Source organism: Streptomyces sp. NPDC001194, assembly GCF_042896985.1.
Lineage (GTDB): Bacteria > Actinomycetota > Actinomycetes > Streptomycetales > Streptomycetaceae > Streptomyces.
The window spans coordinates 55,865-113,535 of the sequence record NZ_JBIAXU010000020.1; the positions used below are offsets into that span (position 1 = coordinate 55,865).

At 72.8% G+C, this 57,671-nt stretch carries 48 protein-coding genes (2 of these 48 running past the window's edge); 25 read left to right on the forward strand and 23 right to left on the reverse strand.

Translation table 11 applies throughout. From position 1 onward, the window contains the following. Together ACFY1T_RS29860 and ACFY1T_RS29865 are read right to left on the reverse strand one after the other, a co-directional pair. Positions 1-175: the beginning of a roadblock/LC7 domain-containing protein gene (locus ACFY1T_RS29860; protein ID WP_390790980.1), read on the reverse strand. It extends 215 nt beyond the left edge of the window; 175 of the gene's 390 nt are visible here — the first part of the coding sequence; it begins with the start codon at positions 173-175; the stop codon falls past the left edge of the window. 20 nt (positions 176-195) lie between these two features. Then, complete coding sequence (locus tag ACFY1T_RS29865) at positions 196-1,446, reverse strand: ATP-binding protein (RefSeq protein WP_390790908.1); 1,251 nt, start codon at positions 1,444-1,446, stop codon at positions 196-198. Positions 1,447-2,547: 1,101 nt separating this feature from the next. On the opposite strand from ACFY1T_RS29865, the gene ACFY1T_RS29870 reads away from it, so the two are divergent. Beyond that, positions 2,548-3,279: a DUF1775 domain-containing protein gene (locus ACFY1T_RS29870; protein ID WP_390790909.1), complete on the forward strand. Its 732-nt coding sequence runs from the start codon at positions 2,548-2,550 to the stop codon at positions 3,277-3,279. 62 nt (positions 3,280-3,341) lie between these two features. Here the strand turns inward: ACFY1T_RS29870 and ACFY1T_RS29875 are convergent, their stop codons facing one another. The 4 genes from ACFY1T_RS29875 to ACFY1T_RS29890 all read right to left on the reverse strand — a co-directional run bounded on the left by ACFY1T_RS29875 (position 3,342) and on the right by ACFY1T_RS29890 (position 8,430). After that, entirely contained in the window at positions 3,342-4,619 is a 1,278-nt protein-coding gene (locus ACFY1T_RS29875) for an MFS transporter (RefSeq protein ID WP_390790910.1), read from the reverse strand. Then, the gene (locus ACFY1T_RS29880; protein ID WP_390790911.1) at positions 4,616-5,710 is read right to left on the reverse strand and encodes a PLP-dependent cysteine synthase family protein; all 1,095 of its coding nucleotides are present in this window, start codon (positions 5,708-5,710) and stop codon (positions 4,616-4,618) included. Before ACFY1T_RS29880 ends, ACFY1T_RS29875 begins: the two co-directional genes overlap by 4 nt. Before the next feature lie 152 nt (positions 5,711-5,862). Next, positions 5,863-6,273 (reverse strand): hypothetical protein, encoded by a 411-nt coding sequence (locus ACFY1T_RS29885; protein ID WP_390790912.1) that lies wholly within the window; start codon positions 6,271-6,273, stop codon positions 5,863-5,865. Between the two features lie 297 nt (positions 6,274-6,570). Next, positions 6,571-8,430, reverse strand: a complete 1,860-nt coding sequence (locus ACFY1T_RS29890; RefSeq protein ID WP_390790913.1) for a copper resistance protein CopC — start codon at positions 8,428-8,430, stop codon at positions 6,571-6,573. 291 nt (positions 8,431-8,721) lie between these two features. On the opposite strand from ACFY1T_RS29890, the gene ACFY1T_RS29895 reads away from it, so the two are divergent. Continuing rightward, on the forward strand, positions 8,722-9,261 hold the full coding sequence (locus tag ACFY1T_RS29895; RefSeq protein ID WP_051805376.1) for an EF-hand domain-containing protein: 540 nt from the start codon (positions 8,722-8,724) through the stop codon (positions 9,259-9,261). A gap of 193 nt (positions 9,262-9,454) precedes the next feature. Beyond that, positions 9,455-11,071 (forward strand): NAD(P)/FAD-dependent oxidoreductase, encoded by a 1,617-nt coding sequence (locus ACFY1T_RS29900; protein ID WP_390790914.1) that lies wholly within the window; start codon positions 9,455-9,457, stop codon positions 11,069-11,071. Between the two features lie 167 nt (positions 11,072-11,238). Here the strand turns inward: ACFY1T_RS29900 and ACFY1T_RS29905 are convergent, their stop codons facing one another. Beyond that, positions 11,239-12,435, reverse strand: a complete 1,197-nt coding sequence (locus ACFY1T_RS29905) for a nitrate/nitrite transporter (protein WP_390790915.1) — start codon at positions 12,433-12,435, stop codon at positions 11,239-11,241. A gap of 93 nt (positions 12,436-12,528) precedes the next feature. Between ACFY1T_RS29905 and ACFY1T_RS29910 the strand changes: the two genes are divergently transcribed. Then, positions 12,529-13,188, forward strand: a complete 660-nt coding sequence (locus ACFY1T_RS29910; RefSeq protein WP_390790916.1) for an MSMEG_1061 family FMN-dependent PPOX-type flavoprotein — start codon at positions 12,529-12,531, stop codon at positions 13,186-13,188. Positions 13,189-13,239: 51 nt separating this feature from the next. Here the strand turns inward: ACFY1T_RS29910 and ACFY1T_RS29915 are convergent, their stop codons facing one another. Continuing rightward, positions 13,240-13,533, reverse strand: coding sequence for a hypothetical protein (locus tag ACFY1T_RS29915; RefSeq protein ID WP_390790917.1), 294 nt, complete (start codon positions 13,531-13,533; stop codon positions 13,240-13,242). 48 nt (positions 13,534-13,581) lie between these two features. Next, complete coding sequence (locus ACFY1T_RS29920) at positions 13,582-13,959, reverse strand: hypothetical protein (RefSeq protein WP_390790918.1); 378 nt, start codon at positions 13,957-13,959, stop codon at positions 13,582-13,584. 203 nt (positions 13,960-14,162) lie between these two features. Here ACFY1T_RS29920 and ACFY1T_RS29925 point away from each other — a divergent pair, with 203 nt between their 5' ends. Beyond that, complete coding sequence (locus ACFY1T_RS29925) at positions 14,163-14,477, forward strand: hypothetical protein (RefSeq protein ID WP_390790919.1); 315 nt, start codon at positions 14,163-14,165, stop codon at positions 14,475-14,477. 187 nt (positions 14,478-14,664) lie between these two features. After that, entirely contained in the window at positions 14,665-16,353 is a 1,689-nt protein-coding gene (locus tag ACFY1T_RS29930; RefSeq protein WP_390790920.1) for a GAF domain-containing protein, read from the forward strand. A gap of 21 nt (positions 16,354-16,374) precedes the next feature. Here ACFY1T_RS29930 and ACFY1T_RS29935 read toward each other — a convergent pair whose 3' ends face one another. Together ACFY1T_RS29935 and ACFY1T_RS29940 are read right to left on the reverse strand one after the other, a co-directional pair. Continuing rightward, positions 16,375-16,809: a pyridoxamine 5'-phosphate oxidase family protein gene (locus tag ACFY1T_RS29935; protein WP_390790981.1), complete on the reverse strand. Its 435-nt coding sequence runs from the start codon at positions 16,807-16,809 to the stop codon at positions 16,375-16,377. Positions 16,810-16,900: 91 nt separating this feature from the next. Beyond that, a complete protein-coding gene (locus tag ACFY1T_RS29940) occupies positions 16,901-17,227 on the reverse strand; it encodes an STAS domain-containing protein (RefSeq protein WP_051805382.1) in 327 nt (108 codons plus the stop codon). A 270-nt stretch (positions 17,228-17,497) separates the two neighbouring features. Between ACFY1T_RS29940 and ACFY1T_RS29945 the strand changes: the two genes are divergently transcribed. After that, a complete protein-coding gene (locus ACFY1T_RS29945) occupies positions 17,498-18,232 on the forward strand; it encodes a response regulator (protein WP_390790921.1) in 735 nt (244 codons plus the stop codon). A 60-nt stretch (positions 18,233-18,292) separates the two neighbouring features. Here the strand turns inward: ACFY1T_RS29945 and ACFY1T_RS29950 are convergent, their stop codons facing one another. The 5 genes from ACFY1T_RS29950 to rhaI form a co-directional block, all read right to left on the reverse strand. Next, positions 18,293-18,619: an L-rhamnose mutarotase gene (locus tag ACFY1T_RS29950; protein WP_390790922.1), complete on the reverse strand. Its 327-nt coding sequence runs from the start codon at positions 18,617-18,619 to the stop codon at positions 18,293-18,295. Then, positions 18,616-21,780, reverse strand: coding sequence for a discoidin domain-containing protein (locus ACFY1T_RS29955; protein ID WP_390790923.1), 3,165 nt, complete (start codon positions 21,778-21,780; stop codon positions 18,616-18,618). The genes ACFY1T_RS29950 and ACFY1T_RS29955 overlap by 4 nt, the downstream gene beginning before the upstream one ends. Positions 21,781-22,226: 446 nt before the next feature. Continuing rightward, on the reverse strand, positions 22,227-23,699 hold the full coding sequence (locus tag ACFY1T_RS29960; RefSeq protein ID WP_390790924.1) for a rhamnulokinase family protein: 1,473 nt from the start codon (positions 23,697-23,699) through the stop codon (positions 22,227-22,229). Between the two features lie 7 nt (positions 23,700-23,706). Then, on the reverse strand, positions 23,707-25,746 hold the full coding sequence (locus tag ACFY1T_RS29965; protein ID WP_390790925.1) for a bifunctional aldolase/short-chain dehydrogenase: 2,040 nt from the start codon (positions 25,744-25,746) through the stop codon (positions 23,707-23,709). A 117-nt stretch (positions 25,747-25,863) separates the two neighbouring features. After that, positions 25,864-27,030, reverse strand: coding sequence for an L-rhamnose isomerase (gene rhaI / locus ACFY1T_RS29970; RefSeq protein ID WP_390790926.1), 1,167 nt, complete (start codon positions 27,028-27,030; stop codon positions 25,864-25,866). Positions 27,031-27,182: 152 nt separating this feature from the next. Here rhaI and ACFY1T_RS29975 point away from each other — a divergent pair, with 152 nt between their 5' ends. The 3 genes from ACFY1T_RS29975 (at position 27,183) to ACFY1T_RS29985 (ending at position 31,827) form a co-directional block, all read left to right on the forward strand. Further along, on the forward strand, positions 27,183-28,202 hold the full coding sequence (locus ACFY1T_RS29975; RefSeq protein ID WP_390790927.1) for a LacI family DNA-binding transcriptional regulator: 1,020 nt from the start codon (positions 27,183-27,185) through the stop codon (positions 28,200-28,202). Positions 28,203-28,441: 239 nt separating this feature from the next. Further along, positions 28,442-29,830 carry an MFS transporter gene (locus ACFY1T_RS29980; protein WP_390790928.1) on the forward strand — a complete coding sequence of 463 codons (1,389 nt, stop codon included), beginning with the start codon at positions 28,442-28,444 and terminating at the stop codon, positions 29,828-29,830. A gap of 32 nt (positions 29,831-29,862) precedes the next feature. Continuing rightward, positions 29,863-31,827, forward strand: coding sequence for a helix-turn-helix domain-containing protein (locus ACFY1T_RS29985; protein ID WP_390790929.1), 1,965 nt, complete (start codon positions 29,863-29,865; stop codon positions 31,825-31,827). On the opposite strand, the gene ACFY1T_RS29990 is transcribed toward ACFY1T_RS29985, so the two are convergent. Further along, positions 31,809-32,765 (reverse strand): MBL fold metallo-hydrolase, encoded by a 957-nt coding sequence (locus tag ACFY1T_RS29990; protein ID WP_390790930.1) that lies wholly within the window; start codon positions 32,763-32,765, stop codon positions 31,809-31,811. The two genes, ACFY1T_RS29985 and ACFY1T_RS29990, sit on opposite strands and share 19 nt — an antisense overlap. A 103-nt stretch (positions 32,766-32,868) precedes the next feature. Between ACFY1T_RS29990 and ACFY1T_RS29995 the strand changes: the two genes are divergently transcribed. After that, positions 32,869-33,795, forward strand: a complete 927-nt coding sequence (locus tag ACFY1T_RS29995; RefSeq protein ID WP_390790931.1) for an AraC family transcriptional regulator — start codon at positions 32,869-32,871, stop codon at positions 33,793-33,795. A 76-nt stretch (positions 33,796-33,871) separates the two neighbouring features. Here the strand turns inward: ACFY1T_RS29995 and ACFY1T_RS30000 are convergent, their stop codons facing one another. Continuing rightward, on the reverse strand, positions 33,872-34,552 hold the full coding sequence (locus tag ACFY1T_RS30000; protein ID WP_390790932.1) for a DUF4360 domain-containing protein: 681 nt from the start codon (positions 34,550-34,552) through the stop codon (positions 33,872-33,874). Between the two features lie 292 nt (positions 34,553-34,844). Here ACFY1T_RS30000 and ACFY1T_RS30005 point away from each other — a divergent pair, with 292 nt between their 5' ends. Continuing rightward, complete coding sequence (locus ACFY1T_RS30005; protein WP_390790933.1) at positions 34,845-36,701, forward strand: galactose oxidase-like domain-containing protein; 1,857 nt, start codon at positions 34,845-34,847, stop codon at positions 36,699-36,701. Positions 36,702-36,791: 90 nt separating this feature from the next. Here the strand turns inward: ACFY1T_RS30005 and ACFY1T_RS30010 are convergent, their stop codons facing one another. Beyond that, a complete protein-coding gene (locus ACFY1T_RS30010; protein WP_390790982.1) occupies positions 36,792-37,295 on the reverse strand; it encodes a MarR family winged helix-turn-helix transcriptional regulator in 504 nt (167 codons plus the stop codon). A gap of 78 nt (positions 37,296-37,373) precedes the next feature. Here ACFY1T_RS30010 and ACFY1T_RS30015 point away from each other — a divergent pair, with 78 nt between their 5' ends. The 4 genes from ACFY1T_RS30015 to ACFY1T_RS30030 all read left to right on the forward strand — a co-directional run bounded on the left by ACFY1T_RS30015 (position 37,374) and on the right by ACFY1T_RS30030 (position 42,405). Next, entirely contained in the window at positions 37,374-38,291 is a 918-nt protein-coding gene (locus tag ACFY1T_RS30015; RefSeq protein ID WP_390790934.1) for an EamA family transporter, read from the forward strand. A 233-nt stretch (positions 38,292-38,524) separates the two neighbouring features. Continuing rightward, complete coding sequence (locus tag ACFY1T_RS30020; protein WP_390790935.1) at positions 38,525-40,606, forward strand: RICIN domain-containing protein; 2,082 nt, start codon at positions 38,525-38,527, stop codon at positions 40,604-40,606. A gap of 137 nt (positions 40,607-40,743) precedes the next feature. After that, a complete protein-coding gene (locus ACFY1T_RS30025) occupies positions 40,744-41,391 on the forward strand; it encodes a hypothetical protein (RefSeq protein ID WP_390790936.1) in 648 nt (215 codons plus the stop codon). 132 nt (positions 41,392-41,523) lie between these two features. Next, positions 41,524-42,405 (forward strand): pirin family protein, encoded by an 882-nt coding sequence (locus ACFY1T_RS30030; protein WP_390790937.1) that lies wholly within the window; start codon positions 41,524-41,526, stop codon positions 42,403-42,405. 49 nt (positions 42,406-42,454) lie between these two features. Here ACFY1T_RS30030 and ACFY1T_RS30035 read toward each other — a convergent pair whose 3' ends face one another. Then, positions 42,455-42,745 (reverse strand): hypothetical protein, encoded by a 291-nt coding sequence (locus ACFY1T_RS30035; protein WP_390790938.1) that lies wholly within the window; start codon positions 42,743-42,745, stop codon positions 42,455-42,457. A 136-nt stretch (positions 42,746-42,881) separates the two neighbouring features. Beyond that, positions 42,882-44,390: an MFS transporter gene (locus ACFY1T_RS30040; RefSeq protein ID WP_390790939.1), complete on the reverse strand. Its 1,509-nt coding sequence runs from the start codon at positions 44,388-44,390 to the stop codon at positions 42,882-42,884. Between the two features lie 136 nt (positions 44,391-44,526). Here ACFY1T_RS30040 and ACFY1T_RS30045 point away from each other — a divergent pair, with 136 nt between their 5' ends. Next, entirely contained in the window at positions 44,527-44,967 is a 441-nt protein-coding gene (locus tag ACFY1T_RS30045; RefSeq protein WP_030864004.1) for a MarR family winged helix-turn-helix transcriptional regulator, read from the forward strand. A 27-nt stretch (positions 44,968-44,994) separates the two neighbouring features. On the opposite strand, the gene galT is transcribed toward ACFY1T_RS30045, so the two are convergent. Both galT and ACFY1T_RS30055 read right to left on the reverse strand, forming a co-directional pair. Next, on the reverse strand, positions 44,995-46,119 hold the full coding sequence (gene galT, locus ACFY1T_RS30050) for a galactose-1-phosphate uridylyltransferase (protein ID WP_390790983.1): 1,125 nt from the start codon (positions 46,117-46,119) through the stop codon (positions 44,995-44,997). Continuing rightward, entirely contained in the window at positions 46,116-46,949 is an 834-nt protein-coding gene (locus tag ACFY1T_RS30055; RefSeq protein WP_390790940.1) for a DeoR/GlpR family DNA-binding transcription regulator, read from the reverse strand. Before ACFY1T_RS30055 ends, galT begins: the two co-directional genes overlap by 4 nt. A gap of 495 nt (positions 46,950-47,444) precedes the next feature. Between ACFY1T_RS30055 and ACFY1T_RS30060 the strand changes: the two genes are divergently transcribed. The 8 genes from ACFY1T_RS30060 to ACFY1T_RS30095 all read left to right on the forward strand — a co-directional run. Continuing rightward, positions 47,445-48,971, forward strand: coding sequence for an NPCBM/NEW2 domain-containing protein (locus ACFY1T_RS30060; protein ID WP_390790984.1), 1,527 nt, complete (start codon positions 47,445-47,447; stop codon positions 48,969-48,971). A 110-nt stretch (positions 48,972-49,081) separates the two neighbouring features. Then, positions 49,082-50,131, forward strand: coding sequence for a substrate-binding domain-containing protein (locus tag ACFY1T_RS30065; protein ID WP_390790941.1), 1,050 nt, complete (start codon positions 49,082-49,084; stop codon positions 50,129-50,131). After that, a complete protein-coding gene (locus ACFY1T_RS30070) occupies positions 50,131-51,768 on the forward strand; it encodes a sugar ABC transporter ATP-binding protein (protein ID WP_390790942.1) in 1,638 nt (545 codons plus the stop codon). Before ACFY1T_RS30065 ends, ACFY1T_RS30070 begins: the two co-directional genes overlap by 1 nt. Beyond that, a complete protein-coding gene (locus ACFY1T_RS30075) occupies positions 51,765-52,853 on the forward strand; it encodes an ABC transporter permease (RefSeq protein WP_390790943.1) in 1,089 nt (362 codons plus the stop codon). The genes ACFY1T_RS30070 and ACFY1T_RS30075 overlap by 4 nt, the downstream gene beginning before the upstream one ends. A gap of 201 nt (positions 52,854-53,054) precedes the next feature. Beyond that, positions 53,055-54,488: a glycoside hydrolase family 16 protein gene (locus ACFY1T_RS30080; RefSeq protein ID WP_390790944.1), complete on the forward strand. Its 1,434-nt coding sequence runs from the start codon at positions 53,055-53,057 to the stop codon at positions 54,486-54,488. A 28-nt stretch (positions 54,489-54,516) separates the two neighbouring features. Further along, positions 54,517-55,731, forward strand: coding sequence for a glycoside hydrolase family 64 protein (locus tag ACFY1T_RS30085; protein ID WP_390790945.1), 1,215 nt, complete (start codon positions 54,517-54,519; stop codon positions 55,729-55,731). A gap of 115 nt (positions 55,732-55,846) precedes the next feature. Then, entirely contained in the window at positions 55,847-56,890 is a 1,044-nt protein-coding gene (locus tag ACFY1T_RS30090; RefSeq protein WP_390790985.1) for a LacI family DNA-binding transcriptional regulator, read from the forward strand. A gap of 219 nt (positions 56,891-57,109) precedes the next feature. Continuing rightward, positions 57,110-57,671, forward strand: the 5' end (the start) of a protein-coding gene (locus ACFY1T_RS30095) for an ABC transporter substrate-binding protein (RefSeq protein ID WP_390790946.1). The gene runs 743 nt beyond the window's last position; only the first 562 of its 1,305 coding nucleotides appear in the window; it begins with the start codon at positions 57,110-57,112; its stop codon lies beyond the right edge, outside the window.

Below are 57,671 nucleotides of genomic sequence, written 5' to 3' on the forward strand. Positions count from 1 at the left end.
ACTTCTGCGCGATGGCCTTCGCCAGGCTCTGCATCCCCGAGCAGGCGGCGGCGATCGCGTCGGCGGTGTCGGTCTCCGTGTTCGCTTGACCGATGCACAGACCGTCCGACGAGAGGGCGACCACGTGTCGCACGTAAGGGACGCTGGAGGCGAGCTCCTTGAGCATCCAGTCCATGTTGGGCAGTGGCGTCACGGTTACTCATCCTCATCTGATGGCTCGGGATGGACGGAAGGGCCGGTACCCGATCTCTTGTCGCCGTTGAACGCCTCCCACATCAGGCCCGGCTGCCGGGGTGCGCCGGCCGTTCCCGGGGAGAGCGTCGGGGCGACGGGCGGGTGGGGGGCCGTGCGGACGACCGGCGTCGGGACGGGCGACTCCCGCCGGCGCTGCGGCAGGCCGTTCGCGGTCTGCACGGCCTCGACCGATTCGCGCGCCACCGCCGGGCTCGGCCCGACCGGAGCGACCGTACGCTTCGCCGCGAACGGCTGGACCTTCCTCGGCTGTTGCTCGACGGTGGTGATCAGGCGCCTCGGGACGAGCACCACGGCCCGTACGCCTCCGTAGGCGGAGGGGCGCAGATCGACCTCGAGGCCGTTCTCGCGGGCCAGCCTGCTGACGACGGGCAGACCGAGCTGCGTGGCCTCGCCCAGGTCGGCCAGCTCCAGGCTGGAGCCCCCCTGGGCCATCACGCGGTCGATGCGCAGGCGGACCTCTTCGGTGAGCCCGACCCCGCGGTCCTCGATCTCGATGGCGATGCCGGACGGCACCTCGCTCGCGCTCACCTCGACCGGGGTGTGCGGCGGCGAGAAGGTCGTGGCGTTGTCGAGCAGTTCGGCGAGCAGGTGGATCAGGGGCTCGGCTCCCGGGCCGATGACGGCGACCTCCGTCACCGACTGCAGCTTGACGCGGGGGTAGTCCACGATGCGTGACATGGCGCCCCGTAGGACGTCATAGAGCGGGATCGCCTTCGACCACTGGCGTCCGGGCCGGGCGTCTCCCAGGACCGCGACGCTGGCCGCGAGGCGACCGATCAGGGCGTTGCGGTGGTCGATGGCCTGCAGGCCGTGGGAGACGACGAGGTCCGTACCGTGCAGGATCTGCATGTCGTGGAGGTCCTTGGCGAGCTGGTGCACGATCGCCTGGACCCGGCGCGCGATCGCCACCAGGGCCCGCTGGGAGGAGTCCCGTGTCTGCTCCTCGGCCTCCACCGCTTCCAGGAGCGTCCGCAGGGCGGCCCGGAGGGCTTCGGCGAACTCGCTGTCGAGGTGTTCCCCGAACCTGACCGCCTGGAGGATCTCCGAGGCGGGGTCACCCTTCTGCATCCGTGCGACGGCCGCGGGGAGCAGCTCTTCGGCGAGCCATACCGTGGTGGCCCGCTGGTCGGCCAGACGCCCGAACAGTGCCGCTTCGCGCTGCGCGTAGTACTGCTGCACGTCTGCGGTCACCCGCGCGTGCCGGGTCCGCTCCGCCGCCCGCGAGCGGCGCGCCGTCTCGGCCGTGGTGATGGCCGTCAGGACGACCGCGACGAGACCGCACCAGGCAACCGGCGTATGTATCTGCGCGGGAACGAAGATCAGCGCTATGCCGCAGGCCCCGGCCAGAAGGCCGGGAGGGATGAGCCATGCCGGAGCCGTTGCGCGTGGCAGGCCTCCGGGGGTTGAGCCGGTACGAACCATCGGGGGGTCCCTAAACAGTCTGGAATGAGTGGACTGGGGGTGGTGCGGTACGGATGCGGGAGCGGTCCGGCCGCCGCCCGGCCGAGCGCGGGTGAGGGCACGGGTGCCCCCGACGGGTCGGTTCGAGATCGCATCGGTGGTCACGCCTCCTTGCGGCCAGGCCTCCGTCCGCGCGCGACACGGCATTCGGTCACTCACTGTGAGTGCAGCGCAACACGCAGGGGAGAATAGTCAGTTCGGGTACACCATGTGACCTTGCTGGAGCGGGAACCTCCGCGTTGACCGACCTGGGTCCGCAATTGATCGATCCCTGTCATGACGCGCACCGCGGGCGCATGGAATCGACCGCATCTGGCGGCCTGGCGGCCCCGGCTCCCCGCCCCGAGGTCCGCCGCCTCCTTCCGCGGGGTGTCCGCTCCCGGATCCGCCCTGCCGGACCCGGTCCGGACATGTGCTCTCGTCATCGGCCCGATCGCGAGGCACCGCGGGCGCCGGCCCCACGCCGCGGCGCTCTTCGCGAGACCGGGGGAAGCCGTGCGGCGACGGTCAACAACCGGCCTCCACGGCTCCCCCGTTCAAGCGACGACCTCGAACCACCGTTGACGTCCGTCCCGGTATGCGGGGCGGCACGGCGGGAAGCGCCCCCGGAAACTGCTCCGCAATTGACAGTCGGGGCTGTCGGTGACCGGTTGCGGCGGATGATGTGCCCGACATGGCCGAAGCCCCCGCACGGACACGTCCGCGATGCTCTGTCACACGGTGGTGCGCCGGGGGCCTCCCGGCGGCCGTGCGGGAGGCGTTCCCCTGATCCTGACGGGCTCCACGGCTGCGGGCCGAGGCCCGTCCCGCACGACGAGAGGGTTCTCCATCATGAACAGATCACGCACGCGCGTGGCGCTCCGCCGGCTGGGCATCGCGGCCGTCGGCGCCGTGGCGGTCGTGGGTGTGGCTGCCGGCCCGGCCGCCGCACACGCCGAAGTCACGGCCTCGGACCCGCGTGCGCTCGCCGAGAACGTGACGCTGTCGTTCACCTCCGAGGCGGAGTCGGAGACCGCCGGCATCGCGGAGTTGCGGGTGGTACTGCCGAAGGGCATCGCTCCGGACGCCTTGACCCTGAAGGACGCTCCGAAGGAGTGGAAGTTCACGGCCACGGCGGACGGGTACACGATCGGCGGCCCGGCCCTGCCCACCGGCACGGACGCCGAGTACAGCGTCACCGTGCGCCAACTGCCCGACGAGAAGTCCCTGGCCTTCAAGACCCTGGAGACCTACGGCGACGGAAAGGTCTCCCGCTGGATCGAAGTGCCCACCGCCGGGGAGAAGGTCGACAACCCCGCCCCCCTGCTCGAGCTGAAGGCCGCGGCCCCGGGAGCCAAACCGATCGCCCCCGGCCCGTCCCCGACGCCGAGCGCCGCCGTCCCCTCCCCCCGGCCCTCGACCGCGTCCCCCTCGGCGCCCGCCGCGTCCGCGGGCGCGCGGGCGGCGGGCGATGAGGAGGCGGGCGGCGGCACGGGCGCCGTCCTCGGCGCCGTCGCGGCCGTACTCCTGCTCGCCGCCGCCGGCGCCCTCCGGTGGCTGCGCCGGGGTCGCGGCCGGGCCTGACCAAGCGGGCCCGGCTGACGCACGCCGGGGCGGGTGCCTGCCGGTACCCGCCCCGGCGTGCGTCAGACCCGGGCCGGTACGGGCTCGGGTGCGGTCAGTCGTCCCGTACGGCCCAGCGCGGCGAGTGCCGCGGCGCAGCCGGCGCCGACCGTGGCGAGGATCAGCCAGGGCAGGGCGGGGAAGCCGGCGTTGCGGGCGGTGTCGAGGAGGGCGCCGGTGGCGAGGTTCCCGAGGGTGATGCCGACCCCGCAGACGGTGTTGTAGAGGCCGTAGTGGGTGGCCACCCAACGTCCTCCGGCGAGGGAGACGATGGTGTCCATCTCGAACGGCACGAGCACGGCGGTCGCCAGGGCGAGGAGGCCCGCGCAGAGCAGGAGCGGAGCGACCGCGAGGGCCGCGGACCAGCCGCCCTCCCCCCGCGCGGACCCTGCGGTCAGGAGGGGCGGGAGGAAGGCGGCTCCCATGAGGGCCGTGCCGGTGGTCAGACAGCGTGCCGGTGTCCGGGTGCGTGTGCACCAGTCGGTGATGCGGAGCTGGCCGACGAGGGCGACGAGTCCGGATACGACGAACAGCGCGCTGGTGGCCGCGGTGGCGAGGGAGCCGTCGCCGGTGACGCGTCGGGTCTCCAGCGGCAGGGCCAGGTACACCTGGAAGGACAGGACGTAGGAGCCGGTCATGGCGAGGGAGAAGAGCCAGAAGGGCTTGTTGCGGAGTACGGATCCGGCCTGTTCGCGCAGGGCGGGCCGGTCCTCGCGGGGTGTCGCCGCGCTCTCCGGGAGCCGGCGCAGTTGCAGCAGGGTGAGACCCGCGAAGAGGGCCGAGGCGACCGCGCAGGTGGTGGGGAAGGAGACCGAGGTCAGGGCCAGACCGACGAGGGGGCCGAGCAGGATTCCGGCCTGGTAGAAGACGTTGAAGAGGGCGAAGGCGTCGACCCGGCGCTCCTGCCCGGCCCGGGCGGCCAGCAGGGCCCGTACCGCGGGGTTGAACAGGGCTCCCGCCAGGCCCGTGGCCGCGGATGCGGCGATCAGGGCGGGGAGCGATTCGGCGAAGGCCAGGGCGGCGAAGCCGACCGTGCGCAGGGTGCAGCCGGCGACGATGAGGGGTTTGTGGCCGAGGCGGTCGGCCAGCATGCCGCCGATGAGGAACATGCCCTGCTGGGAGAGGTTGCGTACGCCCAGGACGAGGCCGACGGCCCAGGTGGCGAGTGCGAGGCTGCCGGAGAGGTGGGCGGCCAGGTAGGGCATGAGCATGTAGAAGCCGAGGTTGATGGTGAGCTGGTTGACCAGCAGCAGCCGCACCGTGGCGTCGAAGGAGCGGTACTGGCTCCAGGTGCGCTTCACCGGGCGGCTCCCGCACCCGGGATGCCGGCGGCCGGCACGGGGTCGGTGACGTCGGTGCACCGCGTCCAGCGGGTCACCTCGCGGTCGAAGGGGGAGGCGACCACGTCGGGTTCGGCGGGCGCAGTGGTGCCGAGGAGCCGGTTGGCCCGGCAGTAGTCGTCGTTGAAGACGGTGTCGAAGTAGCGGTGCGGTCCGTCGGGGAAGACGGCGGCGATGCGCGTGCCCACGGGGCGGGTACGGGCGATCCAGCCGGCGACGAGGGCCACCGCCCCCACGCTCCAGCCCCCGGTGGCGAACTGGCGCTCCGCCAGGCGGCGCGCGGACCAGACCGCTTCCGCGGGAGCCACCCAGTGGACTTCGGCGAAGGCGCCGTAGTCGACGTTGCGCGGGTGGATCGAGGAGCCGAGGCCGCGCATCAGCCGAGGGCGGGCGGGCTGGCCGAAAATCGTGGACCCGATGGTGTCGACGCCGACGAGCCGCAGGCCGGGGGTGCGCTCGCGCAGTCCCCGGGCGATGCCCGCGGAGTGTCCGCCGGTGCCGACCGCGCACACGAGGACGTCGATGTCCCCGAGCTGGTCGCCGAGTTCGGCGGCGAGGGGGCGGTAGGCGGCGGCGTTGTCGGGGTTGTGGTACTGGTCGGGGCACCATGAGCCGGGGTGGCGGTCGAGGAGTTCCGCGACCTTCCGCCGGCGGGCCTCCTGCCAGCCGCCTTCGGGATGCGGCCGGTCGACGAAGTGGAGTTCCGCGCCGTGGGCGGCGAGCATCCGCTCCATGATCGGTTCCATGCCGGGGTCGGTGACGAGGTGGACCGGGTGTCCGTGGAGGACTCCGGCGAGGGCGAGGCCCAGGCCCAGCGTTCCGGAGGTGGATTCGATGACGGGGGCGCCGGGAAGGAGGTCGCCGCGTTCGCGGGCCCGGTCGACCATGTAGAGGGCGGCGCGGTCCTTGATGCCGCCGGGGTTGAAGCCTTCGAGCTTGGCCCAGAAGCCGCGCGGGGCGGTGGCGAAGGGTTCGTCGATGAACAGCACGGGGGTGTTGCCGACCGCCTTGAGCACGGTGTGCGGGGAGGCGGACAGGGGCGGTTCGGTCATGGTGCGGGTGTCCTTCGTACGGCACGGCACACCGGCGCTGCCGCCCGCGGGCGGCACGGGACGGCGTCGGGCCGTGCTGGAGTGGGAGTGGGCGCGCCGGCCTCCCGGACCGCGGCGGCGTGCGGCCGCGCGGGCGGGGAGGCCGGGGCCGGTCACGTCCGGGTGACGCACACCTTGCGGAGCAGGGCACGGCCCGAGTCGGCCGCGGGTGGGGCGGCCGTTGCGTACGCGGCCGCGGTGCCGGCAGCGGCCGCGGGCCGGACCACCGGTGCGCCGGCGTCGTCTTCGGCCGGGGCGCCGGGGGCGCGGAGTTCCGGGACCGGCGCGGTGACGTGCTCGTCGTGGGCGTGGGCGCACGGCAGGTCCCGATCGGGACGGCCGCTCGCCGTGAGGGCGCTCGCCGTGAGGGCGCTCGCGGTCGTCACCCGGTCGGGAAGGGCCACGCGGTGGTGCCCGCCGCTGTCGCACACGCCGAGCAGCAGCGCGACCAGGGCCGTCGCCACCAGGGCGACCGCCCAGCCGCCGCCGCGGCGGGGGTCACGGGACCACGGGAGATTCCACACAGTGACGCCGACGCTACCTTGCGTACCCACCCGGTGCGTGCCGGCAGGGTCCGTGGGAGGGCGGCGCTCCGGCCACACGGGGCCCGGCGGAGGCGGGGCGGGCGCCGGGGGGCGGCGCCCTGTGGCAGGCAGGTGCCGTCATCGGCATACGGACGGATCGCCGGAAGGGGTGAATCTCGCCCCGGCGCCGCCGTTCGGCGCGCCGCAACCCGGCGGAAGGAGCGGGGGTGTCCGGCCCGGGCTCCCCGGCGCGGGCGCAAGCCGGAGTCCTCCCCGGCCGGTCCGGGCAGTGGCCCGCTACCTCGGCACGGGCGCGACGCGGACCGTGTCGCGCACGGTGACCTGGTCGATGTCGGTGGTGCGCACCGTGATGTTCAGGGTCCACACGCCCGGCATGGGGAGCCGCAGGTCGTAGGCGGCCCAGTACCCCTTCTGGTCCTTGAGCTTGGCGTCGAGCGGGCCGATGCCGAGCTCGTCCTGGGTGAGCGTGAGGCGGAGCTCCGGGACGGCCGCGAGGCCGCCGTCGGAGGTGTAGACGACGGCTTCGACCGTGTTCTCTCCGACGCGTCCCGGCGCCAGCGTGATCTGCACCGTGCCCTGGTGGTTGGCCGTGCCCATGTCGAAGGGGACCGTGAGCACCTGCACCCGCGGTTCCTCCGCGGAGGCCGCCGCGGCCCTCTCGCCGGCGGCGCGGCTGGGCTGGGTGCCGGTGAGCACGGTGGTGATCACCAGGATCAGGACACCGAGCGCGGCTTCGACGCTCACCATGCGCCGCAGGCCGCGCCGGTACGCGGCGGCGTCGAAGGGGGGCGGCCCGGCCTCGCCGCCCGGCCCGCCCCCGGCGGGTGCGTCGGGCGCGGCGTCGAGGTCCGCTCCCGCCGCGGAAGTGGGCGCGCCGACCGCCTGGGCGACCCGCACCCGCTCGCGGGCGGGCGCCGACGGCAGAGCCGCGGCCGGCGGGGCCCCCTGGACGAGGCGGGCGGTCCAGCGGCGGGAGAAGGAGGCCGCCCACAGCACCAGGACGACGGCGGCGACCTTCACGACGAGGGTCTTGCCGTACGACGTGGTGGACAGCGCCTCCCAGGAGCCGACTTGCCGCCAGGACTGGTACACCCCGGTGCCCACGAGAACCGCGACGGCGCCGAAGGCCAGCGTCGAGAAGCGGCCGATCGCGGCCGCCGGGATCTCCCGGCCGTCGGGGCCCCGGCGCCGGAGGAGGAGCAGCAGGGTGACCAGGCCGCCCAGCCAGACCCCCATGGCCAGCAGGTGCAGAGCGGCGGCGGGCATGGCCAGCGCCACCTGGATGCCGGCGGAGGCATGTTCCGCGGCGGCCCACGTGACCGTCAGGGCCACGGCGAGCAGCGCGCCGGCCAGACGGCCGCGGACCCCGATGACGGCGGCGTCCGGCCGCCGGGCCCACCGCCCGAGCAACACCGCGGCGACCGCCAGGAGGACCAGCCGCGCGATCAGCGCGGCGCCCGGCCGGCCGCCGACGGTCCGGCCCAGCCGGGCCAGGTCGAAGGCCGAACCGACCCCGCCGGCCGTCTCGTACGGGCCGCGCAGCAGCAGCATGGCCGCCGTGGACGCCGCCAGCGCGACCCATCCCACCACCAGGAGCCTGCGCACCGGCCGGAGGGCTCCCGCTGCGGGCCAGCACAGGAGGACGAACGCGGCGGCTCCGACGAGGAGGGCCAGACCGCTGTAGGCGACATGGCGGAAGACGCCGTACAGGCGGCCGACCGCCGTGTCGTCCGGCGATCCGGCCGCCACCACGGCGGCGGTCTCGGACGGCGCGCCGATGGAGAAGACGAACGCGCCGGAGATCGGGTGGCCGTCCGCGGAGACGACCCGCCAGGCCACCGTGTAGGTGCCCTCGGGCAGCTTGCCGGACAGCTCCACCCGTGCGGTGTCGTCCTTGCCGTCCACGTGCTGCGCGGGACGCGGGTTCACGCGCTCGTTCCGCGGCGACAGGACCCGCAGCGAGTCGTCGGAGAAGCCGACCGACTCGGTGAAGGTGAGCGTGACGTACCGCGGCTCCGTCTTCAGGACGGCGCCGTCCGCGGGATCGGAGCCGCTCAGCCCGGCATGCGCGAAGGCCGGTCCCGCCGCACCGAGGAGCAGGGCGAACAGGAAGGCGACCAGCGCCAGGACGGTCAACGGCCTCCTCGCGGGAGGCGATCCACTGGGCATGAAGGCACGGTCTCCGAAGCGGCTCGTACTGGTGGAGAAGTCCGGACGTTAGTGCGGCCGGGCAGGGCGGCGGGCTGTTTGAGCAACTTCGGCTAAAGACCGCGCAGAAGGCTCGACCCGGGCCGTTTTCCCTGTATGGCCCACGGGACGACGACCACGGGGACCGCCGGCGGAATGCACCGAGGTCACGGCATGTGGTTTCCTGGACCCCGTCTCGCACCGTGACGAGACGACCACGTAACGTAAGGGGATGGTGTCGTGAGCGTTCTGGACATCAAGCTGGAGCGGGCGTTCGACGTCTTCGACTCGGACCGCGACGGGCGGCTCGTGAAGTCGGACGTCATCGGCCTCTCGGACAAGCTCGCCGAGTCACTCGGCTACGCCCCGGACGCAGTGGACGGGCTCCGGAACTCGCTGGCCGACCTGTGGGACACCGTCTTCCACAAGATGGACAAGAACGACGACGGAGCCGTCGACCGGCAGGAGTTCCGGGCGGCGTTCCGGGCGCGGATCGTCACGGACCAGAACCGGATCTGGGAACGGATCAGGAACATGAGCAACGCCTGGACCGAGCTGGGCGACCGCGACGGCGACGGCATGCTGAGCCGCGAGGAGTACACCGACCTGCTGCACGGCATGTTCCGCCTGCCCCGGGAGACCTTCGAAGAGGCGTTCAACCAGCTCGACATCGACGGTGACGGGCAGTTGAGCCGCGACGAGATCAGCTCCGCGATGAAGGAGTACTACACGAGCGAGAACCACGCGGCGCGCGGCAACCAGTTCTTCGGCCGCCTCTGAGCAGCTGGGCACGGGGGGCCTCGCGACCCACCGCGCCCCCGTGCCCCACCCGCAGTATCGCCGCACGAACCGGACCGCACCGCACCGCACCGCACCGGACCGGACCGGACCGACCGAACCGATGCGCCTCGCGCCCCCGCTCGCCGAGCGCGGGCGGGGGCCGATCCCCCGAAACCCGCCTGGAGGACCCCTGATGGCCAATGCCGCACTGCCCGTGATCGTTCTCTCCGACCCCGATCCGCTCCGCCGGCACGAGACGGCCGAGCTGGTGCAGAGCTGGTACCGGCACTCGTTCCGGGTGCTGCAGGTCGCGGGGCCGGCGGAAGTGGTCCGGGCGCTGACGGCGCTGGCCGACCGGAAGGTGCGGGTCGCGGCCGTCCTCACGGACGAGGTGCCCGACTCCCGCGCCGCCCATCCCGGCGTGCGCTGGCTGCCGTTGACCGGCCACACCGGCGCCGTGCCCGGTGCCCGCACCGGGACGGACGCGGGCGGCGGGGCGGCCCGGGCCGAGGAGAGCCCGGCCGAGCACCTCCGGGGCGCGCTCGACGACTCCCTGTGCACGTGGAGCGCCGACTGCCAGGGGGACCTGCCCACCGCCGAGGTGCGCGGCAGCCGCTTCTCACCCGCGGCGTACGCGGTGCGCGACTTCCTCGGCCGCAGCGGCGTGCTCTTCCGGTGGCTGCCCGAAGAGGACCCGCGGGAGGCCCCGGTGACCGTCCGGCTGGGCGACGGCACCGAGATGGTGGACCCTCCGATCAGCGCGCTGGCGGAGCGGCTCGGCCTCATCCGGCCGGCCGGGCAGGACCACTACGACGTCGCGGTGATCGGCGGTGGTCCCGGCGGCCTGTCCGCGGCGGTGTACGCGGCCGCCGAGGGCATGAGCGTGGTGGTGATCGAGGACGACGCGCCCGGCGGGCAGGCGGGAACGACCTCCCGGATCGAGAACTACCTCGGTTTCCCCGTCGGGCTCACGGGCGGCGACCTGGCCCAGCGCGCCTTGCAGCAGGCGCAGCGGGCCCGCGTCGAGTGGCAGCCCACCCGGGTGGCCGCCCGGGTGACCCCGACCGGTGCGGGCGGGCACACCGTCGATTTCGTCAAGGCCGGCACCGAGGAGTCGGCCTCGGTGACCGCGGCCGCGGTGGTGGTCGCCACGGGCGTGGACTGGAACCGCCTGACGGCCCCGGGCGTCGACCGCCTCCTCAACTCCGGCGTGTACTACGGGTCGTGCCTGTCCGACGCCCCGTCGACCGCCGGGGAGGACGTGTACATGGTGGGCGCGGGCAACTCCGCCGGCCAGGCCGCCCTCTACTTCGCGCGCTACGCCCGCTCCGTCACCCTGCTGGTGCGCGGCACCGACCTCGGCGCGTCCATGTCGAACTACCTGGTGCAGCGGATCGAGCGGACCCCGGGCCTCCGGGTCCTGCTGGGCACCGAAGTGGCCGAGTGCCTCGGCGCGTCGACGCTCACCGGACTCAGGCTGAGGGACCGCCGGGGGAAGGAGAGCACCGTCACCGCGCACTGCCTGTACGTCCTGATCGGCGGCCGCCCGTCGACCCGGTGGCTCGGCGACACGCTGGAGCTCGACGAGCGCGGGTACGTCCTGACCGGCGGCGGTGGAGCCGCCCCGGACGCGCTGCCGATGGAGACCAGCCTGCCCGGGGTGTTCGCCGTGGGCGACGTACGCTCCGGTTCCGTCAAGCGGGTCGGCGCCGCGGTGGGCGAAGGCGCGGCGGTGGCCCAGTCGCTGGTCGAGTACCGGCGCCGGCACCCGGAGCGCTTCCAGGACGCAAGGGTGTCCTGCGGCTTCTGACCGAATCGCGACCGCCCGCCGCCGCCACCGCGCGGGCGGTGGGCGGCAACGACGCCCCGAGCACCGGTTGCGCCTTCGCCGCAACGCTCGACATGGACGAAGACGGAACGGGTCCCGGACAAGGCCGCCCGTGCCCGGGACGCACCCGCCGGCCGGCTCTTCCCGCGTCAGCGGCGAGGGCCGGCCGGCTCCAGGTTCCGCATGCGCCCGTAGGCGTACACGCAGCCCGCGAGGGCCAGGTCGGACAGGAGCATGAAGCCGATGGAGTACGAGCCCTTCGCGCTGTAGACGGCTCCCATCAGCAGCGGGGGGACGAAACCCCCGAGGCCGCCCACGGCGCCGACGATGCCGGTGACGCTGCCGACCCGGTCCTGCGGCGTCACCTGCGAGACGAGGGCGAAGACGCTGCCGCCGGCCGCCCCGAGGCCGGCCGCCATGAGGAGCAGGGCGAGCGTGCCCAGGGGGTACAGCGGCGGGTCGAAGGCCTGGACCACCGCGAAGAGCGCGACGACGGCCAGTGCCCCGGCGGTGACGACGGCCGGGTGGATCCGGTCCGACAACCGGCCCCCGACCGGCCGGAAGACGACGGTGACCAGGGCGAAGCCGGCCGCTTTGGCGCCCGCTTCGGTGGGCGACAGCTCGTACCAGGTCTTGAGGTAGGTCGGGAGGTAGACGCCGAACGCGACGACCCCGCCGAATCCGATCGCGTAGAGGGCGGACAGCTCCCAGGTGACCCGCAGTCTGCCCGCGCGGGCCAGCCGGGCGGAGAGCGGGGCGGTGGGGACGGGCCGGTCGGGTCGCTCGGTGATGAGGAAGGCCGCGGCGACGGCGAACACGGCCAGCGCGATCGCGACGACGAGGAACGGCAGGTTCTCGCCGTGCTCGGCGATGCGGGGAGTGAAGTAGCCGGAGAGGGCGACGCCTCCCGTGCCCATGCCGAACACGCCGAGGGCGAAGCCCCGCCGGTGGGGTGGGAACCAGGAGTTCACGAGGGGCACGCCGATCGCGAACGTGGTCCCGCCCAGGCCGAGGAGGAACCCGGCCAGCAGGACCCCGGCGTAACTGTCGCGGGTGGGGATGAGGAGCAGCACCGGGACGATCGTGAGCGCCGTGACCAGCGGGAAGACGATACGGGCGCCATAGCGGTCGGTCAGCGCGCCGGCCGGGATGCGGCCGAGCGACCCGACCAGGACCGGGACGGCGACCAGCACCGACTGCTGGAGGTCGCTGAGGCCGAGGCGGGCCTTGTAGTCGGCCGCGAGCGGGGCGATGAGGTCCCACGCCCAGAAGCTGAGGGCGAAGCCGACCGTGGCAACGGCGAGGTTCCGGTACGCCCCGGCGGGAGGTTTCGCTTCCGTCTGCATCCCGCCAGTCAAAGCGAATCGCCCGGCCCGTCGCCCGGACTGGGCCATCGGTGGGCGAGGTCGATCGCAGACCGGCTCGCTAAGGTCGCAGGCATGACGACACCTCTTGCCGGCAGTGCCTTCGACTCGCTCCGCCTCGACGCCGTTCCCGACCAGGAGGCGCTGCGCCGGGCGTACGCGCTCCCCGGCGACGCGGCCGTGCGCAAGCAGATGAGCGAGCTCACCGAACAGACCCGGCGGTTGATCGGCTGCTCTTCACTGGTCCTGGTCGCCAGCGCGGACGCCGAGGGCAACTGCGACGTCTCGCCGCGAGGCGGACCCGCCGGATTCGTCGCCGTCCTGGACTCACGCACCGTGGCCATACCGGACGCGACCGGCAACAAGCGGCTGGACACCCTGCGGAACGTCGTCGCCACCGGACGGGCCGGGCTGCTGTTCGTCATCCCGGGCCGGACCACCACCCTGCGGGTGAACGGCCGCGCCGTCGTCTCCACCCGCCCGGAGCTGCTGTCGCAGCTGACCGCCGTCGGCAAGCCGCCGGCCAGTGCGCTGGTGCTGGGGATCGAGGAGGTCTACCCGCACTGCCCCAAGTCGCTGCTGCGCAGCGCCGCCTGGAAGCCGGAGCAGTGGCTGCCGGCGGACGCCCAGCCGACCTCGGCCGAGGTGACGCTGGCCCAGCTGCGGATGCCGGAGCTGACGATCGCCGACATCGAGCGGGCGGAGGCGGACTCGCTGAAGTACCGGTACGAGTGACGGGCCGATCCGCTCCGCAGCGGGCTCGCCGCGCGGCGGTGAGGTAGACGCTCAAGGCCGCGGCCAGGTCGGTCCTCCAGGCGTTGAGGCGGGTGGCACCGCGCGCGTTGATCTCGCAGTGGTGCGTGGATCCGTCGTGACCGCGCGGGCCGCGGCGACCTCGGAGCGGAAACGCTCAGGGAAGACCGGATCGGCGGCGAGTTCGGCTCTGGCGACCTTCAGGGCCACCGCGCGGCCGCCCCGCGACCGGGCCAGGTACACCACGCCCATGCCGCCTTCACCGAGCTTGCGCTCGCTGGCGTACGAGCCGATGCGGCCCGCGTGCCCTTCGTAACCGGCGCTCAACCGCTCTCCCCGAAGGCGTTCGACCCGTCGATCCCGCAGCGGACTCCCTCATCGACGCGGCGGACTCGTCCGGCGGGTACGGCGGGCTTGGCGGGCGGCTGCCAGGTCGAGCACATCGCCGGCGGGGACGTCCCGGTCGAGGGCGGCGGCGAGCACGCCGGCGAGCTCCCGGGTGTGGTGGGCGAAGGTGCCGGCGGCGTGCCGGGCGGCCTCGGCGGGGCAGTGGCGGCGGATGGGCCGGCGGGTTCGGGGGGCGCCGGGGAGCTGCTCGGCGTCGAGCTCGTCGGCGAGGTGGCGCAGCACGCCGGCGGCGGTGGCGCGCGGGAGGTTGGAGCGGACGTCGGCGGGGCCCCGGTTCGGAAGGGCGACGATGAGGCGGTGCGTGTCGAGGGACACGAGGGTGACGACGTCGGGGGTGCGGGTCACGGGGCGGGGCTCCTGTCGGGGTCGAGGCGCTGCGCACGCGCGCGGCGGCGGCACCCACACAACGCAACTCTCAGTTGCAATACGCTGGAGACTGGCACACGGTCGCCCGCCAACGCAACTCAGAGTTGCAAGACGGCGCGACCGCCGCCCCCGCCGTAGCGTGGTAGCAGCAAAGGACACTCCGCGGTGAGGGGCGATGCGCCATGACGTGGGCTTCGTGGACAACGACAGGAGTCTTCGCCGGACGGGGCGGGGTGCTCACCGAAGAGGCCGGGGTCCTCAGCGGGGACCTGACCGTGCACACCACCTGGTCGGGCCGGGAGGCCCAGGTGGCAGTGCAGTACAGCGGCGGCTCGGACTGGTTCACCGTCACCGGCAGCCCGGTGCACTGCGCGTCCGAGGAGGACAGCCGCCTCCTGCACCAGGTGATGGTCGACGCGGTGCGCACGGGCGCCGCCGCCACCGTTCCCCACGACATCCCCACGGGCACCGGGCGGAGCGGACCGGAGCCGGCGTAGCACCGCGCTCGCCCCGCACCCCGGGCAATCGACCGCCGGCCCCCTTGGAAGCCGGCGGGACCCGGCGACGGGTACGGGCGATGGGGCTCCGGGGGGCGGTCGCTCTCGATAGGCTGAGACCGGACCGGGTGGTGGGGACAGTAGGGAGCTGGTGGGCGTGGCGGATCCGTTGCCTCAGGTACCGCGGATGCAACTGGACGAGCTGCTCGAGGAGCTTCAGGCCCGCATCAATGCCGTACGCGGAACCCGGGACCGGGTGCACAGCCTGCTGGAGGCGGTCGTCTCCGTCGGCCGGGAACTGGACCTGTCCCAGGTCCTGCGACGGATCGTGGAGGCCGGCGCCCTGCTCGTCGAGGCCGACTACGGCGCACTGGGCGTGATCGGACCCGACGGCCGGACGCTCTCGCAGTTCCTCACCGTGGGACTCACCGAAGGGCAGATCGCCCGGATCGGGGCGCTCCCCGCCGGCCACGGCCTGCTGGGCGAGGTCATCCGCCATCCCGAACCGCTGCGCCTGACGGAACTCAGCGCGCACACCGCGTCGTACGGCTTCCCGGCCGATCATCCGCCGATGCGCACGTTCCTCGGCGTCCCGATCCGGGTCCGCGACGAGGTGTTCGGCAACCTGTACCTGACCGACAAGCGCGACGGCCAGGACTTCGACACCGAGGACGAGGCGGTCATCTCCACCCTCTCCGTCGCCGCCGGGGTGGCCATCGACAACGCGCGCCTGTACGAGGGTTCCCAGCGGCAGCAGCGCTGGCTGCGGGCGAACGCCGAGATCACCAACAGCCTGCTGTCCGGGAGCCCCCGCCCCGCCGCGCTGGAGCTCATCGCACGCCGTGCGCGGGAGATCACGGGCGCCGAGCTCGCCGACATCTCGATGCCGCTCGACGGCACGGACGACCTGGCCGTGGAGCTATCGGTCGGGCCCGGCAGCGAGCTGCGGCGCGGCCTGGTGGTACCCGTCGAGGGCAGCCTCTCCGGAGCCGCGTACGAGGCCGGCAGACCGGTCACCACCGCCGGCCTCGCCACCGACGACCTGTACGGCGGCGGCGCGCAGCAGCTGACGGCGCTCGGACCGGCGGTGGCCGTCCCGTTGGGAACGGCCGCCGGGGACGGGCGGGGTGTCCTGCTGCTCGCCCGGGCGGTGGCCGAGCCGGTCTTCACCGACGGCGAGCTGGAACCCCTGCTGGCCTTCGCCCGCCAGGCCGCGCTGGCGCTGGAGCTCGCCGAGCGGCGGCGCGACGCCGAGCAGATAGCGCTGCTGGAGGAACGCGACCGCATCGCCCGTGACCTGCACGACCTCGCCATCCAGCGGCTCTTCGCCACCGGCATGACCCTGCAGAACGCGGCCCGGCTGGTGGAGCACGAAGGCGCCGCCGAGCGGGTGGGGCGGGCCGTCGACGACCTGGACGAGACCATCAAGATCATCCGATCGACGATCTTCGGGCTCCGCGCCAAGGACCGCGAGGCGGGGCCCGGTCTGCGGGCACGTGCCGCCCGGGCGGTCGGAGAGGCGGGGTCGGCGCTCGGGCACCCGCCCCGCCTCAGCATGGAGGGGCTGCTGGACACCGACGTGTCCACGCAGGTCGCCGACCATGCCATGGCCGTGCTGACCGAGCTGCTGAGCAATGCCGCCCGCCACGCGCACGCCACCCGGGTGGGGGTGTCGCTCAAGGCCACCCACGACGAAATCGTCCTGACGGTGACCGACAACGGCAGGGGCGTGCCTGCCCAGGGCCGCCGCAGCGGCCTGCGCAACCTCGACGAGCGCGCCCGGGGCCTGGGCGGCACGTTCTCCGTCGGAAGCCCGTCCGAGGGCGGAAGCGTACTGGTCTGGCGGGCTCCGCTCACCGGCGCAGCCGGCACGTGACCGGCCGGGAGCCGCACACGGTCACGGACCCGGTCGGGAGCCGCACACGGTCACGGGTTTGGCCGGGTCCGCCTCCAGGCGGAACCCCGTGACCAGGTCCGGTGTGATGCGCAGCGCGCGCACCATGGTCTGCGCCACCCAGGGGCGCAGCCGCGAGGCGTAGCCCTCGGGGTCCTGCACCGGGGTGGCATAGCCGGTCACCACGACGCTCCAGCCGAGGTGCGTCTCGGCATCGATGGCATCGGCTTCGTAGGCGACCACGACCCCCGAGGTGTCGGACGGCGCGAGCAGGGAGGCGAGGGCCCCGCCGTCCTCGACGCGTACGACGATGCTCTCGCCCTCCACGAGGTGGTTCACGGGGCGCACTGCGGGCAGCGCGTGCCGGGTGAAGACGATGCGGCCCAGCGACACCGCCCCCAGCAACCGGAACGCCTCGTCGCGGTCCAGCGGCCGCATCCGCCGGGGTGACGGCTCCCGCTCCCCGTACGCCGTCTCGCTCTTCACGGTCCGCACCTCCTTCGCTTCCGGCATCCGCGTCGCGCGGGAGTCACCTCCCCGACGGCAGGAGCACCCGGTCGGCGCCGAGGACCCGCATCGGCTCGGCCACCAGGCGCGGAACCCCGGCGAGCGTGAGCCGGGTACCGCAGGCGGCGCACCACTGGTGCGTGCGCAGGAGCAGGTCGATGCCGGAGCTGTCACAGAAGGTGAGGCCGGACAGGTCCAGCGTGAACTCGCGGCCCGACGAGCGCGCGAACTGCATCAGTCTCGGTCCGATCTGCTTGCTCGTGTGGAAATCGAGTTCACCGCCGAGGGACGCCGTCACTTCGGAACCCTCTCCTACCGCGCACGTCAGTGCGATCAGCTGCGTGGCCATGGCCCACCCTCACGTTCCTTGCGGCTTCCTGGGTCCAGCCGCGCCGTTCCCCGTGCTCCTCACAGCTCAGCGGACCGGACCGGACCTTCGTAAGGACCGGTCGGTCCCTGTCGAGGGCCGAAGGTCCCTCTCCGCGCCCGCCCGTACGGGGCCCCGAGGAGCCCATCCGCGACAAGGGCCCATCGGCCCTGTCCGAACGGCCCTTGCGAACGGGAGGATTGAGTCAGTCGCACGCCCGCGGAGGGCGGGCGCCCCCGAAGGAGTTGCGTCATGACCGAGAGCGGCCCGTCTCCCGCGAAGTCGCCCGCGCCGATCGGCGTGTTCCTCCTGGACGACCACGAGGTGGTCCGGCGCGGCGTCCACGACCTGCTGGACGCCGAGCCCGATCTGACCGTGATCGGCGAAGCGGGTACGGCGGAACAAGCCCTGGTCCGCATCCCGGCGTTGCGACCGCAGGTGGCGGTCCTGGACGTGCGACTGCCGGACGGTGACGGGGTGAGCGTGTGCCGCGAACTGCGGTCCCGGATGCCGGAACTCGCCTGTCTGATGCTCACCTCCTTCGACGACGAGGAAGCGCTCCTGGACGCGGTGATGGCCGGCGCGTCGGGATACGTCCTCAAGCAGATCACCGGGACCGACCTCGTCTCCGCCGTGCGCACCGTCGCCTCGGGCCAGTCCATGCTCGACCCCGGCGCCACCACCCGTCTGATGGCCCGGATCAGGGGCGACGTCCCGAAGGAGGAACAGCCTCCCGGACTGCCCGGGTTGACCGAACGGGAGCGCGAGATCCTCATCCTCGTGAGCGACGGCCTCACCAACCGGGAGATCGGCGAACGGCTCTTCCTCGCGGAGAAGACCATCAAGAACATCGTCTCGCGGCTCTTCACCAAGCTCGGTGTCGAACGGCGCGTGCAGGCGGCGGTCATCGCCAGCCACACCTTGATCCCTCCGAGCCAACGGCCCACGCCGGCACCGGAGTCGACCGAGGGCACCGCTTCGCGATGACCGTCCGCGAACGTACGACGGCGGGCCGGACAAAGGGCCACATCCCCTCTCTCGGGACGGTCAGTCCAGGTGGAACACCTCCGTCAGCGGTGCCATCGCCCGGTCGGCCGGCGTGCCGTCCAGGTGCTGGAAGTAGCGGGACATCTCGGCCTGCCAGCGGGCGTTGACCCCGGTGGCGGACATCGCCTCGCGGGCGCGATCGAAGTCCTCGGTCTCCAGGTAGCCGACGAGCAGGCCGTCCGGGCGCAGGAACAGGGAGTAGTTGGTCCAGCCGGCGGCCCGGAGGGCGTCGAGCATCTCCGGCCACACCCGGGCGTGGCGCTCGCGGTACTCGTCGGCGAGTTCGGCCTTCACCTGGAGCAGGAAGCAGATCCGGTGCTTCGTCATGAGACACCGATCCCCGCCAACTGCATGTAGTACACGCCGAACTGGTCGGCGGTGAGCGTGGTGCCGGTGACCTTCACGTACCGGGCGGTGGTGGCGGCGAAGGCGAAGGGAAGGCCGCCGGCTCCGGGGCGCGGGTACGAGCTCCTCGACACCACGGTGGTCCAGTTCGTGCCGTCGGTCGAGAGCTGGACGGTGAAGGCGGACGGGAAGCCGCGCCCGGTGTTCGGGATGTCGTCGCGGGGGTACAACGTGACCTGGCTGATCCTCGACGGGCCGCCGAGGTCCACCCGCGCCCACTGCGTGGTGTTCGGGGAGCCGGCCCCTGCGCTGCTCCAGCCCGAGGAGTTCCACAGGTCGGTGTGATGGGTCCCGTTGGTGAGGTTGGCGGTCAGCCAGCCCTCCTTGGGGTACTCGACCGAGCTGGAAGCGGTCGCCGTGCGGCCCGGTGCCAGATCTCCGCCGACGGCCTCGACCTCCGCGAACTGCATGCGGAAGGCTCCGAACTGATCTGTGCCCAGGTTGGTCCCCGTCACCTTCACGTAGCGCGCGTTGACCGTCTCGAACGGGAAGGTCTGCGCCGTGGCACCGGGCCTCGCGTACCCGGTCCGGCTGCTGACCGTGGTCCAGTTCGTGCCGTCGGTGGAGGTCTGGATGGTGAAGTCGACCGGGAAGCCCTGACCGGCGTTGGCCCCGTCGCTGCGGGGGTGGAGGTCCACCCGGCTCACCGGCCGGGCCGAGCCCAGGTCCAGCCGCACCCACTCGGTGTGGTTGGCGCCGGTACTGCCGGAACTGCTCCACCCCGCGGCGTTCGGCGCCGACGGCCGCTGCCCGTCGACCGCCGAGCGGATGCCCCAGCCGTCGGCCTCGTACGAGCTGGAGGCGGTGACGGCGGCGCTCTCGGCCGGGGCGAGAGAGGTGGGCATGATCCGGGCGTTCCAGAAGTTCGCGCTGGCGCCGCCGGTGACCAGACCCACGTCGCCTGCGATGAACGCCGCGTCGGTGACGGTCAGCACCGGCGCCTGCCCGGTCCCGGAGTACACCTTCAGGGCGTTCCCGCGCGCCACCACGCGCAGTCGGGTGCGCTGCCCCGGCACGTAGCCGGGCACGGACGCCGAGCCGATCCCCGCGCCGCTGCGGTAGACGAACACCTGGCCGTTGTCCCGCTGGGCGATCAGGTAGCCGGAGTCCAGGTCCGTACCGTTGGCCGAACGCACCATCAGACCTGCCCAGTTGGTGTTTCCGCCGGACGAGCTCACCCCGGTGATCTGCAGGTCCACACCGACCGAGACGTCGGTGTAGCCCCGCCCCCGCAGGTAGGAGACGTCCCCCCAGTACGCCGACGCGTCGGACTGCGTGTACCGGGCGCCGCCGGTCGACCAGGTCCCCCGGGTGTGGGTCCAGAAGTGGTCGCCGCCGCTGAAGTCGTCCGTGAACGGCAGCGCCAGGTCACCGGATGCCTCGGCCAGTTCGTCGAGGAGCTGCTTGTGCCGGCCCTCGACGTTCCACCCGGAGAGGTCGTACGCCGTCGGGTTGGTGATCACCGTCTCTGCCAGGGTGCGTGCCGCCTGCGGCTCGACCGCGGCCAGCTGCTGCAGCAGCTCGAAGTCCTGCAGGCCCGCGGTCTGAGCCTCGCTGCGGAGGCTGTCGTATATGCCGTAGGCGGCCTTGTTCGGATAGACCAGCCAGTGGTCGCCGGTCTGCGAGGTGTTGAAGGTGTCGGCGGCCGGGTACGGCTCGCTGAAGCCGTCGTGCCAGTAGTTCCAGCCCCAGTGCAGGTACCCGTCGCCGCCGATCTTCCAGGTCAGCCAGGGCAGGAGCCTGGTCCCGCTGAGGTGGTTGCTGGTGAAGCGGTTCATGTACGAGCCCTGCGGGAGGATGCAGCTGTACAGCCACAGGTCCTTCCCGCTGATCCGGTAGCTCTGGTAGAGCGCGACGTTCGCGTCGTAGTTCGACGAGAGCGGGGTCTGCGTCGACAGGTGGGCCGCGTCCCCGGTGAAGGTGGTCAGCTGCGCCTCGTTGGTACGCGGGTTCGGGAAGTACTGCTCGTAGAGGGTGTAGAGCCAGTTGGCAGCCGTGGCCTGTTGGGTGGTGGTGGGCTCGTCCAGGGCGCTCATGTAGAAGTTGTCCGTCCAGCCCCTGGCATCCAGGTGCGCCTTCAGCGCCGGGAAGAACTGCTTCAACCAGTTGTTCGTGTCCGGGCAGCCGTTGGCCGCGGCGGAGTCGGGTCGGCAGAGCGCGTGTTTGACCGCTCCGCTGACGCCGTTGGCCGGCACCAGGGTGTCGAGGTACGGACCGGAGGCGGGCGGCTCGAGCAGGGTCGGGGTGTAGAGGTACTGCATGGCCCCGGCGCTGACGAAGAGGTTGACGAACCGGTCGAAGGTGGACCAGCCGAAGGTGAAGCGGCCGGCGGCGTCGACGGTGGTGTCCGGGATCAGCAGGGCCACCGCGTCGGCGTAGATCACGTTGTTCCGGTGCCGCGCCATGTTCGCCGCGATGTTGGCCTCGACGGTCCACCAGTCGGCGTCGTACATCCGCACGCCGTACTCGTTCGGGATCGACGCCTCGGTGCCCTCGTAGTCCCAGCCCGCCGAGGAGAACCAGTTGTTCATCTTGAACGTGGACTGCGAGGTCGGCGGGATCGTGGCGCTGTACACGGTCACCGACACCGGAACGGTGACGGCGCCCAGGCTGCTGTTCACCGTGGCGCTGCCGATGTAGGCGCCCGGCACCTGACCGGCCGGCACGTGGACCTGGTAGTAGGCGGCGTACGTGGTGTTCGCCGGCACCGACTGCGGAGTGTTGTCCATCAGCGCGTCGTAGTAGGCGGTCCCGCCGTCGGGCGGGTTCTGGACGTTGCCGACCTTCTGGATGTTCGGGTGGTTGTACTCGTAGCGCGTGGTGATGTTCGCGGCGGGAATGACCGCGCCGCCGGGGCCGGTCAGTGCCCCGGGGGTGACGGACACCCCGGTCTGCGCCGAACCGGACCGCACCAGGATCTGCGCCCCCTCGTAGGCGTTGCGGGCCGCGTACAGCTCGATCCCGGTCGGCGCCCAGCCCGGCGGGGTGGTGGAGGTGAAGGGCCGGTCGGTGGCGTCCAGGATCCACACGGTCGGGCCGCCGGCCGCGCCGGCCTCAGGCGCGGCGAGGACGGACAGCGGCACTGCACACAGTGACAGTGCCAGACACACCAGGAGACGCAGGGATCTGCGGCGACGCGTGCGCATGGAAACCCTCCGAACTCTGAGAAATGGCTTCGAAAGCCGAACGGGCCTTTCTTGGACCTGTTCGGGCCGCTCACAATTGTTTTGCGGCGCGACTTTCGGTCGGCGCGGGGCCTCGCTGTTCGGAGTCCTGATGACGGCGCGCGGGCAGCTCACGGCAATGACAGCGAGATCGGGGATGACACGAAGGGCGGCCGCTGGTCGCGCGATCGCATCGGGGATATGCGCACCCGGCCACCTGACGGCCAGCACGTTGCCCTTCGGTAAATGGAGTATTTCCAGAATTGCGATCCACAACCATGCACGCCTGAGCAAAATTTGACTGAGCGTCACAGTCGGGTCGGGTCAGTGGCGGGTGACACCGCGTCCGTGCCGTGCGGCTCAGGTCAGGCGAGCCCCACACGGGCGGCGGCGGCGTCCCACGCACGGATGTCTCCCGCGGGCTCGTAACGACGCAGTCGCTGGGTGCGGGCGACCAGGCGACGCATGGCGCCGCGGTCCTCGACCAGACCGTGGGTGCGGGCCTGGACGAGGATGTTGCCGATGGCGGTGGCCTCGGCGGGGCCGGCGATGACGGGCAGGCCGGTGGCGTCGGCGGTGAGCCGGCACAGCAGGGCGTTGCGGCTGCCGCCGCCGACGAGGTGCACGCAGCGGATCGAGCGGCCGGTCAAATGGACTGCCTGGGAAAGGGTGTGACGGTACGCCAGCGCCAGGCTCTCCAGGATGCAGCGGACGACGGCGCCCTGATCCTCGGGCAGGTGCTGGCCGGTGCGGGCGCAGTGCTCGGCGAGGCGGGCCGGCAGGTCGCCGGGGGCGAGGAACTCGGGAGCGCCGGTGTCGATGAGCGCCGCGAACGGGCGTGCGACGGCGGCGCGTTCGAGCAGCTCGGGCAGGTGGTGTCCCTCGCCGCGGGCGCGCCAGGTGCGCTGGCTCTCGCTGAGCAGCCACAGGCCCATGACGTTGCGCAGGTACCGGACGGTGCCGTCGATACCGAGTTCGTTGGTGAAGTTGGCGGCGCGGGAGGCGTCGGTGAGGACGGGCGCGTCGAGTTCGAGGCCGACGAGCGACCAGGTGCCGCAGGAGATGTAGGCGAAGTCCTCGGTGCCGGCGGGGACGGCGGCGACCGCGGAGGCCGTGTCGTGGGAGGCGACCGCGACGACGGGGGTGTCGGGACGCAGGCCGGTGGCGGCGGCGACGTGCGAGAGGACGGTGCCGGCGTGGTCGCCGGGGCGGCGCAGTGCGGGCAGGAGGGCCGGGTCCAGGTCGAGCGCGGCGAGGACCGGGGCGGACCAGGCGCCGGTGCGGCCGTCGTACAGGCCCGTGGTGGAGGCGTTGGTGACCTCTGCGCCGACGGTGCCGGTGAGCCAGTGGGTGATCAGGTCGGGCAGCAGGAGCAGGGTCCGGGCGCGGTCGAGGTGCTTCTCGGCGGCGAGCTGGAAGATCGTGTTGAACGGCATGTGCTGAAGGCCGGTGATCCGGTACAGCTCACGGGCCGGGAGGCGGCACCAGACGGCCTGGACGGCGGCGGCTCCGCGCGGGTCGCGGTAGTGGAACGGGTTGCCGAGGAGCGCACCGTCGGCGTCGAGGAGCCCGTAGTCGACGGCCCAGCTGTCGATGCCGACGGAGGCGAGGTCCCAGCGCGCGGCGGCTTCGCGGAGGCCGTCCAGGACGCCTTGGTACAGGCCGAGGGCGTTCCAGCGCAGCCCGTCCGGGAGTTGGACGGGAGTGTTGTCGAAGCGGTGGGTCTCGGTGAGGTCGAGGCGGTCACGGCCGACCCGGCCGACGAGCACCCGTCCGCTGGTGGCGCCGAGGTCCGCCGCGGCGAAGGCGGCCGGGGTGTGGGGGGTGCGGGGCGTCACGGCCGGCTCAGCGCAGGAAGGCCGCGGCGATGCCGGCGTCGACGGGGATGTGGAGGCCGGTGGTGTGGGTGAGGTCTCCGCCGGTGAGGGCGAAGACGGCGGCTGCGACGTGCTCGGGCAGCACCTCGCGCTTGAGGAGGGTGCGCTGGGCGTAGAACGCGCCGAGTTGTTCCTCCGCGATGCCGTAGGTGGCGGCGCGCTGGGCGCCCCAGCCGCCGGCGAAGATGCCCGAGCCGCGGACCACGCCGTCCGGGTTGACACCGTTGACGCGGATTGCGTGTTCGCCCAACTCGGTTGCGAGCAGGCGGACTTGGTGGGCCTGGTCGGCCTTGGTGGCGGAGTACGCGATGTTGGCGGGGCCGGCGAAGACCGCGTTCTTCGAGGTGATGTAGACCAGGTCGCCGCCCAGGCCCTGCCGGATCATGGTGCGGGCGGCCTCCCGGGAGACGAGGAAGGAGCCGCGGGCCATGATGGCGTGCTGCCGGTCCCAGTCTTCGGCGGTGGTCTCCAGCAGCGGCTTGGAGATGGAGATGCCCGCGTTGTTGACCACCAGGTCGACACCGCCGAAGGCGAGGGCCGCGGTGCGGAACGCCTCGGCGATCTGCTCCTCGGAGGTGACGTCGACGGTGACGGCCACGGCCCGGTCCGGGCCGCCGAGTTCGTCGGCGACGGCGCGGGCGGTGGCGGTGTTGACGTCGGCGACGACGACGCAGGCGCCTTCGGCGGCCAGGCGGTGCGCGATGGCCTTGCCGATGCCGGAGCCGGCGCCGGTGACCAGGGCGACGCGGGTGGCCAGCGGTTTGGGCGCGGGCATCCGCCGCAGCTTCGCCTCTTCCAGCGCCCAGTACTCGATGGCGAACCTTTCGCGCTCTTCGATCGGGGCGTAGCGGGAGACCGCCTCCGCGCCGCGCATCACGTTGATCGCGTTGAGGTAGAACTCTCCGGCCACGCGGGCGGTCTGCTTGTCCCTGCCGAAGGAGAACATGCCGACGCCCGGGACCAGGACGATCGCCGGGTCGGCGCCGCGCATGGGGGGCGAGTCCGCGGTGGCGTACCGCTCGTAGTAGGCCCGGTAGCCGGCCCGGTAGCCGGTGTGCAGCTCCCGCAGGCGGGCGATCGTCTCGTCCAGGGGCGCGGTGGCGGGCAGGTCGAGGAGCAGGGGGGCGACCTTGGTGCGCAGGAAGTGGTCGGGGCAGGAGGTGCCGAGGGCGGCCAGGCGGGGGTGCTCGGCGCGGGCGAGGAAGTCCAGCACGGGCGCGGCGTCGGTGAAGTGGCCGACCTGCGGGAGGTCGGTGGAGGCCAGACCGCGGATGACGGGGGCGAGCGAGGCCGCGCGCCGCCGGCGTTCGGCCTCTGGCAGGGCTTGGTGGCCGTCGAGCTGCGGGCCGAAGGGCTCGGCCTTGCCGTGGCGGGCCAGGAAGGCCTCGGCGGTGCGGATGATGTGCAGGGCGTTGGCCTCGCACTCCTCGCTGGTGGCGCCCCAGGCGGTGATGCCGTGACCGCCCAGGACGCAGCCGACGGCCTGCGGGTGGGTCCGCTTGATCTCGGCGATGTCCAGGCCGAGCTGGAAGCCGGGACGGCGCCAGGGCAGCCACGGCACGGCGTCGCCGAAACAGGCGGCGGTGAGCCTTTCGCCGTCGGCGGCGGTGGCGAGCGCGATGCCGGAGTCGGGGTGCAGGTGGTCGACGTGCGCGGCGTCGACCAGACCGTGCATGGCGGTGTCGATGGACGGAGCCGCGCCGCCGTTGCCGTGCAGGCAGTACTCGAACGCGGCGACCATCTCGTCCTCCCGCTCCACGCCCGGGTAGGCGTCGGCGAGGGCGCGCAGGCGGTCCAGTCGCAGCACGGCCAAGCCCGCCTCGGCGAGGGTGCCGAGGTCGCCGCCGGAGCCCTTCACCCACATCAGGTCGACGGGCTGCCCGGTGACGGGGTCGGTGGCCGCGCCCTTGGCGGAGGTGTTGCCGCCGGCGTAGTTGGTGTTGCGCGGATCCGATCCGAGCCGGTGGGAGCGGGCGAGGAGGGCGGCGACGACGGGGTGCTGGACCATGGCGGGAGCAGCTTCCTTGTCCGGTGGCGATGGCGCTCTCGTGGGGGGGTGCACGAGGAGGGTGCGGGCCGGCCCGTGGGTACGAGGTGGTGCGGGCCGGCTCGCGCGGCGGACGGCTCAAGCCCCCCATCCGGCCTGGGCGCCGCCGACCCTCTCGGCGACGATCTTCTCGGCCCAGCCGCCGGCCCGGTAGGCCGCGACCGGGTTCGGGTCCCGCCCGTCCTCGGCGCGGACCTCGGCCAGCAGCGGACGGACGTCGGTGGCGTAGGCGTCCATCAGCACCTCGTTCGCGCCGAGTACGTCGCCCGCGTCCTGGGCGGCCTTCAGGGCCGGGCGGTCGACCAACAGGGCCTTGGCCGTGGCCTCCTGGACGTTCATCACCGAGCGGATGATCGCGGGGATCTTCGCCTCGATGTTGTGACACTGGTCGAGCATGAACGCGACGCCGGCCTCGGGGGCGAAGCCGCCGTTCCCGGTGACCTCGTGCAGGATCCGGAACAGCTGGAACGGATCGGCGGCGCCGACCATCAGGTCGTCGTCCGCGTAGAAGCGGGAGTTGAAGTCGAAGCCGCCGAGCTTCCCCTCGCGCAGCAGGAACGCGACGATGAACTCGATGTTGGTGCCGGGGGCGTGGTGGCCGGTGTCGACCACGACCGCGGCCCTGGGCCCGAGCCGCAGGCAGTGCGCGTACGCGGTGCCCCAGTCCGGGACGTCCGTGGTGTAGAAGGCGGGCTCGAACAGCTTGTACTCCAGCAGGATCCGCTGGTCGTCGCCGAGCCGCCCGTACACCTCTGACAGGGCGTCGCAGAGGCGTTGCTGGCGGGCCGAAATATCATCCTGGCCAGGATAGTTGGTGCCGTCGGAGAACCACAGTTTGAGGTCGCGCGAGCCGGTGGCGTCCATGATGTCGACGCATTCCAGCAGGTGGTCGAGAGCCTTGCGGCGCACCCGCGGGTCCGGATGGGTGACGGAGCCGAGCTTGTAGTCATCGTCCTGGAATACGTTCGCGTTGATCGCGCCGATCTCCAGCCCGAGCTCGCGGGCGTGGGCGGACAGCGCGCCGTAGTCCTCGACCCGGTCCCAGGGAATGTGCAGCGAGACCCTCGGGGCGACACCGGTGGCGGCGTGCACCTGGGCCGCGTCGGCGAGCTTCTCGAACGGGTCGCGCGGGACGCCGGGTTGGGCGAAGACTTTGAAGCGGGTCCCCGAGTTCCCGTAGCCCCAGGAGGGCGTCTCGATGCGCTGGGCCCGAAGGGCGTCCTTCACGGCGGATCGGTCGGCCACCGGAGCACCTCCCACGATCTGAATCGTTTCATCCCGACGGTAGGCAGGACCACGGGAAGCGTCAAGGCGGCGACGAGGGGCGGTTGGCGTGATGTCGTAACCTGACCTCCGGATCGGCCGTCGGGGCCGGTGAAACATTTCAATGGTGGGACATGGGCGGCGCGGCGAGCATCAAGGACGTGGCACGGGCGGCCGGTGTGTCGGTCGGCACCGTCTCCAACGTGATCAACCGGCCGGAGGCGGTCGGCCAGGAGACCAGGGCCAGGGTCCGTGCCGCGATCGACCGGCTCGGCTACGTACGCAGCGAGTCGGCGCGCCAGCTGCGCTCCGGCAGCAGCCGGATCATCGGTCTACTGGTCCTCGACCTGGGCAACCCGTTCTTCGTCTCCGTGGCGCGCGGGGCCGAACAGGCGGCGCGCGCGGCGGGCCTGGGCGTGATGGTCTGCAACAGCGCTCAGCGGCTCGCCGACGAGGCGGACTACCTCGCCCTCTTCGCGGAGCAGCGGGTGCGCGGGGTGCTGCTGACCCCGGCCGACGCGGAGGGGTCGGGAGCGGCGGCGCTCCGTCGCGGCGGCGTGCCCTTCGTGCTGGTGGACCGGCTCGCCCCGGGGCCGGAGGCCTGCTCGGTGTCGGTGGACGACGTCGGGGGCGGCGCCCTGGCGGCGGGGCACCTGCTGGCGAGCGGCCACCGGCGGATCGCGTTCGCGGGCGGCCGCCACCGGCTGCGGCAGGTCGCCGACCGTCGCAGGGGCGCGCTGCAGGCGCTGGCCGGCGGCGACGCCGTCCTGCTGGACCTGGAGGTGGACGGGCTGGACGCGGCGGCGGGCCGCGACGCCGGCGCCCGCCTGCTGGGGATGCTGCCGAGACCGACCGCGGTGTTCTGCGCGAACGACCTGCTGGCCCTCGGGATGCTGCAGGCCGCGTTCGCCGCCGGCCTGCGGGTACCCGAGGACCTCGCGATCGTCGGCTACGACGACATCGAGTTCGCCGCGGCGGCGGCGGTGCCGCTGACCTCGGTGCGCCAGCCCGCGGAGGCGATGGGGCGGACGGCGGCCGAGATGCTCGCCGAGGAGACCGGCCCGGGCGGCGCGGCCCACCGGCACCGGCAAGTCGTGTTCGAGCCGGAGCTGGTGGTGCGGCGTTCGACGCTGGTCGCGCCGCTGCCCGGCTGAACGCGGCGTTGCCGCGCCTGCCTGCCCGCCCGCACGCCCGCCGTCGGTGCGGCACCTCGACGGAGAGTCCTGCCCGCCCTCTTGCGCAGGAGGCCGAAGGGATCGGTCCGGGCCATGTGGTGGTGCTGCACACTCGTGTGGCGTTGATTGTGATGACCGGCCACATATACCGCCGACCTGCCGACTTCTACGTTGTGGCCACACCCGACGTCCCCCCGGACCTTCTGGAAGTGGTTCACATGGTCTCCACCGCAACGGCTACCCCGGCCCGGTCCGGCATCAGACGGATCGTCGCCGCGAGTCTCATCGGGACCACCATCGAGTGGTACGACTTCTTTCTCTACGGCACCGCCGCCGCGCTGGTGTTCAACAAGCTGTTCTTTCCGACCGGCGATCCGCTGACCGGGACGCTGATCGCGTTCATCACCTACGCCATCGGGTTCCTGGCCCGGCCGCTCGGCGGGGTGGTGTTCGGGCACTTCGGGGACAAGGTCGGGCGCAAGAAGCTGCTGGTGCTCAGCCTTCTCATGATGGGCGGGGCGACCTTCGCGATGGGGCTGCTGCCCACGTACGCCGACATCGGCGTCGGGGCTCCCGTGCTGCTCACCGCCCTGCGGCTGGTGCAGGGCTTCGCCCTCGGCGGGGAGTGGGGCGGGGCGGTGCTCATCGTCTCCGAGCACGGCGGGGCCGAGCACCGGGGGTTCTGGGCCTCCTGGCCGCAGTCCGGTGCGCCGGGCGGGAACCTGCTGGCGACCGGGGTGCTCGCCCTGCTCGCCGGTGTGCAGTCCGACGCGGAGTTCCTCGCCTGGGGCTGGCGCGTTCCCTTCCTGCTCTCCGGGGTCCTGGTGATCGTCGGGCTGTGGATCCGCCTGTCCGTCTCCGAGTCGCCCGTGTTCCTCGCCGCGCAGGCGGCCCGGCAGGGGCGCGAGGACGAGGCTCCCGTCGTCCAGGTGTTCCGCCGCGGCTGGCGGCAGGTGCTGACCGCCATCGGCACCCGGTTCGGCGAGAACATCTCCTACTACGTGCTGACCTCCTTCCTCCTCGTGTACGTCACCGCGCACCTGGGGCTGGCCAAGAGCACCGCGCTGAACGCCGTCCTCATCGGCTCGGCCGTCCACTTCGTCACCATCCCGGCCTGGGGCGCGCTCTCGGACCGGATCGGGCGTCGGCCGGTGACCCTGATCGGCTCGGTCGGCATGGCCCTGTGGGCGTTCGCGTTCTTCGCACTGGTCGACTCCGAGTCCTTCGCCGTCATCACCGTCGCCGTCACCGCCGGACTCCTCCTGCACGGCGCCATGTACGGACCCCAAGCGGCCTTCGTCTCCGAGATGTTCGACACCGACGTGCGCTACTCCGGCGCCTCGATGGGCTCGCAGCTCGCCTCGATCGTCGCCGGCGCGCTGGCCCCGCTCATCGCCGTCGAACTCCTCAAGGACTACGGCTCCTCCACACCCGTCTCCCTCTATCTCTGTGCGGCCGCCGTGGTGACCACCCTCACCGTCGTCTTCGCCCGGGAGACCCGGGGCCGCGACCTGGCCGAGTCCGGTACCGGGCCGGCGGCCGCCGCCGGCGGGCGGGCGGCTCCCCTCCCGGCCGCCGTCGACTCCGCCCTCGACCACCCCGCCTGATCCGGGCGCCGCGGCCACGGGAGAATGCCGCCATGACCTCCCCGAGGCAATCCCCGCTGTTCGAACTGCTCGAGCTGCTGCGCCGCGGCGCGCCGGTCGAGCAGTTCACCCGGCCCGCCGCCGACGCCCGTACCGCCGGGGCGGGTCCCGCCGAGCAGGCCCTCGTGGAGGAGGCCACCCGGGTGGCGCTGGACATCCGGCGCACGCTCGACCAGCACCGGCGGCGCGAGGCCGAGCTCACGGCCCTGTTCGACACGGCCGGGGACCTCGCCGCCCTGCGCGACCTCGACGCCGTGCTGCGGGCCATCGTCCACCGGGCGCGGATGCTGCTGGGAACCGACGTCGCGTACCTGACCCTCAACGATCCGGTCATCGGGGACACGTTCATGCGCGTCACCGACGGCTCGGTGTCGGCCGCCTTCCAGCAGCTGCGGCTCGGCATGGGCGATGGGCTCGGCGGTCTCGTCGCCCAGACCGCCCGCCCGTACGCCAGCGCCGACTACCGCACCGACGACCGCTTCCGGCATACGGACACCATCGACAACGGGGTCCGCGAGGAGGGCCTGCGCGGCATACTCGGAGTCCCGCTGCGCGTCGGCACCCGCGTGATCGGGGTGTTGTACGCGGCCGACCGGGCGGTCCGCGACTTCGCGCCCGACGCGGTCGCGCTGCTGTCCTCCCTCGCCGACCATGCCGCCGTCGCCATCGACAGCGCCCGGCTGCTCGAAGAGACCCGTGCCGCCCTCGTGGAGCTCGGGGTCGCCACCGAGACCGCCCGCGCGCAGAGCGAGGCGGTGCGGCTCGCCGCCGAGACCCACGACCGGCTCACCCGGCTCGTGCTGCGCGGCGGGGACGTGGCCGACGTCGCCCGGGAGGTCGCCGCCCTGCTGGGCGGCAGCCTGGTCGTACGCGACGCGGACGGCGCCGAGCTCGCACGGGTCGGTACGGATCCGGCCGGCCCGGCGGCGGGCCCGCCGGCCCACGCGCTGGCCGCCTCGCGCTCGGGCGGCCGGGCGGTCTGCGTGGACGGGGTCTGGGTCTGCGCGGTACTGGCCGGGCCGGAGCTCCTGGGCAGCATCACCCTCGGCGGGCGCGGCGACGGCCTGCCCGACACCGAGCGGCGGTTGTTCGAGCGGGCCGGCCTGGTGACGGCGCTGCTGCTCCTGCTGCGCCGGTCCATCGCGCACGCCGAGGACCGGGTCCGCGGCGAACTGCTCGGCGACCTGCTGGCCCCTGCGGCCCCGGGCCGGGTCCGCGACACCGGCAGCCGGACGATCCGGGCCCGCAAGCTCGGGGTCGACCTCGCCCAGCCGCACGCCCTGGTGGTGCTCCACTGCGACGCCGCGCTGCGGTCGCGGCTGGCGGCGGAGGCCGCCCGGCACGCGCGCGCCCGGGGCGGCCTGGCCGGGCTGCACGAGGGCCGCGTCGTCCTCCTCGCCCCGACCGACGGCCCGGGCCCGCTCGCCCGGTCGCTCGCCGCCGAGCTCGGGCAGGTCCTCGGCGCCCCGGTCACCGCGGGCTCCGCCGGGCCCGCAGCCGGCCCGGAGGGCCTGCCGGGCGTGTACGCCGAGGCGTTGCGGTGCCTGGAGGCCCTGCACGCCCTCGGCCACACCGGCGGCGGTGCGGGCCTGCCCGACCTCGGGTTCCTCGGGGTGCTGCTCGGTGACGGGGCGGACGTGGGCGCGTACGTGGACCGGGTGCTGGGGCCGGTCATCGCGTACGACACACAGCGCGGAACGGAACTGGTGCGCACCCTGGAGGCGTACTTCGCGCACGGGTCCAGCCTGGCCCGCACCAAGGACGCGCTCCACGTGCACGTCAACACGGTGGTGCAGCGCCTGGACCGGGTGCGGCAGGTCCTGGGCGAGGACTGGAACACCCCGGCCGGGGCTCTGGAGGTCCAGCTCGCCCTGCGGATCCTGCGGGTGGCGGCGGCCCGGCCCCGCAGCGCCCCCGTGCCGCCCTCCCCCGCGTCCCCCTATCCGACCTCGCGGTGAGAGGCCCACTCGCCGAGGGTGAAGTCCCGGCCCTGGCGGCGGACTTCGACGGCTCCGGCCCCGCCGAAGTGGGCGGGTACGAGCAACTCGTTCCGGTCGGCCGCGCGTTCGAGGATCCGGCGGCGGCTGGCGGCGGCCTGCGCCGCGTCCATGCAGAAGCAGCTGTTGCAGGCGGGCTCCAGGATCTGCACGGGGCTGTGCAGGAGATCGCCGACGAAGACGGCCCGGTCGGTGCCGGAGGCCAAGCGCACCACGGAGGATCCGGGGGTGTGCCCGGGCGCGGACTCGAGGGTGAGGTGCTCGTCGATGCGGTGGGCGCCGTCCCAGAGCACCACCTGCCCGGTGCGGTGGACCGGCGCGATGCTGTCCTCGTAGATCAGCCGGTCGTCCTCCCGGACGCCGCCGCCGTATCCGTTGCCGGGCCCGAAGTGGTGGTCGTCCGCGGCCGGGACGAGATACCGGGCGTTGGGAAAGGCGGGCACCCAACCCCCGTCCGCCGCGACGGTGTTCCATCCGACGTGGTCACCGTGGACGTGGGTGTTGACGACGATGTCCACGTCCTCGGGCCGCACTCCCGCCGCCCGCTCCAGCTCCCCGAGGAAGTCTCCGTCCCGCTGGTGGAAGAGCGGCGAACCGGGCCGCTCGCGCCCGTTGCCGACGCCGGTGTCGACCAGGACGGTCTTCCCGGCGCTGCGCAGGACCCAGGTCTGGAGGGCGAGGACCGCCCGGTCGCTGTCCGCCTCCCAGTGGTCCGGTGACAGCCAGTCCTCGTTCTCCTTCCACGCCTCGGCCCCGACCTCCGGTACGAGGCTGCGCGCGGGCCCGAGCGGCCCCTGCCACTCGACGACCCGGGTGACCTCGACGTCGCCCAGCACGATGCTCTGCCTGCCCTGTGCGCCCTGTGAACCCTGTGCGCCCTGCTCGTTCTCGTTGCTCATGACGTCGAGTCTACGAAGGGCAGTTGAGCCGCTCAATGCCCGCACGGCTCACGAAAATACGCTTCCGTCTCATCCATGGCGCCCGCGCGCTACCCTGTCCCCCATGGATGTGGTGAGCGACGCCATCGCGGCCGTCCGGATCGGACAGCCCTCCTCCAACCGGATCAGGGTCAGCGGCAGCTGGTGTGCGCGCTTCGCCCCGTACGACGGCGCCGGCTTCCACGTCGTTCTCGAGGGGAGCTGCTGGCTGCTGCCCGACGGGGGCGGCCCGCCGGTATCCCTGGCGCCGGGCGACGCGGTGCTGCTGCCGCACGGTACGGGGCACGTGATCGCCGACTCCCCCGCCGACGCGGCGGCCGTGGCGCGGGCGGTGCCGTTCGAGCTCCTGCCCGGGGCGGCGTTGCCGGGCGCGCGCCGACAGGAGGCTTCCGGCGGGGTGGAGATGCTGTGCGGCAAGTACCGGCTCGACCGCAGCCGCGTGCACCCGCTCATGCTGGAGCTGCCGCAGGTGGTCCATCTGCCGAACAGGGTCGGATCCCACTCGGAACTGCACGCCGCCATCGCCCTGTTGGGGGGCGAGCTGGCCGAGCAGCGGCCGGGTGCCTGCATGGCCGTGCCCAGCCTGCTCGATCTCCTGCTCGTCTACATGATCCGCTCCTGGATGTCCGAGGGCGCGGGCGGAGCCTGGTCGGCCGTACTGGGCGATCCGGTCGCCTCCGCCGCCCTGCGGGCGCTGCATTCGGATCCGGCCGCCCCCTGGACGAACGAGCGGCTCGCGGCCGAGGCGGGCGTCTCCCGCCCGACGCTGGCACGCCGGTTCACCGCACTGGTCGGCCGCCCGCCCATGGCGTACCTGACGTGGTGGCGGCTGACGTACGCCGCCACCCTGCTCCGCGACACCCCGGACCCGCTGGCCGCGATCGCGCGCCGGGTCGGGTACGGCACTCCGTACGCCTTCTCCCACGCCTTCAGCAGGGAGTTCGGGACGACACCGGGCCGCTACAGGGCGACGGCGGGCCTGGCCTCGTAGGCGACGGGACGCCCGAGAGCGGCGGGGGCGGACCGCCGCCACCGCCGCTCTCGGCGTCACGGGACCGGCGGCCGGCTCAGCGGCGGACCGGGCACTGCTTCCAGGAGAAGTGGTACACGCTGTTGATGCTGCCGTCCGTGGAGTCGACGGTCATGTAGCTCGTCTTGTTCTTGTCGGACGTGCCGACGTCCGCGCGCAGTTCGGTGTTGATGTTGAAGTTGCGCTGCTCGCCGCAGGGGGCGAAGACGAGGGCCTCGATGCCGGTGGTGTCCGTCACCTGCCAGTTGTCGTTCAGCTCCCCATGGAACTGGTGGGTCCGGTTGGCGGTCTGGCTCATGCCCTGGAAGTAGTAGCTGGCCTTCTGGGTACCGGTCGCCCCGGGCTCCAGCTTGCCGTAGCCCCGGTAGTCCACGTGCGACACCGCGTAGGTGTAGCCCTGCGGGACGTGCACGAGGAGGGAGAGGAGGCAGTTCTTGCGGCCTTCGGTGGCGGCGACGCCCCCGCCGGCCGAGGCCATGTACTCGCTGTAGGTGACGGTGAAGGCCGAGTTGTCGGGGGCCACGGCGACGGCGGCGCTGCCGGGGCGGCAGCCCGAGCCGTTGACCGAGGCCACGTCGACGGCCACCCGGCCCGGGGGTGCGGCGGCAGCGGAGGAGGAGGCCCCCGCCGACGGGGAGAGTGTGACGAGGCATCCGGTCACGGCTGCGGCGGTCAGTGCGGCGCGTGCCTTGCGGGTGGTGCGAGGTGACTTGATCACGTCGCCATGGATAGCCGCCGCGGGCGGCCGCCGAGCGCGACCGGGTACGCGACCTCACCCGGTCGGACGGGCCGGTTCACCGAAGAAACGATTCATCACTGCGGGCCGGGCGGCCGAATGGCCCACGCCTGCGACCTTCACCCGCCCCACTCGCGCCTTTTCACACGAAAAATCCCCTTTTTCATATGATGGGCGTTCCGTCGACGGAGGAGAGCTCATGCCCGGCCCGCCTGGTCTGTCTGGTCCGCCCGGTCGTCTCGGTCCGCCCGGTCCGCCCGGACGGCGGTCCGCCGTGCTGTCCGCATGCGTGGCCGTGGCCGCCGCCCTCGCATCCCTCGCCCCCCTCGCCTCCTGGGCCCCGCCCGCCTTCGCCGCGGCGGTCCCCGGGCACGAGTCCCCTCCGGGTCACCACCACGCCGACGGCCGTGCGTCCACGGTCGAGGCCGACCCCGACGAAGCCGCCGTCATCGGCGAGGAGCACGCCCGCGCCCACGCGCAGCGGCGGAGCGCGGTCAAGGGCCCCAAGGAATACCCCCAGTCGAAGCGCACCGAGAGCCTGGCCGCCCTCACGTCCTCGCAGGAGCGCACCAACGCCCCCTTCGCCGCGTCGCGCTTCGGCCGCTTCACGGAGTTCTTCCCCTCACCCGACTTCGGCGTCCACACCGCGCTGCTGCCCACCGGCAAGGTGCTGCTCTTCTCCTTCGAGCGCGTGGAGACCGACCCCACCAAGGAGACCGGGCCCACCGACCGGATCGGCCGCACGAACGCCGGCCGCGCCTTCCTCTGGGACCCGGCCAAGGGCACCGGGGCCCGGGCGTTCAAGAACGTGGAGCCCCCGACCGTCCTGATGCCGGACGGTACCCACGCGCCCCGGCCCGCCCCGTTCTTCTGCGCGGGGCACGCCTTCCTCCCCAACGGCATGGTCGGGGTCTTCGGCGGAAACACCGGCGGCAAGGGCGGCAGCGGCGCCAAGCTGTCCTTCGTGTTCGACCCGTGGACCGAAACCTGGTTCCGCAACCAGGACATGGCCGTCGGCCGCTGGTACCCCTCGGTCGTGACGGGCGCGGACGGGCGCCAGATCATCATGTCCGGCCAGTCCGAGCGGGGTACGGGCACACCCACCCCGGTCGTGGAGCGCTTCCCCGCGCTGCGCCATCCCGTGCCCTGGCGGACGTACGACATCCCGGTCGGCCTGGCGGCGGAGCGGCTGCGCGCGGACGCCCCCTTCCGCAACGACTACCCGCACCTCTTCTCACTGCGCGACGGCATGGTCTACGGGCTCGGCCGCGACGCCGATCAGCAGTGGCTCTTCGACCCGGTGAAGGAGACCCGGACCGATCTGCCGCGGCGGCCAGCCGACTTCCGGGGCTACGGGTCGGCCGTGCCGCTGCCCGCCGGGCTCCGCGGCCCGGACTCCGTGCTGGTCCTCGGCGGCGATCCGCACGACCGGAACACCTACCGGCTGTCCGGCGGCCGGTGGACCACCGAGGAGCCGCGGGCCTTCGGCCGCACGCAGGACGACACGCTGATCCTGCCGGACGGCACCCTGCTCACGGTCAACGGCGCCCTGGACACCCGGGACTACGGACACGGACCGTTCAATCCGAAGGCCGACCTCTCCTACCGGCGGATCGAACTGCGCGACGCCAAGGGCCACTGGAAGCTCGGACCGGCCCAACGGCTGCCCCGCGGCTACCACTCCAACGCCCTGGTGCTGCCGGACGGCCGGATGATGGTGACCGGCGACGAGCTCCAGCAGATCGCCAACGACCCCGACATCAAGGACGAGATGGACGGGAGCATCGAGCTGTACGAGCCCGCGTACCTGCACCGGGGCGGCAGCCGGCCGGCCCTGGACCGGGCACCCGGGAGCGAGTTGGGCTACGGGGCCGCGTTCGAGGTGGGCAGCTCGACGGCCGCCCGGGTCAAGCGTGCCGTACTGCTGGCGCCGACGACCGTCACCCATGCGGTGAACACCAGCCAGCGCCATCTGGAGCTGGCGATCACCGGCGTGCGCGGCTCCGCGATCGGACTCCGGACCCCGGCGGGCGCGGCGGACGCCCCGCCCGGGTACTACATGCTGTTCCTGCTCGACGCGAAGGGCGTGCCGAGCACGGCGAAGTGGGTCAAGCTGGGCCACCGCCCGTAGCGGCAGCCGCGCGCAGGAGCGGTCGGCCGCCGGGAGAGGCGGCCGAGGGGCGGCCGCCTGCGCACCCCGTGCCGGTCGACCCCTCGCGCGTCAGGACCCGGGCGGGGGTTCGACCCGGGCCAGCCAGGTGGTGAGGAGCGCCTCGAGTTCGGCAGCCTGTCGCGGGGTCAGCCCTTCGAGCAGCCCGCGCTCGTTCTCCATGTGCTCGGTGAACGCCCGGTCGATCAGCTCGCGCCCGGCCTGCGTGAGCGCGACCACGCGCCCGCGGCCGTCGGCGGCCGAGCGGCGGCGTGCGACGAGGCCGTCCCGCTCCAGCCGGTCGATGCGCTTGGTCATCGCGCCCGTCGTGACCATGGTGTGCACCGCCAGCTCGCCGGGGGCCCGCTCGTACGGCGCTCCCGCGCGCCGCAGGGCCGCGAGCACGTCGAACTCCCCCTCGCTCAGGCCGTAGCGGCGGTAGACGAGGCAGAGCCGGTCGGTCAGGAGCAGCCCGAGGCGGTGCAGCCGCCCGATCACCCCCTGCGGGGCGACGTCGACGTCCGGGCGCTCGCGCGCCCACTCGGCCTGGATGCGGGCGACGTGGTCGGCGGGCATCACTGCCCGGGCCTGCGTTTCGTACGGTTCCGGTCTCACCCCACCAGTATAGCTTCCATGGAAGGTATTATATCTTCCATGGAAGCCAATCTTCGGTGGTCACTGGTCACGGCGATCGCCCCGATCGCATGGGGTACGAACTACTACGTCACCCGCGAGTTCCTGCCCGCCGGCCATGCGCTGTACGGCGCGGCCTTCCGGGCGCTGCCTGCGGGCCTGCTGCTCCTGACCTTCCGCCGGAGGCTGCCCCGGGGATCCTGGTGGTGGAAGTCCCTGCTGCTCGGCTTCCTCAACATGAGCGCGTTCTTCGCCCTGATCTACGTCGCCGCGCAGCGCCTGCCGACCAGCGCGGCCTCGACCGTCATGGCGACCGCACCGCTGGTGATGATGCTGTTCGCCTGGGCACTGATCGCGGAGCGCCCCGGGCCGCTCCAGCTGGCCGGCGCGGGCCTCGGCGTGGCCGGGGTGTCACTGATGCTGCTCGCCGGGGCCGTTCCGATGGACCCGGCCGGCGTCCTGGCCTCCGTGGCCGCGATGGCGATGTCCTCCTTCGGCTACGTCCTGGCCAAGCGGTGGAGTGCGGAGGCGGACGTCCTCGCATCGACGGCGTGGCAGCTGCTGGGCGGCGGACTCCTGCTGCTGCCGTTCGCCGTCGCCGCGGAGGGATCACCGCCGGCCCTCGGCATTCCCGCGCTGCTCGGATTCACCTACGTCGCGGTCGTCGCGACGGCGGTGGCCTTCGCCGCGTGGTTCACGGGGCTGCGGCGGCTGCCGGCCGCGACGGTCGGCCTGCTCGGACTCCTGAACCCGGTCACAGGGGTGCTGTTGGGTACGGCGATCGCCGGGGAAACGCTCACGATCCGACAGATCTGCGGCCTGCTGCTGACCCTGACGGGCATCCTGCTCGGGCGGAAGGGAGGATTCCTCACAGCTCGTAACGGGAGGAATTCGGCACGTAGCGATAACATAAATTCCGGACTGAATTGCCGTCAATAAGGGTTTGGTACATATCTCGATTAGATAACGAGATCTCCAAAATGGCCTGGACCAATGGCACTCTACGTGCGTAACTATGCTTGTTTGTAAGCGAGTTGACGGTTCATCAAATTCAGCCAGCAGGTAACGTTCTGATATCTCGGGCCCCATTCCCGTTTGTCCGAATTCTCCACCGCGCCGGTCTGGCAGGCTTCCGCGCACCCACTCCTCCCGACCAAGGATTTGAGGTGCGCATGACTAGACATCGCAGGAAGCAGCGCGAACACCGGCGCAAGCCGCGCCGGTTGATACTCCTCACCGCCGCCATGGCCACGGCGGCGGTGATAGCGGGCGGCATCGCCTACTCGGGGCTCGGCGACGACGCCCAGGCAGGGACGCCCGTACAGGCCGAAGCGGCCGCGGACTCCCTCACGCCGGCCGCCGCACCGGCCCGCGACGCGGAGCCGGCGCCCATCGTGGGCGAGCCCGCCAACGAGACCGCCAAGGGCATGGTCTTCGACGGCCTCAAGGCCGCACCGAAGGGCGACCGTTGCGTCGGCGTCTACCGCACGGAGGCCGGGCTCTGCACGCACGGCCCCGACGCCCCGCCCAAGGACGTGAACATCAAGGCCGACGTGGCCCCCGTCGTGAAGACGAAGGCCCCGGCCGCCGACCCGGCGAAGCCCGAGTCCGGCGACGCGGCCGCCGCGGCCGAAGGCGCCGGGCGTCCTCAGGACGCGCCCGCCGCCGACGCCCAGTCCGCCAAGTCCGCGCCCGCCGCGGCGCCCTCGCCGGCCGCCGCCGGCGGCAGCAGCCAGGCCGTCGCCGCCGGTCCCGCCGGCCAGACCGTCCAGTGCGACGGAGACGGCAGCACCGGCAACCGCGTCCAGGTCGTGTACGTCCACGGCTCCGACCGCGACCGGTACTCCGAGTACCTCGCCTCGTTCCGCAAGTGGGCGGCCGACGCCGACCTCATCTACTCCACGAGCGCCCAGGAGACCGGCGGCATCCGCCACATCCGCTTCGTCACGGCCGCGGACTGCACGCCGACGGTGCTCAACATCGAGCTCCCGGCTTCCGCGCTCTCCGAGTTCAGCGCGACCAACAACGCGCTCGCCGGCAAGGGCCTCGACCGCCGCGACCGCAAGTACATGATCTTCGCGGACACCCAGGTCTACTGCGGCATCGGCACCTTCGCGGGCGACGAGCGGCCCGGCCAGGACAACCAGAGCAACTTCGGCCCCTCCTACGGCCGTACGGACTCCGGCTGCTGGGGCGGCCACACCGCGGCGCACGAGCTCGGCCACAACCTCGGCGCGGTGAACAACAGCGCCCCCAACACCAGCCGCGGCGCCCACTGCACGGACGAGTGGGACGTCATGTGCTACTCGGACACCCCGTACTACCCGCAGATGCGCAACGTGTGCACCAACCAGGCCGCCGAGAACATCCTGGACTGCAACCACGACGACTACTTCCACACCAACCCCAAGGCGGGCAGCTACCTCGCCACGCACTGGAACATCGCGAACAACCAGTTCCTGATGAAGGCCAACGGCGGCGGCGGCACGAACCCCGACCCGAACCCGAAGCCCACGCCGAGCCCCACGAAGAAGCCCACCCCGACGCCGACCAAGAAGCCCACGGGCGGCCCGAAGGTGACGGCGGCCCAGATCCAGGCGAACTCCGTCGTGGTGAGCTGGCCCAAGGTGGACGGGGCCGCGTGGTACCAGGTCCTGCTGAACGGCAAGCACCTGACCTGGGTCCAGTCCCAGGCCCTGCGCATCTACAACCTCCAGCCCGGCACGCAGTACAAGATCGCCGTCTCGGTCCGCGACACCGCCGGCCGTGACAGCGGAGCCGGCCCGACCACGGCCTTCCGTACGACGGGCGCGGGCGGCGGCGCCACCACCCCCGGTGCCCGCTACACGCTCGGCAACGGCAGCACCGGCATGAACGCCGAGCTGTGGGGCGGCCGCAGCGCCGACGGAACGGTGCTCGTCGGCGGCCGTGCCAACGGCTACGCCCAGCAGCAGTGGCTCTTCGAGGACGCGGGCAGCGGGCTCGTCCGCATCAAGTCCGCCGTCTCCGGCAAGTGCCTGCAGGCGGGCGGCGCCCCGGCCGCCGGCATGTGGATCGCGCAGCAGCCCTGCGGCGGCAACTCCGCTCAGCAGTGGAAGCTGGCGTCCCGCGGCGGCGGTGTGACCGTCACCGACGCGAGCGGCGGCTACGCGCTGACCGTGAGCAGCCGCCCGTACTACGGCGCCTGGCTGCTCGACCTCCAGCGCGCCGACGGCCGCGCTGCCCAGGTGTGGACGGCTCAGAAGGTCGGCTGACCTTCCGGAACCGCCCCTGCCGTCCGCCGGTGTACGGCCGCCCCGCGCGGCCGTGCACCGGCCCCCTCATCTCCCGCACCGCGGCTCACTCCCGCAGCGCAGCACCTCGCATCCCACCGCACCAGGAGCACCCAACGATGCGTACACGTCCCTCTTTCCCGGTCCGCAGCGGACTCGGCTTCCTGTTCCTGTTCCTCGTCCAGGCGCTGGCCGTGGCCCTACCCATCGAGGCCCAGGCCCACGGCGACACCGTCAAGGTCGTGGTCACCGGGCAGCGGGAAGGCCATGTCACCACCGAGATCACCTGGGAGAACGACGGGGACGCCATCGAGGAGGCGGTCGCCGCCACGGTGAACTCCACCAGCCGCGACGGCTCCCGCACGATGGGGCCCTGGCGGCTGGTCCGCGACGCCGGGACGCGTACCGGCTGGAGCACGGCCGAGGTGCTGCCGCCCGGCACCTGGAAGGTCTCCGTCGACGTGGGGTTCCCGTCGCTGGGGCACGGCGAGAAGGAGATCGCCGTCCCGGTGGTCGACCCGGCGCCCTCCGGGGCCACGCCGAGCGCGGCCGCACCGTCCGCCTCCGTCCCGCCCGCCCCCTCCGGCGCCTCCGCCGGGCCGGCGTCCTCCGCGTCGGGGTCCCCGGCTCCGGCCACCGACGCGGCCGGTGAGAGCGCGGGCGGCGACCGTACCGTCTGGTGGACCACGGCGGGCGTGGTGGTGATCGCCCTGGCCGGCGCCGCCGCCGGCGTACTGCTGCGCCGCTCGCGGGCCCGCCGGCGCTGACGGCGCGCGCGGCCCGGGTCGGCGCGGGCGGCGGGGAAGAGCGCGGGCGCGGTGGCCGAAGGCCGCGGTACGACCTGACAGCCGAGCGGCTCCGCGTTGACAGTGGAATTCGCCGTGCCGTTCATTCGGCGCATGCACCTCACCACCCCCGCCGTACGCTCCACCCTCCGCGTCGTCCGCCCCTTCCACACCTTCGAGGGCGAGGGCTTTCCCGTACGCCGTCCCTTCCCGCAGCCGGGACTCCCGCTGGCCGACCCGTTCCTGATGGTGGAGCAGGTCGGCCCGCACGTGCTCGGACCGGGTGAGGCCAAGGGCGTGCCGCCGCACCCGCACCGCGGATTCGAGACCATCCAGTACGTCATCGAGGGCGCGTTGGAGGACGTCGACTCCGCGGGGCACGGGCGGGTCGTGCGCCCCGGCGAGGTGCAGTGGCTCACGGCCGGGTCGGGACTCGTCCACCTCACCCGACCCACCCCCGAACTGCTCTCCGACGGGGGCCCTCAGCACCTGGTCCAGATCTGGCTGAACCTCCCGGCCCGGCTCAAGGCGACGCCGCCGCGCGTCCGGTACGGCTCCGCGCCCGGCGACATCCCCCGGGTCGTCACCGAGGACGGCGGCGCCGAGCTCACGGTGATCAGCGGCGCCACGCACGGGGTGCGGGGACCCTTCGAGAGCCACACTCCGGTGCTCGTCGTACACGCCCGCCTCACGGCGGGGGGCCGCGCCGAGTTCACCGTCCCGGCCGGGCACAACGCCATGCTGTACGTCCTGTCCGGGAGCGCGGCCACCCCCGACGCCCGCCTCCCCGACGGCCATCTCGCCATCCTCGGCCGGGAGGCGGAGCGGTTCGCGGTCGAGGCCCCGGACGGCGCGGCCGAGGTGCTGGTCCTGGCCGGCGAGCCGCTGGGCGAGCCCGTGGCCCGCACCGGCCCGTTCGTCATGAACACCGCCGCCGAGATCCACCGGGCCCAGATGGACTACCAGCACGGCCTGATGGGCCGCATCGACATCTGAGCCGGCCCCTCCCCGCTCAGGAAGCAGTGCCCGATCGCGCAGACAACCCTCAGCCCCGGGCCTCGGGGAAGCCGTAGTTGTAGACCGGGAACACCTCGGGGCGGCCGCCCGTGCTGTGCCAGCCCTGCGCTTCCACGACGGGCATCAGCTTCTCCGCGAACACGTTCGCGTGCAGCTCGCTCTCCCACATGTCGTAGATGTCCAGGCCCTCGGCGCTCACGACACAGACGTGGGAGAGGCAGCCGTCGAACATCCCGGGGACGGACAGGAGCTCCGCGTGGAGGGCGTCGTACTGCTCCGCCGTGATGCCGGGGACGGTGGCGTGCATCAGGATCGCCATGGCAGGTCACTCCTCGCGTGCGGGTGCCAGGGCCCTCCCCGCGCCGTCCGGCGGCGGCCCCTGTCCACGGGGACAGGACAGCACGCAAACGAGGGGACGGCATCCGCGAACGGCGCCGTCCCCTCGAAGGGCCAGGTCAGACGGTCTCGGCCGGCTCCGGCTGCGCCACCTTCGCGGGAGCCGCTGCGGGCGTGCCCGCGTCGACGGTGCGCGGGCCGTGCGCTCCGCGCAGGCCGATCCAGCTGATCACCGCGACCAGGGCGAACGCGACCGACCCGATCCAGAAGGTGAGGGTGAACCCGGACTCGGCGGGCAGGGCCGGGACACCGGCCGGCAGGTGCTCGATGGTCTTCGACGCCAGGATGGTGGTGACGATGGCGCTGCCGATCGCGCTGCCGGTGGAGCGGGAGATCGAGTTGATGCCGTTGGCGATGCCGCTCTGGTGGTGCGGGACGCTCGCCATGATGACGGCGGGCATGGCCGCGTAGCCGAAGCTGACGGCCGCGCCGACGACCAGGCCCGCGCCGATCACCGAGAAGCTGTGGCCGTGGTCCAGCGCGAGCCAGCCGAAGCCGACGGCGCCGAGGCCGGCGGCCAGGCCGAGGGCCACGCGGGGGCCGCGGTGGCGGACCAGCTGGCCGCCGATGGGCGAGGCGAGCAGGGAGACGATCGCGCCGGGCAGCAGGAACTGGACGGATGCGCGCAGGATGGAGGCGTCGAACCCGTAGCCCGTGAGCTTCTCGGGCATCTGGACGAGGTACGAGACGCCCAGGAAGTTCGCGAACATGCCGAAGCCGACGAGGATGCCGGCCAGGTTGGCCATGAGCACCGGGCGGTGGACGAACATCCGCATGTCCACCAGCGGCTCGCTGACCTTGAGCTCCGTGAAGACCCAGACGGCGGTCATGACGGCGGCGCCGGCGAAGCTGCCCAGCGTACGGCCGGAGGTCCAACCCCACTCGTGGCCCTGCGAGATCGGCAGCAGGAGCAGCAGGAGGGTGATGCCGAGGGTCAGCGCGCCGAGGAAGTCGGTGCGGCCGCCGGTCTTGTGCCGGGTCGCGGGGACCAGGAAGGCGACGGCGAGCAGGGCGAGGGTCGCGAAGCCGGTCGCCATCCAGAAGGCGTTGCGGTAGTCGGCGTCGGAGCCGGACGTGAGCAGGCCGGTGGCGACGAGCGCGAGGCCGCTGCCGAAGGCGAGGGTGCCGCTGACCAGGGCCATCGCGCCGGGGAGCTTCTGCGGGCGGACTTCCTCGCGCAGCACCGAGAGGGCGAGCGGGAAGATCGCGGTGGCGGCGCCCTGCAGGACGCGGCCCAGGATCAGCAGCGGCAGCGAGGTCGCGACCGCGGCGATGACGGAGCCGACGACCATGACGCCGAGGACGGCCACCAGCGTGGGCTTCTTGCCGTGCTGGTCGCCGAAGCGGCCGAGCAGCGGGGTGAAGACGGCGGCGGACAGCAGGGTGGCGGTGGTCACCCAGCTCACGTTGGCGGTCGAGGTGCCCAGGTCGGTGCGGATGAGGCCCAGGATCGGAACCGGCAGGGTCTGCATCATCGACACGACCATGGCGGCAAGGCTCAGGGCGAAGACGATGATCGTCTCGTTCCTGTTCTTGGCCTCGGCAGGGGTGGGGGCGGCGGTGCTCATGCTGGCAGGACCTTCTTAGTGCTTCAGATCGCAGATGTTTGATGTCATCAAGTAACTCCACAGACGGTAGACGTCGATAGTTAAAGTGGTCAAGTAAACAATTGACAATGTCAACCACCTGAGTACGCTCGAAGCCATGAGCGCCACCACCCCCACCGCCCCCACCAAGCTCGAGCTCCTCGAGCTGCTCGCCGCCATCGGAACCGCCCAGTGGCGCGATTTCGCCGCCGCGGCGTCCCACTACGGCCTCACCTCCACCCAGGCCCGGGTCCTCGCCCAGCTCAACGGCCCGCTCCCGATGCGCGGCCTGGCCACCCTCCTGGTGTGTGACGCATCGAACGTCACCGGGATCGTGGACCGGCTGGAGGCCCGCGAGCTGGTGCGCCGCGAGGCCGACCCCTCCGACCGCCGCGTCAAGAACGTGGTGGCCACGGACGCGGGCCGGGAGATCATCCGGCGCGTGCGCGAGGAGATGCAGGCGACCCACGGCGCGCTGGACACCCTCGACGAGACCGAGAGCGCGACGCTCTACGCCCTGCTGGAGCGGCTGCGCCCGACCATGGAGAAGGACGCGTAAGAAGGCCCGCACACCGGGAGGCGGCCCTCAGACCTCGCGCAGCGCCGCGGCCGCCTGCTCGGGTGCGATGTCGTTGATGAACTGACCCATCCCGGACTCGGTTCCGGCCGGGTACTTGAGCTTGTCGGCGGCCCGCCGGGTCGTGAACAGCTCCAGGTGGAGTGCGTACAGCTCCCGGCCGGTCCGTACGGGGGCCTGGTGCCAGGCGGAGATGTACGGGGACGGCGTCGGGAAGAGCCGGTCGAAGCGCCCGAGCAGGTCCAGGTGCAGGGCGGCCAGCTCGGCCTGCTCGGGCCCGGTCAGGGCGGGCAGGTCGGGGACGCGCCGGTGCGGGTAGAGGTGCACCTCGTACGGCCAGCGCGCGGCCTCGGGGACGAAGGCGCTCCAGTGCTCCCCCGCGGCCACCACCCTGCGCCCGTCGGCCAGCGCCTCGTCGCGGACCTCGTCGAAGAGGTTGCGGCCGGTGGACCGGTGGTGCCGGGAGACGGTGTCCAGCATGCGGCGGGTGCGCGGGGTCAGGACGGGCAGGGCGTAGACCTGGCCGTGCGGGTGGGTCAGGGTGACCCCGATCTCCGGGCCCCGGTTCTCGAAGCAGTACACCTGCTCCACGCCCGGGAGTCCGGCGAGCTCGGCGGTGCGGTCGGCCAGGGCCGCGAGCACCGTACGGGCCTGGGCCGGGGCGAGGTCGGCGTACGAGGCCCCGTGGTCCGGGCTGAAGCAGACGACCTCGCAGCGGCCCCCGTCCGCTCCGGACAGGGCGGGGAAGCGGTTCTCGAAGACGGCGACCTGGTAGTCGGGAGCCGGGATCTCGGTGGCCCGGCCCGGGGCCGAGGGGCAGAGCGGGCACTGGTCGGCCGGCGGCAGGTGGGTACGGCCCTGGCGGTGCGAGGCGATCACCACCCATTCGTCGAGGAGCCGGTCGTGGCGCCGCTCGGAGCGCGTCGCGACGCGCGGCAGGCCGCGGGGATCGGCGCGGTCGCGCGGGGGAACTCCCCCGGCGGCCCCGTGACCCTGGTCGCCGTGGTCCCGGTCGACGCGGTCCCGGTCGCCGTGGCCTTGGTCGACGCCGCCTTGGTCGACGCGGTCCTGGTCGACGCGGTCGTAGTAGATCAGCGCCCGTCCGTCGGACAGGGTCGTACGCGTCTTCCTCACCACGGGCGCTCCCGAGCGGGGCCGGCGGGGCCGGGGGCCAGCAGCACTTCGCCGACCCGCTCGCCGACGGCGGCGGCCTCCTCCGCCGGGAGGGAGTCCGTGACCAGTACGTCGACCTCCTCCAGGGAGGCGAAGGTGGTGAGCCCGACGGTCGACCACTTGGTGTGGTCGGCGAGGAGGGCGGTCCGCCGCGCGGAGCGCAGGAACGCCCGGTTGGTCTCCGCCTCGGCGAGGTTCGGCGTGGTCAGCCCGGTGGCGGTGCCCAGTCCGTGGCAGCCGAGGAAGAGCAGGTCGACGTGGAGGGACCGGATGGCCTGGTCGGCGATGGGCCCGACGAGGGCGTCCGAGGGGGTGCGGACGCCGCCGGTGAGGATGACCGTCGGGGTGCCGCCGGCGCCGCCGGTCCGGCGGGCGGACTCGAAGACCTCGGCGGTGCGCACCGAGTTGGTGACCACGGTCAGTCCGGTGACCTCGGTGAGCTCCCGGGCCAGGGCGTGCGTGGTGGTACCGGCGGAGAGGGCGATGGCGGAGCCCGGTGCGACGAGTGCGGCCGCCGCCTGGGCGATGGCCTGCTTCGCCGCCGTCTCCCATTCCGACTTGGCCTCGAACCCGGGCTCGTGACTGCTGGCCTCGTCGGCGAGGACGGCGCCGCCGTGCACCTTGCGCAGCAGGCCCTCACGGGCGAGCACGTCCAGGTCGCGGCGGACGGTCATGTCGGAGACGTTCAGGGAGCGGGTCAGCTCGTTCACCCGCACCCCGCCGCGACGGCGGACCTCGTCGAGGATGAGGGCGCGGCGCTGATGGGCCAGCAGGCTGCCGGGATCGGCCATGCGGCGGTTCCTCTCCTGGGGCACCGGCGTCCCCGGTCAGCAGAAGCATCCTGAGGGATCCAACAGAAGTCAACAGACAGCGACATGGCTGCAGTTGAGGAGCACCCCGAGACCCGTGACCGCCGTCGCGGCCGCCGGCGGGCGGCGGATCGGTGCAGTCCATTCTCTTGACATGTCCCCGCTACGGCAGTGTGATGTGGGCCTTCCCGTTGGAGTCCGTTCGTTCCTGAGGACTTCTGCGGGAACCGGCGTACAGGACGTACGTGTCAGGGCGCATTTCCGCACACGCTCTCCCGGAATTCCGGGCCCCACTCCCCCCAGGAGCCGTCTGTGCACTCGTTACGAAGCGCCGTAGCCCGCCGCCTGGCGGCGGTCCTCACGGCCCTGCCCTTACTGGCCCCGGCGGCGGGGGCCGCCGCACTGGCCGGCACGGCGGTGCTCGCGGGCGCCGCCCCCGCCGCCGCCGTGGGCGACGGACAGGCGCTGACCCCGCCCATGGGGTTCAACAACTGGAACTCCACCCACTGCCGGGCCGAGTTCAACGAGGCGATGGTCAAGGGCATCGCCGACCTCTTCGTCGCCAAGGGCCTCAAGGCCGCCGGCTACCAGTACGTCAACCTCGACGACTGCTGGGCCCTGTCGAACCGCGACGCCGCGGGCAACCTCGTCGCCGACCCCGTCCGCTTCCCCGGCGGGATCAAGGCCCTCGCGGACTACGTGCACTCCAAGGGCCTGAAGTTCGGCATCTACACCAGCGCCGGCACCAAGACCTGCGACACCGCGGGCTTCCCGGGCGGTCTCGGCCACGAGCAGCAGGACGCCTCCCTCTTCGCGTCCTTCGGGGTCGACTACCTCAAGTACGACAACTGCAACAACCAGGGTGTGGACGCGAAGAAGCGGTACGCGGACATGGCCGACGCCCTGAGGAGGACGGGCCGGCCCATCGTCTTCTCGCTGTGCGAATGGGGCGAGAACCAGCCCTGGACGTGGGCGTCGAGCCTCGGCCATCTGTGGCGCACCACCGGGGACATCGGCGACAGCTGGTCCTCGATGATCTCCATCGCGCACAAGAACCAGCCGCTCGCGCCGTACGCGGGCCCGGGCCGGTGGAACGACCCGGACATGCTGGAGGTCGGCAACGGCGGCATGACCGCCACCGAGTACCGCACCCACTTCACCCTCTGGTCGATGATGTCGGCGCCGCTGCTGATCGGCAGCGACCTGCGCAAGGCGACGGCCGAGACCTTCGACATCCTGTCCAACCCCGATGTCATCGCCCTGGACCAGGACGCCCTCGGCAAACAGGGCACGGTGGTCTCCTCTTCGGGCGGTCTGGTGGTGATGGCCAAGGAGCTGGCCAACGGCGACCGGGCCCTCTCACTGACCAACGAGACCGGCTCCACCGCCACGATCTCCGCACGGACGGACGCCCTCGGCATCGGCAACCGCGCCCCCTACGCCCTCAAGGACCTGTGGACGAAGGCCGCCTCGGCCAACACCAGCGGCACCATCAGCGCCTCGGTCGCCCCGCACGCCACCGTCGTCTACCGGATCACCCCGGGGCCCGCGCCGCTTCCGCCAGCCGGCACCTCCGACCTCTCCGACCTGCCCTGGACGGGTGTGAGCAACGGCTGGGGGCCGGTGGAGAAGGACCGCAGCAACGGGGAGCAGGCGGCCGGCGACGGCAGGACGCTGACCGTGGGCGGCGCCACGTACGCCAAGGGGCTCGGCGCCCACGCGGCCGGCACCCTGACCTACCACCTCGGCGGCAGGTGCACCGCCCTGAAGGTGGACGTCGGCGTGGACGACGAGAGTTCGCGCACCGGCGCGGTCGCCTTCCAGGTCTACCGGGACACCGTGAAGGTCGCCGACAGCGGTGTCGTCACCACATCGGACGCGGCCCGCACGCTCAGCGCCGACCTGACCGGCGGCCAGACGCTTCGGCTCGTCGTCACCGACGGCGGCAACGGCATCGACTACGACCACGCGGACTGGGCCGCACCCCGGCTCACCTGCGCCTGACCTTCCGTACCCGCGGATCCGGCGATCCGGCGATCCGGCGATCCGGCGGCCCACCGATCCACCGACCCACCGACCCGGCCCGGCCCGGCCCGATGAGGGAGCACTCGTACATGTCCATGATCCGGTATCGCCGCGGCGCCGCCCTGACCGGCGCCCTCGCGCTGGCGCTCACCCTGGGGGCCTGCTCCTCCGGCAAGCCCGCATCGGGAGCGGGAACGGGAACCGGCAAGAAGACCGACGGCCCGATATCCATCGCCTACCTCCAGAAACAGGGCGACCAGGAGTACTTCGTCTCCGAGGCCGCGGGCGCCAGGAAGAGGGCCGACGAACTCGGCGTCAAGCTCACCGTGGTCAACCTCGGCAACGACGCCTCGAAGACCATCACCGAGGTCAAGTCGGCGATCGCGCAGAAGAACTCGGGCATCGTCATCGTCGTGCCGGAGTCGGCGGTCGGCCCGCAGGTCGCCGCCGAGGCGAAGAAGGCGGGGATCGCGCTGCTCACCTCCGACGACCAGGTGTGCGTCAGCGGGCCCAAGCCGGCGGACTGCGCCAAGGCCGATCTGGTGGCCCGCGTGGGCTTCTCGGGCGCCCAGATGGGCGGCGAGGTCGGCAAGCGGGCCGCGGCCGAGTTCGCGAAGGCGGGCTGGAGCCCCTCGGACACCCGGATCATCTACGCCTGGAAGCAGGACACCACCGTCTGCACCGACCGGATCAACGGGGCCAAGGCCGCCTGGAAGGAGGCCGGCGCCCCCGAGGTCCGGACGGTCGAGCTCGGTACGGACAACACCCCGGCGGGCGCGCAGGCCAAGGTCGAGGCGACGGTCACGGCCAACCAGGGCGTCAAGCACTGGGTGGTCATGGGCTGCAACGACGAGAACGTCTCGGGCGGGGTCAAGGGCCTGAACAACGCGGGCGTCGGGGGCGCGGACATCGTCGGTGTCGGTCTCGGCGCCTATCTGGCCTGCAAGGACTGGCAGGCGGGTGCCGACAACGGGATGAAGGCCGCGCTCTACATCCCCGGTGACGAGGTCGGCAAGCTGGCGGTCCAGGCGATGTACGACAAGCTCAAGAACGGCACGGAGTTCGCCCCCGAGGCCTTCGCCCCGACCAGGATGGTCGACGCGGGCAGCTGGCGGGACGCCGGATTCGGCTGCAAGTGATGGCCCCCGACCCCGCCCCTTCCCCTTCCCCCTCCCCCGCGACCCCGTCCGGCCTGCGGGTGACCGGCGTCGCCAAGAGCTTCGCCGGGGTCCCGGCCCTGCGCGGCATCAGCCTGGAGTTCCCGGCCGGTTCGGTCACCGCGCTGATGGGCGAGAACGGCGCCGGGAAGTCCACCCTGCTCAAGATCGTCTGCGGTGACCGGCCGGCCGACTCCGGCTCGGTCCACGTCGACGGCGCCGAGGTGCGGCTCCGCTCCCCCGCCGACGCGCGGGCCGCCGGCATCCGGCTCATCCCCCAGGAGCCGGAGATCGTCCCGCACCTCACGGTCGCCGAGAACGTCTACCTCGGCGCCCTGCCCACCCGCGGCGGCCGCCGCTTCGACCGGGCGGCGCTGCGCCGCCGGCTCCGGGAGGACCTGGCCCGGATCGGCTTCGGACACGTCCTCGACGCCGACACCCCGGGCAACCGCCTCACCCCGGCCCAGCGCCAACTGGTCGAGATCCTGCGGGCACTGACGGGCGAGGCGAAGGTGGTGGCCTTCGACGAACCCACCTCCTCCCTCTCCGAGCACGAGGTGGAGGCCCTGTTCTCGCTGATCCGCAGACTGCGGGAACGGGGGCTCGCCGTCGTCTACGTCTCCCACCGCATGCAGGAGATCTTCCGCCTGGCCGACCGCGTCGCCGTCCTGCGCGACGGGGCCCTCGTCGGCGTCAAGGAGGCCGGCGCCACGGACGAGGGCGACATCGTACGGATGATGGTCGGCCGGGACCTGTCCGCCACCCGGAGGAGCTTCGCCCGCCCGCACACGGCCACCGGGCAGGTCGTCCTGGACGTGGACGGGGTGACCACCGACGACGTGCGCGGGATCAGCTTCCGGATCCGGGCGGGCGAGGTGGTGGCCCTCGCCGGACTCGTCGGCGCCGGCCGGTCCGAGCTGGCCCGGGCGCTCGCAGGTGACCTGCCGCTGCGCGGCGGGACGGTCTCGGTGCTGGGCGAGCGGCTGCGGCTGCGCCGCCCCTCCGACGCGATCCGCGCGGGCATCGGCCTCGCCCCGGAGGAGCGCAAGGCGCAGGCGCTGTTCCTCGACCGGTCGGTCCGCGACAACATCGCGCTGGCCGTACTGGACCGGCTGAGCCGCCTGCGGTTCGTACGCCGCGCGGCGGAGAGGGTGCTCGCGCTGGAGTACACCGGGCGGCTGCGCGTGCGCACCCCGTCGGTGGAACGGGAGGTGCGCACGCTCTCGGGCGGCAACCAGCAGAAGGTGGTCCTCGCGCGCTGGCTGGCGCGCAGGCCCAAGGTGCTGATCCTCGACGAGCCGACCCGGGGCATCGACGTGGGCGCGAAGGCCGAGATCCACCGGATCGTCGCCGACCTCGCCGAGGCCGGGGTCGCGCTGCTGGTCATCTCCTCCGAGCTGCCGGAGGTACTGGGGCTGGCCGACCGGGTGCTGGTGATGCAGGGCGGCCGGATCACGGGAGAGCTCGACCGGTCCGAAGCCACCGAAGAGGCCGTCCTCGCACTGGCGATGGCCGACGACCTGACGGCGACCGGGACGGCGACCGCGACCGCGACTGCGACTGCGACCGCGACCGCGACCGCGACTGCCACTGCGACGGGCAACGGAGGACACCGGTGAACGCGAACACCACGGCCGCGGAAGACGGCATGTCCGAGAGGACGGCCGGGGCGACGGCCGAAGACGGCGGGGCCGGACCGGCGGCGGGGCCCAAGCGGCGCCGCGGGCGGCGGCCCGGGGCGCTCCTCGGCTCCGTCGGCGGCCAGAACCTCAGTCTGATCGGCGCCCTGGTGCTGGTGCTGGCCCTCTTCGGCTGGCTCAACCCCGCCTACCTGACCTGGGCCAACATCAAGGTCATCGGCGACGCGGTGACGATCTCGGGGCTGCTCGCCCTCGTCCAGACCGTGGTGATCGTCTGCGGCGCCCTGGACATCTCCGTCGGCTCCCAGGTGGGCGTGGCCTCGGTGGTCTCCGCCATGGTCTTCACCTCCACCGGCGGGAACGCCCTGTTCGGCATCGCCGCCGCCCTGGGCGCCGGCCTGCTCGCCGGGCTCCTCAACGGCGCGGTCATCGTCTTCGGACGGGTCAACCCGGTCATCGCGACGCTGGCCACGCTCGCCGCGTACAAGGGGGTCGCACAGCTGCTGTCGAAGGGCGCGGCCCAGGGGTACGTGAGCAACGACGACGTCTTCGTCTTCCTCGCGAACGGCGCGATCGCCGGAGTCCCCGTACTGCTGTGGGTGCTCGCCGTGGTCACCCTCGCCATCCACCTGCTGCTGAAGTCGACGGACATCGGCCGGAACATCTACGCCATCGGCGGCAACGACACGGCCGCCCGGCTGGCCGGGATCGACATCAACAAGTACCTGATCGCCGTCTACGGCCTGGCCGGGGTGGTCGCCGCGGTCGCGGGCGTGCTGCTGACCGCCCGGACCGGCTTCGGCCACCCCGTCTCCGGCAGCGAGGGCCTCGAGCTGAAGGCGATCACGGCCGCCGCCCTCGGCGGCTGTCTGCTGGCGGGTGGGAAAGGCGGGGTGGGCGGCACCCTGCTCGCCATCACCCTGCTCGGCGCGCTGGACAACGGCCTGACGGTGCAGGGCGTCAACCCGTTCTGGCAGAACGTCGCCCAGGGCGCCCTGCTCGTGGTGGCCGTGGTGATCCAGAAACGGCGGGCCGGGGAGCGGGCGGTGGGACTGCCCACCTGACGGCTGCGGTCCACCCCGCCCGAGGGGGTGGGCCGCGCCCGCGCCGCCCGCCCTTCACACCGTGAACTCCCGCTACCCGTAAGCCCGTTACCTGGCTCCAAGTCTTGACGCCGGTGAGTGCCGGGAGCACAGTGGCCAGCGGCGCCGCTTGAGAGCGCTCTCAACCAGTGCGCCGCCTCCCCCCGAAGAGAGGGCACACCCATGCGTCTTCCCACCGGCAGAAAACGGCCGTCCTTCCGGCGCGCCGTCATCGCCGCGTTCGGCACGATGGCCGTGGCCGCCGCGGCCGCCGCCGTGGTCACCCTGCCCGCCAACGCCGTCGCTCCCCCGCCTCCGGCGGGCTGGTCCCAGGTGTTCCTGGACGATTTCAACGGGGCCGCCGGCTCCGGTGTGAACACCGCCGACTGGCAGTACACCACCGGCACCGGCTATCCGGGCGGCCCCGCCAACTTCGGTACGGGCGAGGTCGAGACGATGACCTCGAGCACCGCGAACGTCGCCCTCGACGGCGCCGGGAACCTGCGGATCACCCCGCGCAGGGACGCCGCCGGCAACTGGACCTCCGGCCGCGTCGAGACCCGCCGCTCCGACTTCCAGCCCCCGGCGGGCGGCAAGCTGCGCACCGAGGCGCGGATCCAGATGCCCAACGTCACCGGCGCGGCGGCGAAGGGCTACTGGCCGGCGTTCTGGATGCTCGGCGCCCCCTACCGCGGCAACTGGTGGAACTGGCCCGGCATCGGCGAGATCGACATCATGGAGAACGTCCAGGGCATCAACAACGAGTGGGCCACGGTGCACTGCGGGACGAGCCCGGGCGGCCCCTGCAACGAGACCTCCGGCATCGGCGGCCAGCGCGTCTGCACCGGCACGACCTGCCAGGCCGGCTTCCACACCTACACGGTGGAGTGGGACCGGTCCACGGCCGTCGAGGAGATGCGCTTCTACCTCGACGGAGTCGGCTTCCACACCGTTCGCGCGAACCAGGTGGACGCCGCCACCTGGACCAACGCCACCAACCACGGCTACTTCATCATCCTGAACGTCGCCATGGGCGGCGGCTTCCCGGACGCCTTCGGCGGCGGACCCGACGCGGGCACCCAGCCCGGCTACCCGATGGTCGTCGACTACGTGTCCGTACTGCGCTCGACGGGCGGCACGACCCCGCCGACCACGCCCCCGACCACACCGCCGACGACCCCGCCCACCACCCCGCCGCCCGGCAACCGCGACGCGTACCGCGCCATCGAGGCCGAGTCGTACGACGGCCAGGCCGGGCTGGGGACGGAAACCACCACGGACAGCGGCGGCGGCCGGAACCTGAGCGCGATCGCGGGCGGCGACTGGGCCCTGTACAAGGGGGTGGACTTCGGCCCGACCCCGGCGACGCAGTTCCACGGGCGGGTCGCGAGCGGGGCGGCCGGCGGGGTCAGCGGACTGGTCGAGGTCCGGCTGGACAGCCGTACGAACCCGCCGATCGGCAGTTTCTCCGTCGCCGGCACCGGCGGCTGGCAGAGCTGGCGGACCGTCCCGGCGAACATCGCGGCCGTCACCGGCACGCACGACGTCTACCTGACCTTCGCCAGCGGACAGGGCGCCGACTACGTCAACGTGAACTGGTTCGACTTCGGCCATTGACCGGATCGAGCGGACCGAGGAGACGCCCGTGAACACACACCGACCGCTCCCCCTGCCGGTGCTGGCCGCGCTCGTGGCCCTGCTGGGGCTGATCCTGCCGGCCCCGGCCCGCGCCGCGGCGCACCACGCGCAGGCCGCAGCCGGGAGCTTCCCGATCACCTTCCAGAACAACACCCGTGGCGCGTACGCCGATGCGCGGGTCTTCGTCACCGTGCTGGGCCAGGTGACACCGGGCCAGTGGTCGTACATGAGGCCCGACGGCTCCATGACCCACATCAACCACCTCGACGCCACCGCGCCCGGGCACCTCGTCAAGAAGGGCGTCAACTACCCCGACATGTCCTTCACGCTGGCCCAGGTCGGCGGGACGGTGCCCTCACCGGCATCGATCCGCGGGGGCCGGATCTACGTCTCCCTCGGCTCGCCCCTCTACCTACCGGTCTCCCCCGACGACCAGGGCTGGGGCGGCCCGGACCTGCGCAATCCCGATGACCCGAACAGCGACGTGTACTACGACTGGTACGAGTACACGTACGTGCGGGGCCAGGCCGCGTTCGGCGGGAACACCACCCAGGTCGACCAGTTCGGCTTCCCGATGACCGCGCGGCTGCGCCAGGCCTCCAGCGGCTACGACACCACCCGGGGGATCACCCGGACCCGCGCCGAGGTCATGCAGCAGTACGCGGCCTCCGTCGGGGCGGCCTTCAAGCCGCTGCAGAACGGCTACCGCATCGTGGCCCCGCGCTCCTCGGACCTGTTCCTCGCGGGCGGGCCGCAGCAGGACCACCTCACCGCCGCCATCGACGAGGCCTGGTCCCGGTACACCGCCCGTCCGTTCACCCTGACCCGGCTCGGCGAGACCTTCTCGGGGCGGGTTTCGGGCTCCACGCTGACCTTCACCAAGAACGGCGCGGGCCCCTTCACCCTCCACAAGCCCACCTCGTCCGACGTCATGGCCTGCGCGGGCGCGCTGGCCTCCGGCAACGACACCGAGAAGCAGCTCGGTGCCGAGTTCTGCGCCGCGTTCAACAGGGGCGTCGCCCTCGACACCACCGCCTGGTACACCCCGACCGCGTACTACGGCGGGGCGGCGAAGAACGACTACGCGGGCTTCTTCCACACCGTCGGCCTGGGCAAGCGGGCCTACGGCTTCCCCTACGACGACGTGGCCGACCAGTCCTCGGTCCAGATCCTCGGCAACACCGAGCCGCCGACCGGGCTGACCCTCGGCATCGGCTGGTGACCGCCACCCGTTCGCCGGGAGCGCTCTCAGGCTCCCGGCGGTACGGGTTACCCTGCTGTCCGCCGCGCCGACGGCCCCCGGACCCGCAGGAGGAGCGCCCGTGCCCGAACAGCCCGTGCCCGAACAGCTTCCAGGCCACCGCCCCACGCTGGAGGCCGTGGCGGAGCGCGCCGGGGTGTCCCGGGCGACCGCGTCCCGCGTGGTCAACGGCGGCGACGGGGTCCGCGCGCATCTGGTGGAGAAGGTCCGCGAGGCCGTGCAGGAGCTCGGGTACGTGCCCAATCCGGCGGCCCGCACGCTGGTCACACGGCGCACCGGGGCCGTCGCCGTGATCATCGCGGAGCCGGAGATCCGGATCTTCTCGGACCCCTTCTTCTCCCGGCAGATCCGCGGCATCAGCAAGGAACTCACGGCGCACGACACCCAGTTGGTCCTGCTGCTGGTGGAGGACCGGGGGGACTACGACCGCATCGAGCGCTACCTGGCCGGCGGCCACGTCGACGGGGCGCTCGCCTTCTCGCTGCACACCGACGACCCGCTGCCCGCGATCACCCGCCGCGTCGGGATGCCCACGGTGTACGGCGGCCGGCCGGGCTGGGCCCCGGTGTCCGGGGGGCACGGCGGGGTCGCGTACGTGGACGCGGACAACCGCGGAGGAGCCCGAGAAGCCGTACGGCACCTGCTGGACCGGGGCCGGCGGCGGATCGCGCACATCGCCGGTCCACTGGACCAGACCTCGGCGGTGGACCGGCTCGACGGGTACCGGGACGTCCTGCTCGACGCCGATCCCGCGCTGATCGCGGAAGGGGACTTCACGGCGGCGGGCGGGGCGCAGGCGATGGCCGGGCTGCTGGAGCGCTGCCCGGACCTCGACGCGGTGTTCGCCGCGAACGACCTGATGGCGACGGGCGCCCTGCGGGTGCTGCGGGAGCGCGGTCTGGCCGTCCCCGGAGACGTGGCGCTGGTCGGCTTCGACGATGCCGAGCTGGTGGCGGAGACGGCCGATCCGCCGCTGACGACCGTCCGCCAGGAGATCGAGGGCATGGGGCGCCTGATGGCCCAGCTGCTGCTGCGCACCCTCGACAGGACCCAGGGCGACCGGGCGGTACCGGCCTCCGTGGTCACCCCGACGGCGCTGGTACGGCGCGCATCCACCTGACGCGGCCGGGGACCGGAGGGCAGCGGCACCCGATCGGCAGGAACGGCCTGAACTCGTCGCGGCGCAGGGGTGATTGTGGACGAATGGCTCCGTTGTGGCTACGACTCTTGACGGGGCCCGGGCTGCGGGTGCACGCTCCAGTCGCGTTCTGAGAGCGCTCTCAAGACTGGCGCACTCCCACCCCCGCACCCTGCCCGTCCAGGCCAAGGAGGCCGCCCCATGTCGATCCCCCGAACCGCCGGAAGAACCGCGGTCCGCCTCGGCGCCGTCGCGCTCACCGGAGTGCTCCTGGCCGCCTGCGGATCCGGTGCGGGCGGCGGCTCCTCCGACGCCGCGGGCGGCGACGTCACGCTCACCGTCGACCTGTTCGGCGCCTTCGGCTACCAGGAGTCCGGGCTCTACGCCGAGTACGAGCGGCTCCATCCCGGTATCAAGATCAAGCAGACCGACACCGAGGACGAGCAGGACTACTGGAAGTCCCTCCAGACCCGTCTCGCGGGCGGTGGCGGCCTGGCCGACGTCCAGGCCGTCGAGGTCGGCCGCATCGCCTCGGTGACCCAGCAGCAGGCCGGCAAGTTCGTGGACCTGAACCAGTACGGGGCCGGCGCGCTCAAGGAGGAGTTCGCCCCGGCCAAGTGGTCCGCCGCGACGACCAAGGACGGCAAGGTGATGGGCCTCGGCACCGATGTCGGACCCGAGGCCATGTGCTACCGCAGCGACTTGTTCCAGGCCGCCGGACTGCCCACCGACCGCACCGAACTGGCCAACCGGTGGGCGACGT

Bases quoted from the DNA above. Each gene is read 5' to 3' on its own strand.
- ACFY1T_RS29870 (WP_390790909.1), top strand. From the start codon at position 2,548: ATGAACAGATCACGCACGCGCGTGGCGCTCCGCCGGCTGGGCATCGCG.
- ACFY1T_RS29880 (WP_390790911.1), bottom strand. From the start codon at position 5,710: ATGACCGAACCGCCCCTGTCCGCCTCCCCGCACACCGTGCTCAAGGCG.
- ACFY1T_RS29900 (WP_390790914.1), top strand. From the start codon at position 9,455: ATGGCCAATGCCGCACTGCCCGTGATCGTTCTCTCCGACCCCGATCCG.
- ACFY1T_RS29905 (WP_390790915.1), bottom strand. From the start codon at position 12,435: ATGCAGACGGAAGCGAAACCTCCCGCCGGGGCGTACCGGAACCTCGCC.
- ACFY1T_RS29910 (WP_390790916.1), top strand. From the start codon at position 12,529: ATGACGACACCTCTTGCCGGCAGTGCCTTCGACTCGCTCCGCCTCGAC.
- ACFY1T_RS29925 (WP_390790919.1), top strand. From the start codon at position 14,163: ATGACGTGGGCTTCGTGGACAACGACAGGAGTCTTCGCCGGACGGGGC.
- ACFY1T_RS29930 (WP_390790920.1), top strand. From the start codon at position 14,665: ATGCAACTGGACGAGCTGCTCGAGGAGCTTCAGGCCCGCATCAATGCC.
- ACFY1T_RS29935 (WP_390790981.1), bottom strand. From the start codon at position 16,809: ATGCGGCCGCTGGACCGCGACGAGGCGTTCCGGTTGCTGGGGGCGGTG.
- ACFY1T_RS29940 (WP_051805382.1), bottom strand. From the start codon at position 17,227: ATGGCCACGCAGCTGATCGCACTGACGTGCGCGGTAGGAGAGGGTTCC.
- ACFY1T_RS29945 (WP_390790921.1), top strand. From the start codon at position 17,498: ATGACCGAGAGCGGCCCGTCTCCCGCGAAGTCGCCCGCGCCGATCGGC.
- ACFY1T_RS29950 (WP_390790922.1), bottom strand. From the start codon at position 18,619: ATGACGAAGCACCGGATCTGCTTCCTGCTCCAGGTGAAGGCCGAACTC.
- ACFY1T_RS29965 (WP_390790925.1), bottom strand. From the start codon at position 25,746: ATGGTCCAGCACCCCGTCGTCGCCGCCCTCCTCGCCCGCTCCCACCGG.
- ACFY1T_RS29975 (WP_390790927.1), top strand. From the start codon at position 27,183: ATGGGCGGCGCGGCGAGCATCAAGGACGTGGCACGGGCGGCCGGTGTG.
- ACFY1T_RS29980 (WP_390790928.1), top strand. From the start codon at position 28,442: ATGGTCTCCACCGCAACGGCTACCCCGGCCCGGTCCGGCATCAGACGG.
- ACFY1T_RS29985 (WP_390790929.1), top strand. From the start codon at position 29,863: ATGACCTCCCCGAGGCAATCCCCGCTGTTCGAACTGCTCGAGCTGCTG.
- ACFY1T_RS29990 (WP_390790930.1), bottom strand. From the start codon at position 32,765: ATGAGCAACGAGAACGAGCAGGGCGCACAGGGTTCACAGGGCGCACAG.
- ACFY1T_RS29995 (WP_390790931.1), top strand. From the start codon at position 32,869: ATGGATGTGGTGAGCGACGCCATCGCGGCCGTCCGGATCGGACAGCCC.
- ACFY1T_RS30010 (WP_390790982.1), bottom strand. From the start codon at position 37,295: ATGCCCGCCGACCACGTCGCCCGCATCCAGGCCGAGTGGGCGCGCGAG.
- ACFY1T_RS30015 (WP_390790934.1), top strand. From the start codon at position 37,374: ATGGAAGCCAATCTTCGGTGGTCACTGGTCACGGCGATCGCCCCGATC.
- ACFY1T_RS30020 (WP_390790935.1), top strand. From the start codon at position 38,525: ATGACTAGACATCGCAGGAAGCAGCGCGAACACCGGCGCAAGCCGCGC.
- ACFY1T_RS30025 (WP_390790936.1), top strand. From the start codon at position 40,744: ATGCGTACACGTCCCTCTTTCCCGGTCCGCAGCGGACTCGGCTTCCTG.
- ACFY1T_RS30030 (WP_390790937.1), top strand. From the start codon at position 41,524: ATGCACCTCACCACCCCCGCCGTACGCTCCACCCTCCGCGTCGTCCGC.
- ACFY1T_RS30035 (WP_390790938.1), bottom strand. From the start codon at position 42,745: ATGGCGATCCTGATGCACGCCACCGTCCCCGGCATCACGGCGGAGCAG.
- ACFY1T_RS30040 (WP_390790939.1), bottom strand. From the start codon at position 44,390: ATGAGCACCGCCGCCCCCACCCCTGCCGAGGCCAAGAACAGGAACGAG.
- ACFY1T_RS30045 (WP_030864004.1), top strand. From the start codon at position 44,527: ATGAGCGCCACCACCCCCACCGCCCCCACCAAGCTCGAGCTCCTCGAG.
- ACFY1T_RS30055 (WP_390790940.1), bottom strand. From the start codon at position 46,949: ATGGCCGATCCCGGCAGCCTGCTGGCCCATCAGCGCCGCGCCCTCATC.
- ACFY1T_RS30060 (WP_390790984.1), top strand. From the start codon at position 47,445: ATGGGGTTCAACAACTGGAACTCCACCCACTGCCGGGCCGAGTTCAAC.
- ACFY1T_RS30065 (WP_390790941.1), top strand. From the start codon at position 49,082: ATGTCCATGATCCGGTATCGCCGCGGCGCCGCCCTGACCGGCGCCCTC.
- ACFY1T_RS30070 (WP_390790942.1), top strand. From the start codon at position 50,131: ATGGCCCCCGACCCCGCCCCTTCCCCTTCCCCCTCCCCCGCGACCCCG.
- ACFY1T_RS30080 (WP_390790944.1), top strand. From the start codon at position 53,055: ATGCGTCTTCCCACCGGCAGAAAACGGCCGTCCTTCCGGCGCGCCGTC.